Source organism: Comamonas faecalis (assembly GCF_039538025.1).
In the GTDB taxonomy this organism is placed as follows: domain Bacteria; phylum Pseudomonadota; class Gammaproteobacteria; order Burkholderiales; family Burkholderiaceae_C; genus Comamonas_C; species Comamonas_C faecalis.
This window is the reverse complement of the sequence record NZ_BAABBP010000015.1, coordinates 1-55977: the sequence shown is the minus strand read 5'-3', so window position 1 is coordinate 55977 and position 55977 is coordinate 1. Positions and strand designations below refer to the sequence as shown.

The following is a 55977-nucleotide window of genomic DNA, read 5'->3' as shown; positions in this document are numbered from 1 at the left end:
TCACGTCCACGCCCATGCCGCCATGCACGTGCTGGGCCATGTGGCCGACGTGGTGGCCGGTGTCGTTGGCCAGCGCGCGCACCGCGTGCGCCTGGGGCGTGGCGCCCAGGCCCGCGTCCAGGCGGTAGACCAGCTGCCAGACGCTGCTGCGCAGCGCCTCCAGCGCGATGTGGCCGTCGGCCATTTTTCCGGCGACCAGCTGGAAGCTGCCGATGGCGCGGTCGAACTGCTTGCGCTCGCTGACGTACTCGACGGTGCGGCGCAGTTGTTGCTGCGTCACGCCCATTTGCAGCGCGGCCAGCGCGGCAATGGCGCGCGGCTCCAGCCAGGCCAGCGCCTCGGGAGCCAGCACGGCGTCGTCGTCCAGCGCCACGGCGCTGCACTGCAGGTCGGCAATCTCCTGGTGATGCTGGCTCTGGCCCGGCGTGCGTGCGACGCCTGCGGCCTGCAGATCCAGCCAGACCAGGCGCGGGCCGTTGGGTGCCTGCGCCACCAGCAGCGCGTGGCCGGCAGCAGCGGCCAGCGGCACCGCCGGGCTGCTGCCCTGCAGCTGCCAGCCGCTGCCCGCGGGCGTGAGTTGCAGCGTGCAACCGGTCGATTGCGCAAGGCCGGCCAGCGACACGGCGGCGACCTTGCCCTCCATCAGCGCGGGCAGGGCGGCCTGCGCGCCGGCGCCGCCAAAGCGCGCCAGCGTGGCGGCGGCCAACTGCTGCTCCCACAGCGGCACCAGCGCCAGCGCGCGGCCCTGCTGCTCCAGCACGGCCATCAGCTCGGTCAGCCCCAGGCCCAGGCCGCCGTGCTCCTCGGGCACGACGATGGTGTGCAGGCCGGCTTCAACGCATTGCTGCCACAGCTGTTGCATGAACGGGGCGCCCGAGGTGTCGTGCGCGCGCAGCTGGTCGTCGCTGCAGAAGTCGGCAAACAGGCTTTGCGCCATGTCGGCAAATGCGCGCTGGTCTTCGGTGAGTTGGAAGTCCATGGCAGGCGTCCTCAGGCGGCGACGGGGCGGAACTGCGGCAGCACCAGCTCGCCGTCGTTGAAGGTGTTGAATTCCACCTTCACGCGCTGGCCGATCTGGATGTCGCCGGGTTTGGCGCCGACGATTTGCGCGATCAGGCGCGTGCCCTCGTCGAGCTCGATCAGGCCCACCGGGTTGGGGTATTCGAACGGCGGCACCTCGGGGTAGTGCATCACGACGAAGGAGTACACCGTGCCCAGGCCGCTGGCCTCGACCGTGTCCCACTCGAAGCTGTGGCAGTGCGGGCACACCGGGCCGGGCGGGTGGCGCAGCGTGTTGCAGCCCTTGCAGCGCTGGATGAGCAGCTTGCCCTCGCGCGCGCCGTCCCAGAAGAAGCGCGTGTCGTCGCTGATGCCGGGCGCCGGGCGCGGGATGGCCTTCGGGGCCGCGGAGGCGTCTGTCTTGGCGGCGGGCTTGACCGGGTTGGCCGGGCGGAACTTGAAGACGCGAAACAGCAGCTCGCCGACCTTCTCGTCCTGGCCGCCCGCGGCCGTGCCGATGGAGAAGTAGGTCATGACCAGCGTGACGAAGTAGCCCGTGCCCAGGCCGGTGGTTTTCTCCTCGCCCACGCTGTCAAGGCGCGTCGTGTAGTACAGCTTTTCGCCCTCGCGCAGGTAGCGATCGAAGCTCAGCTCGGAGTTCACCGCGACGACCGACGGGAAGCCCTGCGCCTCGATCAGCTTCAAGGCCTCGTAGGGGTTCTCGCTGGTGGAGCCGGGCGGGTAGTTGTTGGCCACCGGCCCTTCCATGCACCACACCTGCAGCATGGCGGGCGGCGCAAGCACCTGGCCCGCGTCGTCGGTCGGCACCTCGGTGCCCATCAGCTCGCACCACTGGCGGATCATCGGCGCGTTGACCGCGTCCCAGGCGTATACGCGCCCGTATTCCTTGCCCACCAGGGAGCGGACTGCTTGCATCCATTCGGGTTCAGCCATGGCTTGTTCCTTTCTGTTCGGGGTGTCCGCGGGTCAGGCCTGACCTTTGGCGGGGGTGGTGTTGTGGGCCGCGCCCAGGAAGGCGGGGCGCTCGCCGCCGCCGTGCAGCAGCAGGTTGCTGCCGCTCATGTAGGACGCCTCGCGCGAGGCGACGAACAGGCAGGCGTTGGCGATGTCCTGGGGCTCGGCCAGGCGGCCGGCGGGAATGGTGGCGGCCACGGCGGCAATGCCCGTTTCGTCGCCGAAGTGCAGGTGTGACTGCTCGGTGCGCACCAGGCCGGGGCTGACCGCGACCACGCGCACCTTGGGCGCCCATTCGACGGCCAGCGACCCGGCCAGGCTGAGCACGGCCGCCTTGGCCGCGCCGTAGGCGGCGGTGCCCGGCGAGGGGCGCAGCGCGCTGATGCTGCCGATGAAGACGATCACGCCGCCCTGGTCCTGCTGCTGCATCGCGGCGTTGGCCGCCTGCGCCATGTGCAGCGCGGCCAGCAGGTTCAGGCGGATCACGCCTTCGTGAAAGCGCGGCGAGACGGTGGCGGCATCGACCGCCGGGCTGCCGCCCGCGTTGTGCACCAGCACGTCCAGGCGGCCGTGGCGCTGCACGATGGATTGCACCAGCGCCTGCACTGCGTCGGCGTCGCGCACGTCGCAGGCCTGGAACTCGGCGCTGCGCGCGCCGCTGGCGGGCAGGGCGTCGGGCTGCTGGCGAGCGCAGACCACGACGGTGGCGCCGGCGGCGAGAAAGCCCTCGGCAATCGCGCGGCCAATGCCTTTGGTGCCGCCGGTGACCAGCACGACGTGCTGTTGGTAGTCGCTAGAGGTGTTCATGGAGAACAAATATAGGAACGCCCCGGCTTGCCAGATACGTCCAAAAGGACGATGCCGCGGCGCGGTGCGCAAACGACCATCGCCCGCATTTCCCTGCCACGAACGCCGCCCATGACCGCCTTGCCCCCCGACGCCTCCTGTGACCCCACGCTGCTGGCCGCACTGAGCACGCCCGAGCTGCGCGTGCAGCGCCTGCCGGACGCTGTCGCCGTGGTGACGCTGCACCGCCCGGACGCGACCAACGCGCTCAGCCTCACGCTGCAGGCGGCCCTGTCGCACGCCTTCACCGCGCTGGCCGACGACGATGCGGTACGCGCCATCGTGCTGACCGGCGGCGAGCAGGTGTTTGCCGCCGGCGGCGACATCAAGAGCATGGACGGCTGCGGCCCCATCGAGATCCTGCAGCGCCACACCGAGCGCGTGTGGGCGCCGATCGAGCGCTGCCCCAAGCCCATCATCGCGGCCGTGTGCGGCTACGCCTTCGGCGGCGGCGCGGAGCTGGCGATGCACTGCGACATCATCCTGGCGGGCGAGGGCGCGAGCTTTGCCCAGCCCGAGATCCGCATCGGCATCATGCCGGGCATAGGCGGCACGCAGCGCCTGGTGCGCGCCGTGGGCAAGTTCAACGCCATGCGCATCCTGCTGACCGGCCGCCCGGTGGCGGCGCGCGAGGCGCAGGCCATGGGCCTGGTCAGCCAGGTGCTGCCCGACGGCGAGGTGCTGCCCGAGGCACTGAAGATGGCCGCCTTGATTGCCGCGATGCCGCCGCTGGCGGTGCAGCAGATCAAGGAGGTGGTGATCTCGGGCATGGACGCGTCGCTGGACGCGGCGCTGATGCTCGAACGCAAGGCCAACCAGCTGCTGTTTGCCACGCGCGACCAGAAGGAGGGCATGCAGGCCTTCATCGAGAAGCGCAAGCCGCGCTTCGAGGGGCGCTGAGCGGCGGCGGATTTTTGGAATTTTTTGGCTGGTTGGGGGCTCCTAGGGAAATCGTCTAGTCCTCTTTGACGATGAGTTGATGCGAAGGGGTTTCCACAATGGCGCTGTCATGCCAGCCCTTGAACCCATGGGTGCGCGGGCATGCGGTGGATTGCAAGTGAAAAAGAGGCCGGCAACCCTGGCCTTGTCTTTGAAAACCAAGGAGATGAATGGTGATGAACGCAAAACTCAAGCCCGCGGCGCTGCTGCTGGCGGCGGCCGGGGTCATGGTGGCTGGCGCCGTCCATGCCAAGGCATCGTCCGACGAGGTCGGCAAGCTGGGCAAGACGCTTACCTGCACCGGCGGTGAGAAGGCCGGTACCGCCAGCGGCGTACCCGAGTTCACCGGCAAGTGGCTGGGCACGCCTCCGGGCATCGACTACAAGCCGCACACGGGCCAGCATCCGGTCGACCCCTACAAGGACGAGAAGCCGCTGTTCACGATCACCGCGGAGAATCTGTCCAAGTACGGCGCCCACCTGACCGAAGGCCAGAAGGCGATGTTTGCCAAGTATCCGCAGACCTATCGCATTCCGGTGTACCAGGGCCACCGCGACTTCCGCTTCCCCGACTTCGTCTGCGCGTCGGCCAAGACCAATGCGCAGAACGCGGTGATGAACGCCGACGGCCTGGGCGTGGATCACGGCGTGAAGGGTTCTTTGCCGTTTCCCATCCCCAAGAACGGCATCGAGCTGGCGTTCAACAACCTGCTGCCGTTTCGCACCTTCAACGAAGAGACCATCCGCGACGCGGCCAACGTGCTCTCGGACGGCAGCGTCGTGTGGGGGCGTGCGCACAACTACAGCATGAGCCTGCTCAACATGCCCGAGCAGGCCGGCCAGCCCCTGGAGGGGGCGATGGCCCAGGGCATGAACGTCACCCTGATGCCCGAGCGCGAGAAGGGCACGGTGGGCGTCAACCAGGAGCCGGTGAACTTCGGCAAGGACACGCGCCTGCAGTGGACCTATGACCCCGGCACCCGCCGCGTGCGCCAGGTGCCCGAGTACGGCTTTGACCAGCCCATGCCCGGCACCAGCGGCAAGATGACCATCGACCAGGACCGCCTGTTCAACGGCTCGCCCATCCGCTACAACTGGAAGAGCCTGGGCAAGCAGGAAATCTACGTGCCGGCCAACGCCTTCCGCCTGCACGCCAACACGGTGAAGTACGCCGACCTGCTCAAGGTCGGCCATGCCAACCCGGATTTCATGCGCTATGAGCTGCGCCGCGTCTGGGTGCTGGAGGCCACGCTCAAGGAAGGCTACCGCCACGTCTTTGCCAAGCGCGTGCTGTTCCTGGACGAGGACACCGGCCAGGCGCTGATGAGCGACTACTACGACGCGCGCAACCAGCTGTGGCAGCACGCCGAGGTCAACCACTACTACGCCTTCGACGCCAACACCTTCCACGCCGGAACTAGCTTCTACTACGACCTCAACTCCGGCGGCTATGTGGCCTACAACCTGTTCCAGGAACGCGCCGAGGCGCCCCTGCTCAACAAGGGCAACCTGACGCCTTCGATGTTCACTCCGCAGGCCGCGCGCAACGCGGGCAATTGAGCGACGCCGCAGGCGCTGCCGGCTTGCGTCCACGCACTTGGGCGTGGGGCAGGGTGGCAGCGCCGGGGCACGCAACTTCCAGCCGGGCGCCGTCCAGACGACGCCCTGTTTTTTCGATGGATGAAGCAATGAAACGATTGAAGACATGGCGCCGCGCCCTGGTGGCGGGCGCGGCTTTGTGGGCCTGCGCCGGCCTTGCGCTGGCGCATGGCGCGGCAGCGCCGGACGACCGCGGCGGCTCGGGCTCGGCCAACCCTCAGGTGCAGGCGGCGCGCGCGGCGGTGTTCAAGGCCAACCCGCAGCTGCTGCGCTCCATCGTGGTGGGCGGCGGCTTTGGCGGCGAGATGTCGTATGCCGTCGCCAACAGCATGTACAGCCGGGACGACGCGCGCGCCATTGCCGACGTGCGCGCCAAGATCAAGATCGAGGCCGTCGCGCCGCGCACCTGGCTGCTGCGCCTGCCCATCGTCAACGTCGTGGTGTTCGAGACCGACGAGGGCCTGGTGTTGATCGACAGCGGCTATGCTCCCGCCGGCCCGGTGCTGGCCGAGGTGCTGCCCACGCTGAGCCCCAAGCCGGTGCACACCATCGTGCTGACCCACTTTCACGCCGACCATGCGTTTGGCGCCTGGGCATTGATGCAGCAGAGCCCGCCCCCGCGCGTCATCGCGACCGACGCATTCATCGAGCAGATGGAGCTGGACATGCGTACCTGGGGGCTGAATGCGCGCAACAACCAGCAGAAGCTGGCCGACGTGCCGCGCTCCTGGGATCAGGCGGTGCGCCCCACCGAGACCTTCCACGGCAAGACCACGCTGCGCATCGGCGGCGAGGACTTCGTGCTGACCCACGCCCGCGGCGAGACCGAGGATCAGCTGTGGGTGGCGGTGCCGGGGCGCTCGGCCGTCGTCTCGGCCGACTACTTCCAGAGCTTTCTACCCAACGCCGGCAACGGCAAGCGCCGCCAGCGCTACCCCGAGGAATGGGCCCAGGCGCTGCGCGACATGGCGGCTCGGCAGCCCCAGCTGCTGCTGCCCGCGCATGGCGCGGCCATTACCGACACGGCAGAAATCCAGGATCGGCTGCCGGCACAGGCGCGCATGCTCGACAGCATCGCCCGGCAGGTCGTCGACGGCCTGAACCGCGGCGAGCGCAAGGATCTGGTGTTCGATGCGGTGGCGCTGCCCGCCGACCTGGCCGGGCGCGACGACGCGCGCGAGCTCTACGTGTCGGCGCGCGACATTGGCCGCATGGTGGCCAGCCAGTACACCGGCTGGTGGGACGACATCCCGTCGCACTGGCGCCCTGCTCCGCTGGCGCGCGAGGCCGGCGAGCTGGCCGCGCTTGCCGGCGGTGCCGACAGGCTGATCGAGCGCGCCGTGGCGCTGGCGTCGCAGGACGCGCCACTGGCGTCGCAGCTGGCCGACTGGGCCTGGCTGGCCGATGGCGACAACCCGGTGGTGGTCCAGGGTGCGATGTGGGTCTACGCGCAACGCGTGGCCCAGCCGCTGCCGGCGCAGGAGGCGCTGGTCTACGCCGAGCACATGGTGCGGCTGCAGCTCAAGCTGCAGGCATTGCAGGAAGGTAGATAGGGCAGCCCGGCTGCGCCTTGCAGCCGCTGTCTTTGCTGCTGCCCGCTTTTCAGCGAAGCAGATCAAGCCGATGTGGCCTGACGCCTGCGTTGCGTCCTGTGTCAGCCTGTGCGGCCAGTGCAGAAGCCGCGATTGCGTGCCGGGCGCCGTGGTCGTGCGTTACATCCGCGGTGCAAATGTTGGGCGGGGCAACAGCCGGAAAAAGTGCTGGCCCATGCGGTGCAGGCTGCGGTGCAATGCACGCATGTCCCCTGTTTTCGTGAAGGCTCCACCCATGTCCCAGGCACCACAGCGACGCTCTCTTTGTGCATTCGACGCCCGCAGCGTGATGCTGTTCGCGGCGCTGACCGTCGGCGGTGCGCTGGCGCAGTTCCCGCCCGACCCCCATGTGCAGTCGCGGTCGCAGGTGAGCGCCAGCCGCACGCAGTCCCAAGCCCATGTCGTGCCCGGCGGCGGCGTCCAGGTCGTCAATCGCCGCGCGTGAGCGGCTGCGCGGCGCGTCAGTCGGCAGCGCCCATGTTCTGCGGCCCGAAGATCGCCCGCATCGAGACGACCTTGCCTGCGGCGTCGAAGCGAAAGACGTCGATGGGCCGGATCGCCATGTCCCGCCCCTGCCAGTGCAGCCGCACGCAAAAGGCAAAGGCGGCCTCGTTGGCCACGGCGCGCACCGGGCCTTCCAGCGTGACGTCCAGCTTCATCGCCAGCGACCGGGCGTAGAACGCCCGAATCGCCGCGTGACCGCTGTGGGGCGCGCTGCCCACCGGGTCTTCGACGGTGGCGTCCTCGGCGTAGAGGGCGACGATGGCGTCCAGGTCGCCCGCGTTGAGCGCGGTGACGTAGCGCTGAACGGCCGCCTGCATGGTCTCGTAGGCCAGCATGTTCAGAACTGCGTGGGGCGCACCATGGCGTCCATGCCGCCATCGACGAACAGCTGCGTGCCATGCACGAAGCTGGCCTGCCCGCCCATCAGAAAGGCCACGGTCGCGGCAATCTCGGCAGGATCGGCGCGCCGGCCCAGCGGGGCGACGAAGTTCTTGATCGCCTCGGCGTAGCGCGGATCCTTCAGGCTGGCCTGCAGCAGCGGCGTCTCGACTGCGCCCGGCGCCACGGTGTTCAGCCGCACGCCGGCCTGGCCCCAGGCCTTGGCGCGCTGGCGCACCGCGACGGTGACCGCATTCTTGGAGCCGGCATAGGCCAGGTTGCCGCCGCGCTCGCCGGCGCCGTCGACGATGGCGCCGGCGCGCGCCTCGTCGCCCGCCGCCAGCGCTTCGGCCAGCGGGTTCTTGTCCCAGGGCAGTTGCGTGGACGCGACCGAGGAGACGACCACCGCCGCGCTCTGGCTGCCTTTTTGCAGCGACGGCAGCAGGCCGTCGAGCAGGTCGACGACGCCAAAGTAGTTGACCGACACTGCCTTGGACGGCGGGTTGACCTGCGCGCCCAGACCGGCGCACAGCACCAGGCCGTCAAGCTTGCCTTGCGTCAGCTCAAGCGCCTGGGCGACGATGGCCTGGCGGCCGGCGGTCGTCGACAAGTCGCCGCAAATGTCAGCGTTCTTCAGGTCGACGCCAATGACATGGTGGCCTTGGGCCTGGAGCGCGGCGCGGCAGGCGGCGCCAATGCCGGAGGCGCTTCCGGTGAGCAAGGTGGTGGGCATGTGTTCTCCTTGGAAGTCCATCAGGGGGTGGCCCGCCATCACACAGCGCGGTGCCCCGCTGCGCCACCTGCAAATGGACGATATGGGTTGTGCGTTGGGCTAGGGCATTCCTTTAGTCTCAATAGACGATGAATAGAAGCGGCGGCGCCGCAAGAATTCGTCACCGATTTCTCATGTTCGGTACCGGTTTCGCGGTTCGCGCATTTCAATTTTTCGTTTCAAGCACCACGCTGCAAAAAAGGGGACAGTCAATGAAGGTGAACAACAAGCTCAAACCCATCGCACTGGCGGTGGCCGCTGCCGTCTATGCGGGGGCGGGATGGGCGGGGGAAACCGTCGACCTGGGCAACGACCTCAAGCTCGACTGGAAGCTGACGGGTACCTATACCGCATCGCAGCGCATGAAGGATCCGAGCCCTAAGCTGCTGGCCGGCAGCGACGGCGATAAGAACTTCAAGAAGGGCGACATGACGGCCAACCGCCTGTCGGCCCTGTGGGAAAGCCGGCTATACAAGGGCGGCTCGGGCCTGGTGCTGTCGGCCAGTACCTTCTACGACGCGGTCTATCACCAGAAAAACGCCAACGACTACGGCTATGCGGGCAAGCCGGTGCCGTTCAATGAATTTACCGAGCAGGCGCGGCGCTACCACGGCGGCTACAGCCGCATTCTGGATGCCTATGCCTACACTAGTTTTGGTTTCGGCGAGCAGGGCAATGCCACGGTGCGCCTGGGCCGCCACGTGGTGAACTGGGGCGAGGCCACCTATATGGCCAATATCGCGGCGGCGCAGGGGCCGTTCGACGGCACCAAGGTGGGTATTGCCGGCACCGAGGTCAAGGATCAGGTGCTGCCTGAAGACCAGATTTCCGCCGCTATTGAAATTAATCCGCGTCTGACGCTGCTCGCGCAACTGCAATTTGGCTACCACCCGACGATTGTTTCTGCGCCTGGCAGCTTTATGAGCAACTCCAACGTTGTGGGGCCGGGTGCGAGCTGCACGGGGAACTATACAGGTTCGGTATGTGGCGGCTTTTCTCGGATAGACGATGATCAGCCCAGTGACTTTGGCCAGTGGGGCATCGGTTCACGCTATCGCGTGACCGACGAAACCGAGGTTGGCCTGTATTTCCTGAACTACAAGGAGCGCAACCCGTCGGTGGACATCGATTTCGGCACCGGAAAGTACCGGATCAAGTATTTCGATAACGTCAAGCTGCTGGGCAGCACGGTCAGCACCACCTTTGGCCCGGTCTCCGCCTACGGCGAGTACACCTTCCGAGACGGCACGCCGGTTATGGTCGGCGTGACGAATACGCCCACGCGTGCCAAGGTGTCGCAACTGAACATCGGCGGCTTCTACAACATTGGCCGTACAGCCATTGCCGACCAGGTGCAGCTGCTGGGTGAATTTGCCGCGACCAAGGTTCACAGCATTACCCCGGGGGTGCCTACTGGATATCCGCTGCCTCCCAGCACCAGCAACAGCTTCCGCACCGACAGCAGCCTGGCCTTCTCCGGAACACTGGTGCTGGGCTACCCCGGCATCTCCGAAGGCTGGGACTTGACCGTGCCGATTTCCTATTCGCACCAGTTGCGTGGACGCGCCCTGCAGGGCAGCGTGGGCGGTCAGGGTGAGCGGCGCTACAGCGTCGGTGCGAGCTTTGTCTATCGCGGCAATCTGGCGCTGGGCGTGACCTATCAGGGTTACCTGGGTTCGGCTTCGACCGATGCCCGTGCCAACCGCCTGTGGGCCGACCGCGACCAGCTGTCGCTGACGGCCAAGTACACGTTCTAAAACGTTAACCCCGCGAAGCGCGGCGCGCTGACCACCCGCGCAGCGCTGCATTGCTTGTACCGGCCCCTGCCTTGCAGCGGGCCGGTTTTTTCTATACCGGGCGGGGCGTCTAAGGCGCTGCGTGTCGTCTATTTGGACGATGAAGCTTTGCCCGCCGGCGTCAGAATGTGAGAGCTTGAGAGGCAATTACCCATGCCCGCCTTGCACGCCAAAACACCGCCACTCTTCGTTGCAAATACTCGCCATAGCCCGCGCTATGACTGCGTTTTGCGCCTCGATTGGCAGCGTTTTGGCGCGCCTTTCGGGCACGGGCAATTTCCTCTCAAGCTCTGACCCCATCACCGCTGCGTCCGCCCTGGGCGAAGGCGCTCACGCTCAACAAGGAGACAAGTGTGCGAGCAATCGTTGGTCTGGCCGCATCGGCCCTGGTGGCCGTCGCTGCCGTCAAGGCGTTTTCCCACCGCCCCATGCCGCCCATGCCGCCTACGCGCCTGGCGATCGAGAGCATGCAGTTCGACACCATTGCGCGCAGCCAGGCTGGCCTGGTGATTGGCGGCGAGCTGGGGTCGCTGCTGTACTCGGGCGACCAGGGCAAGGACTGGACGGTGGCCAAGGTGCAGCCCGAGCGCCAGGCGCTGATCACGCAGACGGCGTTTGCCGCCGACGGCCTGCGCGGCCTGTCGGTGGGCCATGAGGGCTGGATTTTGCGCACCCAGGATGGCGGCAAGACCTGGAAAGAGGTGGCCTTCGACGAGAAGAATGGCGAACCCTTTATGGGCGCCACCTATATGGGCGAGCAGCACTGGATGGTGGTGGGCGCGTTTGGTCGCGCACTGCGTTCGGACGACGACGGCCAGACCTGGCAGCCCATGGTGTTGCCCGACGCGGTGGCCGACATGCACTTGAACCGCGTCGTCGGTTCGGCCGACCGCCAGCACTGGCTGATCGTCGGCGAGGCCGGCCTGGTGCTGCGCTCGGACGACCAGGGCGAGACCTGGACGCAGGAGGAGCCTTTCTACAACGGCTCGTTCTACGACGCGCTGGCCCTGCCCCAGGGCGGCTGGCTGGTCTACGGCATGCGCGGCCACGCCTTTGTGCAGCACGATGGCGGGCCATGGCGGCAGTCGGAGATTCCCGGCCCGGTGTCGTTCTACGGCCACGCCTTGCTGCCCGACGGCCGCATTCTGCTGGTGGGGCAGGGCGGCGTGGTGGCCACCAGCACCGACGGCGGCCTGCACTTCAGCTTCGACCGCCTGCCCGGCCGCGCCAGCCTGACCGACATTGCGTTGGACGACCAAGGTGCCGGCTGGATTACCTCGACCGCCGGCCTGCTGCCCTACCACCTGCCGCAGGGCGCCGGCGCGGCGTCGAGCACTGCGGGATCGCAATAGCGCTGAGTACGGCGCGCTCGGTTCGGGATCACGAACTGCATTGGTAGCCGCGCCGCACGGCGGCATGCCCGTTCCATCCCGCCGTGCATCGGGTGCGGCGGCCCGGAAAAACCAAGTCGGGAAATCACAACGAAAAGCCGCGCTTTCACTGACATGAAGGCGCGGCTTGGCCTCGTCATGGCAAGGCTCGCGGCGCGTGGGGCGCGCCTTGTCCATGCCTGAATTCGCCGGCTGCATCCTTCTCTTTTTGCCGTGCAACTCGCCGGGCCAAGGCGGCTGTTGCACTGCGTGCGGCGACTGCAGCGGACGTGCCAGTCAGCCAGCAAAGTGCCTGGCTACACGCTACAATTGAGGGCTTTCCCGCAAATTGGTTGCCCGGCCGGCATACAAAGCAATCGAATCCAAGCAGCGGCCCTCGGTTCGAGGGCGTCCGGGCGACCCGTCACACACACGGAGAACCCAGTGCTTTTGTCTCTCAAGGGAGTGTTTCCCCCCGCCATCCTGGCGCTTGCAGACGGCACGGTCTTTGTCGGCAACTCGATCGGTGCCAGCGGCACCACCGTCGGCGAGGTGGTGTTCAACACCGCCATGACCGGCTACCAGGAAATCCTCACCGACCCCAGCTATTGCCAGCAGATCGTCACGTTGACGTATCCGCACGTCGGCAACTATGGCGTCAACGCAGAGGACATCGAGGCCGCCAAGATCCACGCCGCCGGCCTCGTCGTCAAGGACGTGCCGCCCCTGGCCAGCAACTTCCGCATGACCGAGACGCTGCCCGCCTACCTGGCGGAGAACGGCGTCGTTGCCATTGCCAACATCGACACGCGCAAGCTCACGCGGCTGCTGCGCAGCAAAGGCGCGCAAAAGGGCGCCGTGCTTGCGCTCGCCGCGGGCGAGGAGGTGACCCAGGAGCGCATCGACGCGGCGCTGGCCGCCGCGCGCTCGGCGCCCGACATGACCGGGCTGGACCTGGCCAAGGTGGTGACCACCGCCAAGCCCTACGAGTGGACCGAGACCGAGTGGGAGCTGGGCAAGGGCTACGGCCAGCTGGCCGCGCCGCGCTTTCACGTCGTTGCCTACGACTTCGGCGTCAAGCGCAACATCCTGCGCATGCTTGCCAGCCGCGGCTGCCGCGTCACCGTGGTGCCGGCGCAGACGCCGGCCAGCGACGTGCTGGCGATGCAGCCCGACGGAGTGTTCCTCTCCAACGGCCCGGGCGACCCGGCCGCTTGCGGCTATGCCATCGACGCGGTGCGCGAGATTCTGGCCGCCGACCTGCCGGTGTTCGGCATCTGCCTGGGCCACCAGATCATGGCGCTGGCCAGTGGTGCCAAGACCTTCAAGATGGACAACGGCCACCATGGCGCCAATCACCCGGTCAAGGATCTGGACAGCGGGCGCGTGAGCATCACCAGCCAGAACCACGGCTTCGCGGTGGATTTGCGCGAACTGCCCGAGTCGCTGCGCGCCACGCACGTCAGCCTGTTCGACGGCACGCTGCAGGGCATGGAGTGCAAGGGCAAGCCGATGTTCAGCTTCCAGGGCCACCCCGAGGCCTCGCCCGGCATGCAGGACGTGGATTTTCTGTTCGACCGCTTCGTCGATCTGATCGCGGCGCACAAGACGGCTTGACGCCGCTTTTGCGCCCCATTTTTTGCCGACAACGCAGCGAACGAACGAAACCACACACCATGCCAAAACGTACCGATATCAAGACCATTCTCATCATCGGCGCCGGCCCGATCATCATCGGCCAGGCCTGCGAGTTCGACTACTCCGGCGTGCAGGCCTGCAAGGCGCTGCGCGAGGAGGGCTACCGCGTCGTGCTGATCAACAGCAACCCCGCGACGATCATGACCGACCCGGCCACGGCCGACGTGACCTACATCGAGCCCATCACCTGGCAGACGGTCGAGAAGATCATCGCCAAGGAGCGCCCCGACGCCATCCTGCCGACGATGGGCGGGCAGACCGCGCTGAACTGTGCGCTCGACCTGTGGAAGAACGGCGTGCTCAACAAATACCGCGTCGAACTGATCGGCGCGCGCCCCGAGGCCATCGACAAAGCCGAGGATCGCCTGAAGTTCAAGGACGCGATGACGCGCATCGGCCTCGAATCGGCGCGCTCCGGCATCGCCCACACGATGGACGAAGCCTGGGCGGTGCAAAAAACCGTGGGTTTCCCGGCGGTCATCCGCCCCAGCTTCACGCTGGGCGGCACCGGCGGCGGCATTGCCTACAACCCCGAGGAGTTCGAGACCATTTGCAAGCGCGGCATCGAGGCCTCGCCGACCAACGAGCTCTTGATCGAGGAATCGCTGCTGGGCTGGAAGGAGTTCGAGATGGAGGTGATCCGCGACCGGGCGGACAACTGCATCATCGTCTGCTCGATCGAGAACCTCGACCCCATGGGCGTGCACACCGGCGACTCGATCACCGTGGCGCCTGCGCAGACGCTGACCGACAAGGAATACCAGATCATGCGCAACGCCAGCCTGGCGGTGCTGCGCGAGATTGGCGTGGACACCGGCGGCTCCAACGTGCAGTTCGCGCTCAACCCCAAGGACGGGCGCATGATCGTGATCGAGATGAACCCGCGCGTGAGCCGCTCGTCGGCGCTGGCGTCCAAGGCCACGGGCTTCCCGATCGCCAAGGTCGCGGCCAAGCTGGCCGTGGGCTACACGCTCGACGAGCTCAAGAACGAGATCACCGGCGGCGCTACGCCCGCGTCGTTCGAGCCCTCGATCGACTATGTGGTCACCAAGGTGCCGCGCTTCGCGTTCGAGAAATTCCCGGCGGCTGACTCGCGCATGACCACGCAGATGAAGAGCGTGGGCGAGGTCATGGCCATGGGCCGCACCTTTCAGGAGAGCTTCCAGAAGGCGCTGCGCGGCCTGGAGGTGGGCGTCGACGGCATGAACGAGAAGACCCAGGACCGCGAGATTCTGGAAAAAGAGCTGGGCGAGCCCGGCCCCGAGCGCATCTGGTACGTGGGCGACGCGTTTGCGATGGGCCTGTCGATCGAGGAAGTGTTCGACCTGACCAAGATCGACCCCTGGTTCCTCGCGCAGATCGAGCAGATCGTGAAGATCGAGCTCGACCTGGACGCACACGCGGCAAAGTACGGCGACCAGGCGCTGGCGCAGCTGAGCCGGGAGGAACTGCGTGCGCTCAAGGTCAAGGGCTTCTCGGACCGCCGCCTGGCCAAGCTGCTCAAGACCGAGGAGCAGGCGGTGCGCGCCGCGCGCCACGCCCAGGGCATCCGCCCGGTGTACAAGCGCGTCGACACCTGCGCCGGCGAGTTTCCGACCAACACCGCCTATATGTATTCGTCGTATGACGAGGAATGCGAGGCCGAGCCCACGAACAACAAGAAGATCATGGTGCTCGGCGGCGGCCCCAACCGCATCGGCCAGGGCATCGAGTTCGACTACTGCTGCGTGCACGCGGCACTGGCGATGCGCGAGGACGGCTACGAGACCATCATGGTCAACTGCAACCCCGAGACCGTCTCGACCGACTACGACACCAGCGACCGCCTGTACTTCGAGCCGCTGACGCTGGAAGACGTGCTGGAGATCGTCGACAAGGAAAAGCCCGAGGGCGTGATCGTGCAGTACGGCGGCCAGACGCCTTTGAAGCTGGCGCTTGCGCTGTCCGCGGCCGGCGTGCCCATCATCGGCACCAGCCCCGACATGATCGACGCGGCCGAGGACCGCGAGCGCTTCCAGCACCTGCTGCAGCAGCTGGGCCTGCGCCAGCCGCCCAACGCCACGGCCCGCACCGAGGCCGAGGCCATGGAGAAGGCCGAGGCGCTGGGCTACCCGCTGGTGGTGCGCCCCAGCTATGTGCTGGGCGGACGCGCGATGGAGATCGTGCACGAGCAGCGCGACCTGGAGCGCTACATGCGCGAAGCGGTGAAGGTGAGCAACGACTCGCCGGTGCTGCTCGACCACTTCCTGTCCAACGCCATCGAGTGCGACGTCGACGCGGTGCGCGATGCGTCCGGCGCGGTCTTCATCGGCGGCGTGATGGAGCACATCGAGCAGGCCGGCGTGCACTCGGGCGACTCGGCGTGCTCTCTGCCGCCGTACTACCTGAAGGCCGAGACCGTGGCCGAACTCAAGCGCCAGACTGCGGCAATGGCCGATGGCCTGAACGTCGTCGGCCTGATGAACGTGCAGTTCGCGATCCAGGAGACGGATGCCGGCGACGTGATCTACGTGCTGGAAGTGAACCCCCGCGCCAGCCGCACCGTGCCCTTCGTCAGCAAGGCCACCGGCATTCAGCTGGCCAAGGTGGCCGCGCGCTGCATGGCCGGCCGGACGCTGGCGCAGCAGGGCGTGACGCACGAGGTCACGCCGCCGTACTTCAGCGTCAAGGAGGCGGTGTTCCCCTTCGTCAAGTTCCCCGGTGTGGACACCATTCTCGGGCCCGAGATGAAGTCCACCGGCGAGGTCATGGGCGTGGGCAAGACCTTTGGCGAGGCCTTCGTCAAGAGCCAGCTGGGCGCGGGCGTCAAGCTGCCCACCGCGGGCAAGATCTTTCTGACGGTGAAGAACGCCGACAAGCCGCGTGCCGTGGCCGTCGCGCGCGACCTGGCGGCGATGGGCTTCGAACTGGTCGCCACCAAGGGCACGGCCGCTGCGATCGCCGAGGCGGGCGTTCCCGTCGCCGTGGTCAACAAGGTGACCGAGGGCCGCCCGCACATCGTGGACATGATCAAGACGGGCGAGATCGCCATGGTCATCAACACGGTCGAAGAGCGCCGCAACGCGATTGCCGACTCGCGCGCGATTCGCATCAGCTCGCTGGCCGCGCGCGTGACCACGTTCACCACGATTTTCGGCGCCGAGGCGGCCGTCGACGGCATGAAGGCCATGGGCCAGGGGCAGATGGACGTGTACTCCATCCAGCAGCTGCATGCCCAGCTGGCTGCCCAGGCCTGAAAAGAGGGGGGTGACAGCCGCCGCAATCGCGGCATAATCACCCCCTGAAAAAACCAGATACCGCCGCACGGCAACGTGCGGCGGTTTGCTTTTGTGACTTGCCGTTCGGAGAACCGCCATGGCCACCATCCCCATTACCAAGCGCGGCGCTGAGAAGCTCAAGGTCGAGCTGCAGCGCCTGAAAACCAAGGATCGCCCCGAGGTGATCAACGCCATTGCCGAAGCCCGCGCCCAGGGCGACCTGAGCGAGAACGCCGAATACGACGCGGCCAAGGATCGCCAGGGCTTCATCGAGGGCCGCATTGCCGAGATCGAGGGCAAGCTTGCCGCCGCGCAGATCATCGACCCGGCGCAACTCGACGCCGGCGGGCGCGTGGTGTTCGGCGCCACCGTCGAGCTGGCCGACGAGGACACGGGCGACGAGGTCAAGTACCAGATCGTCGGCGAGGACGAGGCCGACCTGAAGCTTGGCCTGATCAACGTCGGCAGCCCGATTGCGCGCGCGCTGATCGGCAAGGAGGAGGGCGATACCGCCGAGGTGCAGGCACCGGGCGGCGTGCGCAGCTACGAAATCGTCGCGGTGCACTACCTCTGATGGCCGCCAACCCCATGTTCGCTGCGCTGGGCCAGCGCTTGCCGCTGCTGGCGGCCGCGCTGTGGTGGGGCAGCCTGTCGGTGATCGGCTTCATGGCCGTGCCGCTGCTGTTCGCCAACCTGCCCACGCGCATGCAGGCGGGCAACATGGCGGCGCACCTGTTTGCCGCGCAGACCTATGTGTCGATGGCCTGTTGCCTGTGCCTGCTGATCTGCGCCAAGTCGCGCCATGCCGCGCGGGAGTACGACTGGGCGCGCGACGCGCTGGTCTTCGTCATTGCCGGGCTGTTGCTGGCGCTTTTGATCCAGTACGGCGTGGCACCGCGCATCGTGGCGCGGCAGAACCTGAAACTGTGGCACCCGGCCGGCAGCCTGATGTATGCGCTGCAGTGGCTGTGCGCGCTGGCCACGCTGTGGCGGCTGGGCCGGCGCTGAGGCGCGTGGGTGCAGCGCAACCCGCGCCCGGATGTCATTCCATTTCTACATCAACAGATTACTTTGTCGGCTTCGCTTGCCGTGCTACAGCACTGTCTGCGCTTCACCTTCGCGTACTCGATCGATATAGAAATATGGAATCACTCGCGCCAGTGCTCGGCCACCCAGGTGGCGGGCTCGATGTGGCGAAAGCGCCGGTTGCGCCGCCCGGCCAGTGCGTCGGGCGGGTTGCACTCGCCGTGAAAGATCACGATGCGCGCGTCCTGCGGCACGAACGGCGGCTTCCAGTAGTTCGTCGGCCAGCGCGGAATGCAGTGGTATTTGAAGCTCGGACACCAGGCGGCAGGCCAGTATTTGAGCTTTCCCTGCTTGTGCAGAACGTCCGACAGATAGGCCTGCTCGTTGCGGAACTGGCGGCGGATCTCCTCGAAATGCGTGCGAAAGTAGTCCAGCACGTCCGGGTGGGCGCCGATCTCGAAGCGGTAGACCGACGAATTGCCGGTGACGCGCCAGGGGCGCTTGTGGTCGTGGATGATCAGGAATTCACCCGGGCAGGTGAAGAAATCGTCCAGCGGCCCGGTGATGACCACGTCCACGTCCAGGAACAGCGCCACGCCCTTGAGGCCATGCAGGTCGGCGCTGAAGGTGGTCAGCTTGTTCCAGCCGCGCTCGGGAATGCCTGGCGGCAGGTTCAAGGGCGGAATCGGCAGGCAGCGCACCTCGGGCCGGATGCCGCTGGCGTCGTCGGTCAGGCAGACGAAGGTGAAGTCGCCGCTCAGGTGGCGGCGCACCATGGCGTAGAGGCGGTTGACGTACTCGGGGCCGTACTTCGTGCCCCACTTCATGCACAGGATGTGGCGCTCGCCCTGGGCGACGGCGGGCGTGCCCATCAGTCGGCCTGGCGCTTCTTGACCGACTTCTGCTTGGGCTTGGCGCGCTTGACCTGGCCGCCGGCCGTCAGGCGCTGGTTGCCCAGCACACGCAGCTGCTTGACCTCGGGCTTCTGGCCGGGGCGGCCGAACTTGAGCACCTTGACGTCGCGCGGGCCGGGCTTGCGGTCTTCGTCCAGCGTTTTTTCCTTGGCTGGCAGTGGCCGCCACAGCACCAGCAGCTTGCCGATGTGCTGGATGGGCGCGGCGCTCAGGCTGTCGCACAATTGCTCCAGCATGGCCTGGCGGGCGTCACGATCGTCGCCGTGTACGCGCACCTTGATCAGGCCGTGGGCGTTGAGCGCGGCGTCGACTTCCTTGACGACGGCCTCGGTCAGGCCGTCGCCGCCAATCATCACCACCGGTGCCAGGTGGTGGGCATCGGCACGGTGTTCGCGGCGCTGGGCCGGGGTCAATTCAATTTGAGGCATGGCGCGTATTATCCCGTGAGGATGCAAGCAGCATGAAAGTAAATTCCAAGAGCAAGAAGGTCAACAAGACTTGGCTGAACCAGCATGTCAACGACCCCTACGTCAAACTGGCGCAGAAAGAGGGCTACCGCTCGCGCGCGGCATACAAGCTGCAGGAGATCGATGAACAGCTGCACCTGGTGCGCCCGGGCAGCACCGTGGTCGACCTGGGCAGCGCGCCGGGTGCCTGGAGCCAGTACCTGCGCCGGCGCCTTTCGCCCCAGGGTGCGGCCGCGGGTGCGCTGGACGGTACGCTGATTGCGCTGGACATCCTGCCGATGGAGCCCATCGAGGGTGTGCAGTTTCTGCAGGGGGATTTCCGCGAGGACGAGGTGCTCGCGCAGCTGCAGCAGATCGTCGGCGGGCGGGCGGTGGATCTGGTCGTCTCCGACATGGCGCCCAATCTGTCGGGCATTGCGTCCACCGACGCGGTTCGCATTGCCCATCTGATCGAGCTGGCAGTGGATTTTGCGATCCACCACCTGACGCCCGACGGGGCGCTGGTGGTCAAGCTGTTTCACGGCAGCGGCTACGACGCGCTGGTGGCGCTTTTCCGTCAGCATTTCCGCCAGGTCAAGACCTTCAAGCCCAAGGCTTCGCGCGACAAGTCAGCCGAAACCTTTCTTGTCGGGCTGGGCGTGCGTCCGCCGCCGGCCTGACGAACGTTACCTCTGGTTATTCCATGGCCGGCGCTGGGGCAAGCGCCCCGGCGCGGCAGCTTGAAAAGCCTAAAATAGCCCCCAACTGCGCGCTACTGGCCCACACCCGTTGGCCGGCCGCATCTGCCCTTTGAGAGTCTGGAGTCCCGCTTGAACAATCAGTGGTTTTCAAAAATCGCCGTCTGGCTGGTCATCGCCATGGTGCTGTTTACGGTGTTCAAACAGTTTGACACCCGCCCGGGCATGGGCGCCGGCACGGTCGGCTATTCCGAGTTCCTGGACGAGGTGCACAGCGGGCGCATTCGCAACGCCACCATTCAGGAAGGGCCTGGCGGCACCGAGATCATCGCCACGACCAATGATGACCGGCGCATCCGCACGACGGCCACCTACCTTGACCGCGGGCTGGTGGGCGACCTGATCAACAACAACGTCAAGTTCGACGTCAAGCCGCGCGAAGAGGGTTCGCTGCTGATGACGCTTCTGGTCAGCTGGGGCCCGATGCTGCTGCTCATCGGCGTGTGGGTCTATTTCATGCGCCAGATGCAGGGCGGTGGCAAGGGCGGTGCGTTCAGCTTCGGCAAGTCCAAGGCGCGCATGCTCGACGAGAACAACAACACCATCACCTTTGCCGACGTGGCAGGCTGCGACGAGGCCAAGGAAGAGGTCAAGGAGGTCGTCGACTTCCTGAAGGATCCGCAGAAATTCCAGAAGCTGGGCGGGCGCATTCCGCGCGGCCTGCTCTTGGTCGGCCCTCCGGGCACCGGCAAGACGCTGCTGGCCAAGTCGATTGCCGGCGAAGCCAAGGTACCGTTCTTCAGCATCTCGGGCTCCGACTTCGTCGAGATGTTCGTCGGCGTGGGCGCGGCGCGCGTGCGCGACATGTTCGAGAACGCCAAGAAGAACGCCCCCTGCATCATCTTCATCGACGAGATCGACGCCGTCGGCCGCCAGCGTGGCGCGGGTCTTGGCGGCGGCAACGACGAGCGCGAGCAGACACTCAACCAGATGCTGGTCGAGATGGACGGCTTCGAGACCAATATGGGCGTGATCGTGGTTGCTGCGACCAACCGCCCCGACATCCTGGACGCTGCGCTCCTGCGCCCCGGACGCTTCGATCGCCAGGTCTACGTGACGCTGCCCGACATCCGCGGGCGCGAGCAGATCCTGGGCGTGCACATGCGCAAAATTCCCGTGGGCCAGGACGTCAATCCCAGCATCATCGCCCGTGGCACACCCGGCATGAGCGGCGCAGATCTTGCCAACCTGTGCAACGAGGCGGCGCTGATGGCCGCACGGCGCAACGCGCGCGTGGTCGAGATGCAGGACTTCGAGAAGGCCAAGGACAAGATCATCATGGGCCCGGAGCGCAAGTCCATGGTCATGCCCGAGGAAGAGCGGCGCAACACCGCCTACCACGAGGCCGGCCACGCGCTGATTGGCAAGCTTTTACCGAAGTGCGACCCGGTGCACAAGGTCACCATCATCCCACGTGGGCGCGCCCTGGGCGTGACCATGAGCCTGCCCGAGAAGGATCGCTTCTCCTACGACAAGGAGTACATGCTCAACCAGATCGCGATGCTGTTCGGCGGGCGTATTGCCGAGGAAGTCTTCATGCACCAGATGACGACCGGCGCGAGCAATGACTTCGAGCGTGCGACCAACCTGGCGCGCGACATGGTGATGAAGTACGGCATGAGCGAGGCGCTCGGTCCGATGGTCTACGCCGAGAACGAGGGCGAGGTGTTCCTGGGCCGCTCGGTGACCAAGACGACCAATATTTCGGAGGAGACCATGCAAAAGGTCGACGCCGAGGTGCGCCGCATCATCGACGAGCAATACGCGCTGGCGCGTGGGCTCATCGAGGACAACCAGGACAAGATGCATGCCATGGCCAAGGCCATGCTCGACTGGGAGACCATCGACTTCGATCAGATCAACGACATCATGGCTGGCAAGCCGCCGCGCCCGCCCAAGGACTGGACGCCGCGCAACCCGCCGCCGTCCAGCGACGATGGCTCGGGCGGCACGCCCGCGGTCAAGACCGATCCCGACCCGGCGCCCAGCGCTGCCTGATGGCTGCCTGAACCCCAACCAGGCCTGACGGGGCGCTCCTTGCGAGCGCCCCGTTTCTCATTCAACGCGCAGCCGCCCATGTTCTGGCAGACCACCCGCTCTCAAATCGACCTGTCGCGCCCGCGCGTGATGGGCATCGTCAACGTCACCCCCGACTCGTTCTCCGACGGCGGCGCGCACGCCAGCACCACCGATGCGCTGCGCCACTGCGAACGACTGCTCAAGGAGGGCGCCGACATCCTGGACGTTGGCGGCGAGTCCACGCGCCCGGGCAGTCCGCCGCTGCCGCTGGAGATCGAGCTGTCGCGCGTGCTGCCGGTGCTGCGCCATGCGGTGACGCTGGGCGTTCCAGTGTCGATCGACACCTACAAGGGCGCGGTGATGCAGCAGGCGCTGGATCTGGGCGTGGACGTCGTCAACGACATCTGGGCGCTGCGCCAGCCGGGCGCGGCCGAGGCGGTGGCGGCGCACCCGGGCTGCGGCGTGTGCCTGATGCACATGCACCGCGACCCGCAGACCATGCAGGCCGCACCGATGGAGGGCGACGCGCTGCCCCAGGTGCGTGACTTTCTGCATGCGCGCGTGCAGGCCCTGCAGGCGCAGGGCGTGGCGCGCGAGCGGCTGGTGGTCGACCCGGGCATTGGCTTTGGCAAGACCGTGGCGCAGAACTTTGCGCTGCTGGCGCGCCAGCGCGAGCTGCTGGCGCTGGGCCTGCCGCTGCTGGCGGGCTGGTCGCGCAAGTCGTCGCTGGGTGCGGTCACCAGGCTGGCGGCGCCCGACCGCCAGGCGCCCAGCGTGGCGGCGGCGCTGATGGCGGTCGAGCGCGGTGCGCGCATCGTGCGCGTGCACGATGTGGCTGCCACGGTGGCCGCGCTAGCGGTCTGGCAGGCCGTCGACGAACAACAACCACGAGAGGAAATCCCTTCATGACACGCAGCTACTTTGGCACCGACGGCATTCGCGGCACCGTGGGCCAGCCGCCGATCACCCCCGACTTCGTCCTGCGCCTGGGCCATGCCGTGGGCCAGGTGCTGCGCAGCGCGGAAGCGCGCCCGACGGTGCTGATCGGCAAGGACACGCGCATCTCGGGCTACATGCTGGAGTCGGCACTGGAGTCGGGACTGAACTCCGCCGGCGTCGACGTGGTGCTGCTCGGCCCGCTGCCCACGCCGGGCGTGGCCTACCTCACCCGCGCGCTGCGCGCCAGCCTGGGCGTGGTGATCTCGGCCAGCCACAACCCGTTTGCCGACAACGGCATCAAGTTCTTCAGCGCCCAGGGAACCAAGCTGCCCGACGCCTGGGAGCAGGCGGTGGAGCGTGCTCTCGAAGCGCCGCCAGCGTGGGCCGACAGCGCGTCGCTGGGCAAGGCGCGCCGCCTGGACGACGCGGACGGGCGCTACATCGAGTTCTGCAAGAGCACGTTTGCGCACGACCTGACGCTCAAGGGCCTGAAGATCGTCGTCGACGCGGCGCACGGCGCGGCCTACCACATCGCGCCCAAGGTGTTCCACGAGCTGGGCGCCGACGTGATCGCGATCGGCTGTGCGCCCGACGGGCTGAACATCAACCATGAAGTGGGCGCCACCCACCCCGACGCGCTGGTGCGCGCAGTGCGCGCCAACCATGCCGACTACGGCATTGCGCTGGACGGCGATGCCGACCGGCTGCAGTTGGTCGACGGCAGCGGCCGCCTGTACAACGGCGACGAACTGCTGTACCTGATGGCGCTCGAGCGCCTGGAGCGCGGCGAGGCCGTGCCCGGCGTGGTCGGCACGCTGATGACCAACATGGCCGTCGAGCAGGCGCTGGCGCAGCGCGGCGTGGCCATGGTGCGCGCCAAGGTGGGCGACCGCTATGTGCTGGAGGAACTGACCCGCCATGGCTGGCTGCTGGGCGGCGAGGGTTCGGGCCATCTGCTGGCGCTGGACAGGCACACGACGGGCGACGGCCTGATCAGCGCGCTGCAGGTGCTGCAGGCCTGCGTGCGCAGTGGCCGCAGCGTCGACGCATTGTTGCAGGGCCTGGCGCTGTTTCCCCAGGTGCTGGTCAACGTGCGCCTGCAGCCGGGCCGGGACTGGCAGGCCAACGCCCGCCTGCAGCAGGAAACTGACGCGGTGCAGCGCGAACTGGGGCAGGACGGGCGCGTGCTGATTCGCGCCAGCGGTACCGAGCCGCTGCTGCGCGTGATGGTCGAGGCGCGCACGCAACAGCAGGCCAATGCCTGCGCAACGCGCTTGGCCGAGGCTGCCCGGGCCGCCTGATTCCATTTCCATATCAACCGATTACTTTGTCGGCTTCGCTTGTCGTGCTACAGCACTGTCTGCGCTTCACCTTCGCGTACTCGATCGATATAGAAATGGAATGAGAGGATGCGCGCCGCGGGCGCCGTCAGGCGGCGTGCTGCAGCAAAAACGCCTGGATCACATCGGCTGGCTGCGCGGCGCTGAACAGATAGCCCTGCACCTCGCAGCAGCCTTGCTCGCGCAGGTAGTCCAGCTGGGCCTGGCTTTCCACGCCTTCGGCCGTCGTGCGGATGCCCAGCGCCTGCGCCATGCGGATGATGGCGCTGACCAGGGCGCGGTCGTTGCCGTCGTTGTCCAGGTCGCGCACGAAGGACTGGTCGATCTTGAGCTTGTAGATCTGGAAGCGCTTGAGTTGGTTGAGCGACGAGTAGCCGGTGCCGAAGTCGTCCACCGACATGCGTACGCCCTGGGCGTGCAACTGGCGCATCGTGGCCACCGCCTGGTGCGGGTTGTCGATGGCCACGCCCTCGGTCAACTCCAGCTCCAGCATGTCGGGCGCGATGCGGCACTCCTGCAGCAGCTGCTCGATCAGCTGGGGAAAGCGCGGCTGGCGAAATTGCAGCGCCGACAGGTTGACCGCCACGCGCAGCCAGGTCAGGCCCAGATCGTGCCAGCGGCGCAGCTGCGCCAGCGCGCTGCGGATCACCCACTCGCCGATCGACAGGATCTGGCCGCTGTTCTCGGCGATCGGAATGAACTCGGACGGCGTGATGTCGCCCAGCTGCGGATGGTGCCAGCGCAGCAGCGCCTCCACGCAGCTGACCTTGCCGTTGTCCAGTGTGATCTGTGGCTGGTAGTGCAGCGACAGCTGGCCGCGCTCCAGCGCCTTGCGCAGCGCGCTCTCCAGCTGCAGCGCGCGCGAGGCCTGGCGCTGCATCTGCGGCGTGAAGGTGCGAAAGTCGTCGCGCCCGGTGGCCTTGGCGTGGTACATCGCGGTGTCGGCGCACTGCAGCAGCGCGGCAAAGTCGCTGCCGTGCTGCGGGTACAGCGCAATGCCCATCGACAGCGCGACGTTGAGCTCGTTGCGGTCGATCGAAAACGGCTGGCGCAGCATGTGCTGCACCTTCTCGGCCACGCGCGCCGCGCCCTGCTCGCTGGCACCGGGCAGCAGCAGCACGAACTCGTCGCCGCCCAGGCGCGCGACGGTGTCGTAGCCGCGCACCGTCTGGCGCAGCCTGCGGGCAATCTCGACGAGCAGCGCGTCGCCGGTGGCGTGGCCCAGCGAGTCGTTGATGTGCTTGAAGTTGTCCAGGTCGAGGAACATCACTGCAACCGATCCGCCGCCGGCAGCGGCGCGCGCAATTGCTTCGTGGCTGCGCTCGGCCAGCAGCGTGCGGTTGGGCAACTGCGTCAGCGCGTCGTAGTGCGCCAGGTGATAGATGTGTTCCCGATCCTGCTGGCGGTTGCGGATCTGGTGCTGCAGGCTTTGCACGGTCTGGTTCAGCTCGTGCGTGCGCTCGTCGAACTGCTGCTGCAGCCGCGCGTGCAGCTGGCGCAGCTGTGCCTGGCTCTGGTGCTGCCCGGTCACGTCGACGATGATCCAGATGCTCCCCAGTGACGGGTCGCCCGCGTCCAGCGCCTTGCTGCGCACCAGGCACACCAGCGTGCGCCCGTCCTTGGCGCGCAGCTTCAGCCGGCCCTCGAAGCTGCCGCCCTGTTGCAGGACGGGGTAGCACTGGCGCCCGGCCTGCTGCCAGTGGCGGTCGCTGGGAAACCAGGCGCGCGAGCTGGCGCCCAGCAATTCGCCCTGGCCGTAGCCCAGCATGTCCTCGAAATGACGGTTGCAGCGCGTCAGCCGGTGGTTGCGCAGAAACACGATGCCGGCCAGCGCGTGCTCGAACAACAGCTGGTTCTCGCGCTCGAAGGTCGCGAGCATGGCACGCACGCGCTGCTGGTCGTCGATGTCGTCCACGGTCCAGACCGAGCCCTCGCGGCTGTCCTGGGTGTTGACCAGCCGCCCCGTCAGATGCGCCCAGAACAGCGCGCCGTCGCTGCGCCGCATCTGGTGCTCGCCGCGCCAGCTCTGGCCCTTGAGCAGCAACGGCAGGGCGTCGCGCACCAGCGCGTGGAAGACCTCGCGGTTGGGATGCAGCAGCTGGCTGCTGCGGCCAATGGCGTCGGCGCTGCTGCCGAGCTGGAAGATATCTGCCAGGCGCTGGTTGCAGCGCACGATGGAGCGCTGGCGGATGAAGACAATGCCGACGGCCGCGCTGTCGAGCAGGCTTTGCTGCTCGCGCAGTGCGCGTTGCAGGTCGTCGCTGGCGCAAGGGGAGGCAGGGAGGGGAAAGGTCGGAAGGGCTGCGGAGGTCTCTGGCATACAACGCGTGCCCGTTTTGGGGCCGCGAGAATATAACAATTTGTGTGAGTGGTTACCATGCCGTTTCTACCAATGGCGCCGTGTAATGCTCCGGATTTGGTAGCAACCGCTGGTGCGCTCAGCCTAGTACCCTGTCGGACTTGGAGCGCCGAAAGCGAAAATCGGCCCCAGCGAGGCCAGTTTTTGCCGGATTTGCAGCCCAATAGTCAAGCTATTGGGCAAAAAGACGGTGTTCTCGAAGAGCGGCGTAGCCAAAAATGGGCCGTTGCGGTCGATTTGCAGCCGGCGATTTCCAAGTCCGACAGGCTCCTAGAACCGTTTCTAGGCTCAGCCGCCCTGTGCCGGTGCCGGCCGGTGGCGCTGCCAGCGCGGCACGGCCCACAGCAGGGCGGTGAAAACGCCGGCCACGATGTACAGCGCCAGCGCACTGGCCACCCAGAACGGAGTGGGCGCGTGCCAGGCGTTCCACGGCCCCAGGCCGCGGTAGGCCAGCGCGTAGCCGCCGGCCAGGCCCGCGCCCCACAGCAGCACGCTGTAGATGGCCAGCGGCGCCAGCGTCACGTGGTAGCTGCGCAGCACGAAGATGCACAGCGTCTGCACCGCGTCGGCCACGTGGTAGAGCGCCACCCAGGCCAGCAAGGTGGCGGCCAGCTGCACCACGGCGCGGTCGCTGGTGTAGAGCGACGCGGCAGGCACGCGCAGCAGCGCCAGCAGCGCTGCCATGGCCAGCGCCAGCGCCAGGGCCAGGCGCAACCCCTGCCAGGCCACGCGCGCAGCGTGCTCGGGCTCGCCCGCGCCGCGCCAGAAGCTCACGCGGGCGCTGACCGCAATGGCCAGCGACAGCGGCACCATGTACAGCACGGCGGCCAGGTTGGCGGCAATCTGGTGCGCCGACGAGGCCAACGCACCCTGGCGTGCGATGAACAGCGCCATCAGCGTGAACGAGGTGACTTCCACCAGGATCGACAGCCCGGCGGGCAGGCCCAGGCGCAGCAGCCGGGCCAACTGCTCGACGTCCGGGCGCTCGGGCAGGCGCCACAGCTGCAGCGGCGCGTACATCGGGTGGCGCCGCAGCATCGCCAGGCCCAGTGCCAGCAGCGTGTAGTTGACCGCCAGCGTCGCCCAGGCGCAGCCGGCGGCGCCCTGGGGCGCCAGGCCCGCGCCGCCAAAGGTGAACCAGATGGACAGCGGCACCTTGACGAAGAGGGCCGCCACCTGCAGCCAGGTGACCAGCTGCGGGTAGCCCAGCGCCTGGCTCAGCGTGCTGTAGATGCGAAACAGCAGCGCTGGCGCCAGCGCCCAGGCCAGGATGGCCAGGTAGCTGCGCACCTCGCCCTGGATGGCGTCGGGCACTTCGGTCCAGCGCAGGATGAGGCCCGGCGACAGCAGCACCGCCATGCCCAGCAGCGTGGCGGCGCTGGCCAGGTACAGCGACTGGCGCACGCTGGCGCCCATGGCCGCACCGGCGCGCGCGCCGTGCTGCTCGGCCCAGATGGGCAGCAGCGCCTGCAGCACGCCCATCAGTGCCACGTAGACGCTGACGAAGACTGCCGAGCCGATGGACAGCGCGGCCAGCGTCTCCTGTGCATGGCGCGCAGCGACCATGGTGTCGGCCACGCCAAAGGCCATCACGGCCAGCTGGCCCGCCAGCACGGTCACAGCGTGGCGGGCGATGAGCAGGCTCTCGCGCATCAGCGGGTGTGGGCGTCTTGCGGGTCGAGCGCCCATGCGCGGCGCAGCACCAGCAGCAGGTCGTCGCGCGCGGTGGGCCGCGGCACGCTGGCCACCAGCTCCCACTGCGGCGCGGGCAGCGCCTGCGTCACGCGCGGGTGGGCGTCGCCGTCGGCAATCACCCACTGGCAGGTGCCGGCGTCCAGTGGCGTGGCCATGCGCATGTTGCCGTGGTAGACGAGCGCGGCGGTCTGCGCCAGGCTCAGGCCGTAGCCGATCACGCAGTCACCGGTGGCGGCCATGGCCGCGCCACCGCCTTGTGGCGGTGTGGCTGGCGTTGGCGGCGCGGCCTGCGCCATGGCCTGGCGCACGGCGGCGATCTGCGGCACGAAGCTGCGTCCGTAGTCCAGCAGCGGCAGCCACAGCGTCATCATCAGCAGCCAGGCCAGCGTGGTGCCGCCGGCGGGCAGCACCAGGCTCTTCCACAGCACGGTGCGCTGGCGCACCGCACGCCAGCGCACCAGCGCGCACCAGGCAACGGTGGCCGCCAGCGCCACCAGCAGTGGCAGCAGCGCGAAGTGGTTGACGTAGCCGGGCGCCAGCCGCGCCACGTTGGCGGCCGGCTTGGCTGGAAAGCCGGTCTGCACGGCCAGCCAGACGACCCAGATGGCAATGGCCGAGATGCTGAAGAACAGCAGCGTGAACCAGTCGATCAGCGAGGCGATGCCGCGGCGCAGCGTGGGCAGCGCAAAGGCCGCGAGCGTGGCCATGGCTGGCAGGCTCAGCAGCAGCGCCCGATCGGCCGGCCAGGTGGTCAGCGTTGCGCCGATGGCCACGCCCGCAAACCACAGCGGCAGCAGCAGGTGGCGGTGCCATTGGCGGCTGGCGATCTGCCGGCGCCAGCGCCAGACGGTCCACAGCGCCAGCGGCCAGACCGGCCACAGATACCAGGTGAACAGGCGCGCCAGGCTTTGCCAGGACTTGGCGTCCTGCCAGCCGATGATGCGCCAGCCCCATAAATCAAGCGCCTGCGCCAGCAGCGCGCAGGCTGCAACCACGGCCAGCAGCCAGCCGCTGGCCTGTGCGCGCCGGGGCAGCGTTGCGCCGGCGCTGCTGAACCAGACCAGCACGGCGCTGCCCAGGCCCAGCAGCATGGCCAGCGCCGGCGCGCCGCTGAGCACCAGGCCGGCAAGGCCCGCGGCGGCAGCGGCCATGGGCCACATCAGGCGCCAGGGCATGGCCGCCGCCGCGGCAAAAAGAAAGCTGGTGCACGCTAGTTGCACCAGGTGGCTGGTCGTCTCATGCGACGGCTGCGCCAGGCCCAGGCAGGCGACCAGCGCCAGCAGCGCCGCGTCGGCCAGCGTGCGGGCATAGTCGACGGGCCGCGCCTCGCCGCCGAAGGCAAAGGCCACGGGCTGGGCCAGGGGGCTGCGCGCCAGGTAGTAGGCGCCATACCAGGTGGCGGCCAGCGTCAGCGCCAGCAGAGCCGCAAACGGCAGGCGCGCCGCCAGCTCGATGCCCAGCAGGCTGTCGAACGCCTGCATGGACCAGGCGCCGAGCCAGTAGGGCAGCAGTCCCTCTGTGTCGGGCGGGCGGCTGGCCAGCAGCGGCGCCATCCAATCGGTGTGGCCGAGCGCAAGCTCGCGCATGATGCCGAACGCCGCCATATCGGTGCTGCGCCAGGGCGCGCGCCCGACGAAGCCCGGCACCACATAGGCCAGGCACAACAACAGCAGTGCCCAACGCGGCAGGCGCTGCACGGCGTTCTGGGCGACGATGGCGGGGCTGGGCTGATTCATTGCAGGGCAGTAAAAAGGGCAGCGCGGCGAACCGGGCTGCCCTGGTGGCGCTGGCGGGTCGTCACCGCCAGGCGTCTTGCGTCGCTCGCGGGGATCAGCGCTTGCCGAAACGGTTGCGGAACTTCTCGACGCGGCCGCCCATGTTGTCCACCGACTTTTGCGTGCCGGTGTAGAAGGGGTGCGACTCGCTGGAGGTGTCGAGCTTGTACAGCGGGTAGTCCTTGCCTTCGAAGGTGTCGGTTTCCTTGGTGTTCACGCAGGAACGGGTCACGAACTTGAAGCCGTTGGACAGGTCGACGAACAGGACTTCGCGGTATGCGGGGTGGATGCCTTCTTTCATGGGTCTCTTCCAGTGTGAGCGGGAGCCGTGCCGGCCATGTGCAACCTTTTGCACATTGAAAAACGCAGCGTACTTTCCGCAAAAGCCCGCAATTATCGCATATCCGGTGCAGGCTGCAGCAGTTGCAGCATTTCGCGGCTCCAGGCGATCTCGCCTTGCTCGTACAGAATGCCCTTCTTCAGGATCATGTGCTGGATGGCTTGAGCACGGCTCAGGGGCTGGCCGCCCGGAAAGTCCTGCGCCTCGATCTGCCGGTAGTACGCCAGCTTGTCCAGGTGCAGCGCCAGGTGGCGCCGCAGCTCTGGGGCCAGATCCACCTCGCCGAGCACCGCGTCGGCGCGCAGCTTCAGCGTGAAGGCGTCGCGCAAGTCCATCGGCGCTACGGGTTCGGCGGCCCAGCGGGCCAGTTCCTGGCGCCCGGCCGGCTGCACACGGTAGTGTTTCTTGCGCGTCTTGCCCGCGTCGGGCGGCACGAACGATGTGATCCAGCCCGCAGCCTCCATGCGCGCCAGCTCGCGGTAGATCTGCTGGTGCGTGGCGTGCCAGAAATGGCCGATGGATTTGTCGAAACGTCGCGCCAGGTCGTAGCCCGAGGTGGATTTTTCGAGCAGCGAGGTGAGCACGGCGTGGGGCAGGGACATGGCGGGCAGTCTATGACGGGTAATCCATGGCTGCAACCCGTTGCATAAAAAAGCGAACAACCGTACATTTTTATGAAACTGGTTGCATAACAACGGCTGTTGCCAAGGACGTCGCATGACCACCTACCCCCACCTGCTGGCCCCGCTCGACCTGGGCTTTACCACCTTGAAAAACCGCGTGCTCATGGGCTCCATGCACGTGGGCCTGGAGGAGGCGCCGAACGGCTTCGAGCGCATGGCCGCCTTCTATGCCGAGCGCGCGCGCGGCGGCGTGGGCCTGATCGTGACCGGCGGCATCGCCCCCAACGCCGAGGGGCGGCCCATGCCCGGCGGCGCCGCCATGACGACGCAGGCCGAGGCCGACAAGCACAAGGTGGTGACCGAGGCGGTGCACGCGGCGGGCGGCAAGATCTGTATGCAGATCCTGCACTTCGGCCGCTATGCCTACCACCCCGAACTGGTGGCGCCCAGCAGCCTGAAGGCCCCCATCAGTCCCTTTCGCCCGCAGGCCCTGAGCGGCGCGCAGGTCGAGCAGACCATCGAGGACTACGCCAATGCCGCCGCGCTGGCGCAAAGCGCGGGCTACGACGGCGTGGAGATCATGGGTTCGGAGGGCTACCTGATCAACGAATTCATCGCCGCGCAGACCAACCGGCGCGACGACGAATGGGGCGGCAGCTACGCCAACCGCATCCGCTTCCCGCTGGAAATCGTTCGCCGCACGCGCGCACGCGTGGGGGCGAACTTCATCCTCATCTTCCGCCTCTCGATGCTCGACCTGGTCGAGGGCGGCTCGACGCAGGAAGAGGTGGTGCAGCTGGCGCAGGCGCTGGAGAAAGCCGGCGTCACCATCCTCAACACCGGCATCGGCTGGCACGAGGCGCGTATTCCAACAATAGCCACCAAGGTGCCGCGCGCTGCCTTTGCCTGGGTGACCGAGCAGCTCAAGGGCAAGGTCGGCATTCCACTGGTGGCCACCAACCGTATCAACACGCCCGAGGTGGCAGAGGAGGTGCTCGCCAGCGGCCAGGCCGACATGGTGAGCATGGCGCGCCCCTTCCTGGCCGACCCTAACTTTGTGAACAAGGCCGCAGCCGGGCGCGCGCAGGACATCAACACCTGCATCGCCTGCAACCAGGCCTGTCTGGATCACACCTTCGGCGGCAAGATCACCAGCTGCCTGGTGAATCCGCGCGCCTGCCACGAGACCCTCCTCGTGCCCCTGCCGCTGGCGAAGAAAGAGCGCGTCGCGGTGATCGGCGCAGGCCCGGCCGGCCTGGCCTTTGCCACCGAGGCGGCGGCGCGCGGGCTGGACGTGACGCTGTTCGATGCCGGCGCCGAGATCGGCGGCCAGTTCAACGTCGCCAAGCAGATTCCGGGCAAGGAGGAGTTCCATGAGACGCTGCGCTACTTCGGCGAGCGCCTGCGGCAGACGGGCGTGACCGTGAGGCTGGGCCAGCGCGCGGGCGCTGACGATCTGGTGCAAGCGGGCTTTCAGCAGGTCGTTTTGGCCACCGGCATCACCCCGCGCCGGCCCGAGATCGAGGGGATCGACCACCCCAAGGTACTGGGCTATCTCGACGTACTGCAGGGCAAGAAGCCCGTGGGCAAGACCGTGGCCGTGATCGGCGCCGGCGGCATCGGCTTTGACGTCTCGGAGTACCTGCTCCACGAGGGCACCAGCCCGAGTTTGGAGAAGCAGAAGTTTTTTGCCGAATGGGGCGTAGACACTACCGGCGGCGCGCGCGGCGGCCTGCAGCCCGCCCGCGTCGGCGCGGTGCCGCGCAAGATCTGGCTGCTGCAGCGCAAGGCCAGCAAGGTGGGCGACGGCCTGGGCAAGACCACCGGCTGGATCCACCGCACGGGCCTGAAGCACCGGGGCGTGGAGATGATTCCCGGCGTGCAGTACCGCAAGGTGGACGACGCGGGCCTGCACATCAGCGTGGACGGCAAGGAGCAGATCCTGCCGGTGGATCACGTCATCGTCTGCGCCGGGCAAGACTCCAACCGCGAACTGCAGGCCGCGCTGGAAGCGCAGGGCGTGCGCGTGCACCTCATCGGCGGCGCCGACAAGGCCGCCGAGCTGGACGCCAAGCGCGCCATCAAGCAGGGCACCGAACTGGCGCTGCGCATGGACTTCAACCCGGCCCCTGCCGCGGCCGCTGCTCCCCAGGCCGCGCACCAGGCCCCGGCAGCCGTGCAGCAGAGCCTCGAGGCCTGGCACGCCATGGTGGCCGCGGGCGACCTGGGCGAACTGCCCGCCATCCTGCACAAGAAGGCCGTGTTCCGTTCGCCCATGGCGCACACGCCATACCCCAGCGCGCAGGCGGTGCAACTCATCCTGGGCACGGTGCTGCAGGTGTTCGAGGACTTCTCCTACCACCGCCAGTACGTCAGCGAGGACGGCATGAGCGCCATCCTGGAATTCAGCGCCAAGGTGAATGGCAAGGAATTGAAGGGTATCGACCAGATCCGCTTCGACGAGGAGGGCAAGATCGTGGACTTCGAGGTGATGGTGCGTCCCCTGAGCGGCCTGCAGGCGCTGGGCGAGGAAATGGGCAAGCGCCTGGCGCCCTATCTGGCGATGATGAAGAGCGCCAAGGCCTGATGTGCCCGTTGGCTGCAAACACTTGAAAACGGAGTTGTGAATGACGATGCCGACCTTTGAAACCCTGAGCGTCACCCTGCAAGACCACATTGCCACCGTGCGCCTGAACCGCCCGGACAAGGCCAACGCCATGAACGCCGCCATGTGGCAGGAAATTCGCCGGGCCTTCGACTGGGTGGACGCCACGCCCGAGGCGCGTGTGGCCGTGCTGCAGGCCGAGGGCCGGTATTTCACCGCCGGCATCGACCTGCAGATGATGATGGACCTGCCGGCCCATGTCGCCGACGACTGCGCGGGCCGCCAGCGCGAAAAGCTGCGCCGCCTGATCCTGGACCTGCAGGACACGCTCACCAGCCTGGAGCGCTGCAGAAAGCCGGTGCTGGCCGCCATCCACGGCGGCTGCATCGGCGGCGGCATCGATCTGATTACCTGTGCCGACATGCGCTACGCCAGCAGCGACGCGAGCTTCACCATCAAGGAAATCGACATCGGCATGGTGGCCGACGTGGGCACGCTGCAGCGCCTGCCCAAGCTCGTCGGCTCTGGGATGGCGCGCGAGCTGGCCTACACCGGCCGCGTCTTTGGCGCCGAAGAGGCGCAGCAGATCGGCCTGGTCAACCGCGTGTTCCCCACGCGCGAGGCGCTGTACGAGGGCGTGCAGCAGATCGCCGCCAGCATCGCCGCCAAGTCGCCGCTGTCTATTCGCGGCACCAAGGAGATGCTCAACTACGCGCGCGACCACAGCGTGGCCGACAGCCTGAACTACATCGCCACCTGGAACGCCGCCATGCTGCAAAGCGAGGATTTGAAGGCTGCGATGCAGGCCGGCATGGCCAAACAGGCCCCGCAATTCAGGGATTGACGCCTCTCGGCCCCAATGCAAAACGCCCTGCAGATGCAGGGCGCTTTTCTGTCGGCTTCAGTGTTGCGGTTCAACCGCCGCGGCGCATGGCCTCGAAGAAATCGACGTTGCTCTTGGTCTCGCGCATCTTCTTGATCATCAGCTCCATCGACTCGATCTCGTCCATGTTGTACATGAACTGGCGCAGGATGCGGGTCTTCTGCAGGATCTCGGGCGCCAGCAGCAGCTCCTCGCGGCGCGTGCCGCTCTTGTTGAGCTCGATGGCCGGGAACACGCGCTTTTCGTACAGGCGGCGGTTCAGGTGCAGTTCGCTGTTGCCCGTGCCCTTGAATTCCTCAAAGATCACCTCGTCCATGCGGCTGCCGGTGTCGACCAGCGCAGTGGCGATGATGGTGAGCGAGCCGCCTTCCTCGACCTTGCGTGCCGCGCCAAAGAAGCGCTTGGGGCGCTGCAGCGCATTGGAGTCCACACCGCCCGACAGCACCTTGCCGCTGGACGGCACGACGTTGTTGTAGGCGCGCGCCAGGCGGGTGATCGAGTCGAGCAGGATCACCACGTCCTTCTTCAGCTCGACCAGGCGCTTGGCGCGCTCGATCACCATCTCGGCCACGTGCACGTGGCGCGCGGCGGGCTCGTCAAAGGTCGAGGCGATGATCTCGCCCTTGACCGAGCGCTGCATCTCGGTCACTTCTTCCGGACGCTCGTCGACGAGCAGCACCATCATGTGCACGTCGGGGTGGTTGGCGGTGATTGCGTGGGCGATGCTCTGCATCATCACCGTCTTGCCGCTCTTGGGCGGTGCGACGATCAGCGCGCGCTGGCCGCGGCCAATGGGGGCGATGATGTCGATGATGCGGCCGGTGATGTTCTCCTCGCCCTTGATGTCGCGCTCGAGCCGCATCTGCTCCTTGGGGAACAGCGGCGTGAGGTTCTCGAACATCACCTTGTGCTTGTTCTTCTCGGGCGCGTCGCCGTTGACCTTCTCCAGCTTGTTGAGGGCAAAGTAGCGCTCGCCGTCCTTGGGAATGCGCACCTCGCCCTCGATCATGTCGCCGGTGTGCAGGTTGAAGCGGCGCACCTGGCTGGGGCTGATGTAGATGTCGTCGGTGCTGGCGGTGTAGCTGCTGTCGGGGCTGCGCAGAAAGCCGAAGCCGTCGGGCAGGATTTCCAGCACGCCGTCGGCAAACACCTGTTCGCCGGCCTTGGCGCGTTTCTTGATGATGGCGAACATCAGCTCTTGCTTGCGCATGCGGCCGCCGTTTTCGATTTCCAGGGCCTCGGCCTGCTTGAGGACCTCGGACACGTGCAGTGCCTTGAGTTCGTTAAGGTGCATGAATGACTCCAGAAGCGGAGTGGTATGTCTTGGAATGTGGGAGGGTGGCTGGGTGCCGTACGGCCCTGAAGACAGGGGGCCTGGCGAGCCGGTGATCGGGAACCGTTTGCAGAACAGGGTTTGCAGCGGCGATCAGGGGAAGATTATGACAGCAAAAACGCGTTGTGCCCGATGGGCGCCGACCGCCTGAGCGGCGGCCGGAAGGGAGAGGAGGGGAATCAGGCCAGTTGCTGGTCGATGAAGGCCGTAAGCTGGGCCTTGCTCATTGCGCCGACCTTGGTAGCTGCGAGCTCGCCGTTCTTGAACAGCATCAGCGTGGGAATGCCGCGGATGCCGAACTTGGCCGGGATGGCACGGTTGTCGTCCACGTTCATCTTGGCGACCGTGAGCTTGCCCTGATAGGTGTTGGCAACTTCGTCGAGCACGGGTGCAATCATCTTGCACGGGCCGCACCACTCGGCCCAATAGTCCACCAGCACCGGCGTGCTGGCCTTGAGCACGTCGGTTTCAAAGCTGGCGTCGGAGAGTTGCTTGATCAGGTCGCTGGCCATTGGGAATCCTTGCGTAGGGCAAAACATCGAAAAAGATGACTTTCATTGTGACAGAAACCAATGCCCTGCCATTGAGTGGGCGTGCCGGCGCATGCCATGTCGGGGTGCCCGGCGAGGGCTGCAAAGCTGGCATGATGCGCCGCCATGCACAACGCCGACCCCACCCCCGAGAGTTCCCAGATCCTGCACTGCGATGCCGCGGTCATTGGCGCTGGCCCCGCGGGCCTGATGGCCGCCGAGGTCCTGGCAGCCGAGGGCGCGGCCGTCCACGTGTTCGACGCGATGGCGTCGGCCGGACGCAAGTTCCTGCTGGCGGGCAAGGGCGGGCTGAACTTGACGCATGCCGAGCCGCCGCCGGCGTTTGCCGCGCGCTACGGCGCGCGCAGTACGCAGATTGAACCGCTGCTGCAGCAGTTTGGCGCGCAGCAATTGCGTGACTGGGCGCATGCGCTGGGTGTCGAGACTTTTGTCGGCAGCTCCGGGCGGGTGTTCCCCATTGACATGAAGGCCGCGCCGCTGCTGCGCGCCTGGCTGCAGCGCCTGCGCCAGCAGGGCGTGCAGTTCCACATGCGCCACCGCTGGCAGGGCTGGGCGCAGGGCGGCGCGCTGCGGTTTTCCACACCATCCGCCGCGCTGCAGGTGCGGGCCAGGGCGGTGGTGCTGGCGCTGGGCGGTGCCAGTTGGCCGCAACTCGGATCGGATGGTGCATGGGCGCCGTTGCTGGCAGAGTGTGGCGTGGACGTGGTACCGCTGCAGCCGGCCAACTGTGGTTTTGACACAGTCCGCCCTGATGGTGCAGCCGGCTGGACGCCGCTGTTTGCGGAGCGCTTTGCCGGACAGCCGTTCAAGTCGGTGGCGGTGCGTTTCGAGGATCACCAGGGGCGGAGCTTTGCGCGCAAGGGGGAGTTCGTCGCCACGGCCACCGGCGTCGAGGGCAGTCTGGTCTACGCGTTTGCCAACCTGTTGCGCGATGAAATCTCCGCGCGCGGGCAGGCCACGTTCTGGCTCGACCTGCTGCCGAACCACGATGCCGAGCGCGTAGCAGCCGAGGTACTGCGCCCGCGTGGCTCGCGCAGCCTGTCGAGCCATCTGAAGGGGCGGCTGGGGCTGGACGGCATCAAGGCGGCGGTGCTGTTCGAGCAGTTGGGGCGGGACGGCATGCACGACGGCGCGGCGCTGGCGCGGGCCATCAAGGCGTTGCCGGTTACCGTGGTGGCGCCCAGGCCGGTTGCCGAGGCGATCAGCACGGCTGGCGGCGTGGCCTGGGATGTGTTGGACGCACATGCCATGCTCAAGGCACTGCCGGGTGTTTTCTGCGCAGGCGAGATGCTGGACTGGGAAGCGCCTACCGGCGGCTACTTGCTGACCGCCTGCTGCGCCCAGGGGCGCGCCGCGGGGCAGGGGGCGCTGCGCTGGCTGGCGCAGCAGCAGTCAACACGCTGATGAGGCTGCGCGGAGCGCCAGCCTGCAATGAATCGGGCAAAACAAAGACCACCGGCGCTGGCGCCGGTGGTCTTTGTGAATACAGACCGAAGAGCGGCGCGCCGATCAGCAGCGGCGGGCGGGGCTGCGCTTGCGATCGCGTTCGTCTTCGGGCCAGGCGTTCAGGGTCGTGGTGGTTTGCATGGTGATCAACTCCTTGTGTGCCTGTTCAACGCGGCCCGAAGACCAAGCGTTGACACGGTACTGGCGATCAATTGCAACAGGGTTTGTGCTTAGGTGAGCATTGGTTGGGCGCTTTGCTTGCCGCGCCCCGCTTATCGATCCGTCAGTCCATCAATCCACCAGCGGCGCCTCCAGCGCCTGCAGCTGCTCGGACAGATCCAGCCAGCGCTCCTCATCGTGCTGCAGCGCGTCGCCCACGGCTTTCAGGCGTTTGCCGGCCTCGGCGATCTCGGCGGGCGCCAGCGTCAGCGCCAGGCGCTCCTGCAGCTCGGACTGCTCCTGGGTGAGCGTGTCCATGCGTTGCTCCAGCTGTGCCAGCTCCTTCTTGAGTGGGCGGGTTTTCTCCGCCATGGCCTGGCGCGCCTGGGCTGCCAGGCGCCGTGCCTCGCGCGGGTCGGCGCTGGGCGTGGCCGTTACAGCGCTGGCGGGGGGCTGCTCCTGCAGGCGCGCGGCCTCGCGCAGGCGGCGCGACTCCTCCAGCAGATAGCGCTGGTAGTCGTCCAGACTGCCGTCGAAGCTGCCGACCTGACCGCGGCCCACGAGCCAGAAGTCATCGCAGACGGCGCGCAGCAGGTGACGGTCGTGGCTGACCAGCAGCACGGTGCCGTCGAAGTCGCTCAGCGCCATGGCCAGCGCTTCGCGGGTGGGCAGATCCAGGTGGTTGGTGGGCTCGTCGAGCAGCAGCAGGTTGGGGCGCTGCCAGACGATCATGGCCAGCACGAGCCGCGCCTTTTCCCCGCCGCTCATGCTGCCCACGGTCTGCTTGACCATGTCGCCGCTGAAGTTGAAGCCGCCCAACCAGTTGCGCAAGTCCTGCTCGCGGCTGGCGGCCGGGGCGTCGGTGCCCAGGTCGCGCGCCAGGCGCGTCATGTGCTGCAGCGGGTCTTCGTCAGGGCGCAGCACGTCCAGCTCCTGCTGGGCAAAGTAGCCGATGCGCAGGCCCTTGCCTTCGGTGATGCGTCCGGCCAGCGGCGCGAGTTCGTGGGCAATCGTCTTGACCAGCGTCGACTTGCCCTGGCCGTTGGCGCCCAGAATGCCGATGCGCTGGCCGGCCATCACCGTGCGGTTGACGTCGGCGACGATGGTTGTGCTTTGGCCGGCCTCGTTGCGGTAGCCAAACGCAGCGTCGGAGAGCGCCAGCATGGGGTTGGGCAGATTGGCTGGCTCCTGGAAGGCGAAGGTGAAGTCGCTGGCCGCCAGCACCGGCGCGATTTTCTCCATGCGCTCAATCTGCTTGACGCGGCTTTGCGCCTGGCGCGCCTTGGTGGCCTTGGCCTTGAAGCGGTCTATGAAGCTTTGCAGATGGGCGATTTTTTCCTGCTGGCGCTCGAACGATGCCTGCTGCAGCACCAGTTGCTGGGCGTGCAGCTCTTCGAATTGGCTGTAGTTGCCGCCGTAGCGCGTCAGGCGCCCGTGTTCGATGTGCAGCGTGACCGCGGTGGTGGCGTCGAGGAACTCGCGGTCGTGGCTGATGATGATGAGCGTGCCGGCGTAGCGTTTGAGCCAGGCCTCCAGCCATACCAGCGCGTCCAGATCCAGGTGGTTGGTCGGCTCGTCCAGCAGCAGCAGGTCGGACGGGCACATCAGCGCGCGCGCCAGCTGCAGCCGCATGCGCCAGCCGCCCGAGAAGCTGTTGACCGGGTTGGCCAGCTGCTGCACGCCAAAGCCCAGCCCCAGGATCAGCGCCTGCGCACGCGCGCGCGCATCGTGGGCGCCGGCGTCGGCCAGGTCTGCGTGCAGCTGGGCAATGTGCATGCCGTCGCCCGAGGCCTCGGCCTGCGCCAGCGCCTGCTGCAGCTGCGCCAGGCGGCTGTCGCCGTCCAGCACGAAGTCGGTTGCCGGCTCGTCGGTCTCGGGCATGTGCTGGGCCACTTCGGCCATGCGCCAGTGCGCGGGCAGCAGGAATTCGCCGCCGTCTTCATGCAGGCGGCCGGCCAGCAGCGCGAACAGCGAGGACTTGCCGGCGCCGTTGCGCCCGACCAGGCCGACATGCTCGCCGGGGTTGATGGTGGTGCTCACGCCGTCCAGCACGACCTTGGTGCCGCGGCGCAGGGTGATGTTGCGTAGTTGAATCATGCGGGGCCGGATTATCCAGCCTGCCGCCATGCCCTTGCGGGCGCAGGCGCGCTGGCGGCGCGCCCGCAAACGAAAACGCCCGCCGGGCGGCGGGCGTTGTAAAAGTGCCAAGTCTGTCAGCCGGCGTGGAACTTGACCACCAGCGGCACGATGAGCAGGGCCACGATGTTGATGATCTTGATCAAGGGGTTCACCGCCGGGCCGGCGGTGTCCTTGTACGGGTCGCCCACGGTGTCGCCGGTCACGGCGGCCTTGTGCGCTTCGCTGCCCTTGCCGCCGTGGTGGCCGTCCTCGATGTATTTCTTGGCGTTGTCCCAGGCGCCGCCGCCGGTGCACATGGAAATCGCCACGAACAGGCCGGTGACGATGGTGCCCATCAGCATTCCGCCGAGCGCCTTGGGCCCGAGCACGATGCCGATGACGATGGGCACGACGACGGGCAGAAGGCTGGGGATGATCATCTCCTTGATCGCCGCGCCGGTCAGCATGCCGACGGCGCGCCCGTATTCGGGCTTGGCCGTGCCTTCCATGATGCCGGGGATCTCGGCGAACTGGCGGCGCACCTCGACCACCACGGCGCCCGCGGCGCGGCCCACGGCCTCCATCGCCATCGCGCCGAACAGGTAGGGAATCAGCCCGCCGATGAACAGGCCGACGATGACCATCGGATCGGAAAGATCGAAGCTGACCTTCTGGCCGAAGGCCTCCAGCTTGTGCGTGTAGTCGGCAAACAGCACGAGCGACGCCAGGCCGGCCGAGCCGATGGCGTAGCCCTTGGTCACTGCCTTGGTGGTGTTGCCCACGGCGTCCAGCGGGTCGGTGATGTCGCGCACGCTGCTGGGCAGCTCGGCCATCTCGGCGATGCCGCCGGCGTTGTCGGTGATCGGGCCGTAGGCATCGAGCGCCACCACGATGCCGGCCATGCTCAGCATCGACATCGCGGCGATCGCCACGCCGTACAGGCCGGCCAGCGTGTAGGAGACGATGATGGCGAGGCAGACAAAAATGACCGGCCAGGCTGTCGAGCGCATCGAGACACCCAGGCCAGCGATGATGTTGGTGCCGTGGCCGGTGGTCGACGCCTGGGCGATGTGCTGCACCGGCGAATACTGCGTGCCGGTGTAGAACTCGGTGATCCATACCAGCGCGGCCGTGAGCACCAGGCCGGTGGCGCAGGCGCCGAACAACCGCCCCTGCGCGCCGGCGCCGCCCAGCGCGTTGTCGGGGATCAGCCAGGCGGTGACGAACCAGAAGGCCGCCAGCGACAGCACGCCGGCGATGGCCAGGCCCTTGTAGAGCGCGGGCATGACGTTCTTCATGTCGGGCCGCGCCTTGACGAAGAAGCAGCCGATGATGGAGGCGACGATGGACACCGCCCCCAGTGCCAGCGGATAGGCGACCGCGGCCGTTGGCGCGGCACCCACCAGCAGCGCGCCCAGCACCATGGTGGCGATCAGCGTGACGGCGTAGGTCTCGAACAGGTCGGCCGCCATGCCGGCGCAGTCGCCGACGTTGTCGCCCACGTTGTCGGCGATCACCGCGGGGTTGCGCGGGTCGTCCTCGGGGATGCCTGCCTCCACCTTGCCCACCAGGTCGGCGCCCACATCGGCGCCCTTGGTGAAGATGCCGCCGCCCAGCCGCGCGAAGATGGAGATCAGCGACGAGCCGAAAGCGAAGCCGATCAGTGGGTTGAGCGTGGCCGACAGCGCGGCGCCCGCGCCCGCCTGGCCGAGCAGGAACCAGGCGAAGCCGGCCACGCCCAGCAGTCCCAGGCCGACCACCAGCATGCCGGTGATCGCCCCGCCGCGGAACGCGACGTCGAGCGCCGGCCCCATGCCTTGCGTGGCCGCCTGGGCGGTGCGCACGTTGGCGCGCACCGAGACGTTCATGCCGATGAAGCCGCAGGCGCCCGAGAGCACCGCGCCGACGACGAAGCCGGCGGCCGTCAGAGCGTCAAGGAAGATGCCGATCAGCACCGCCAGGATGATGCCGACGAGGGAGATGGTCTTGTACTGCTTGGCCAGGTAGGCAGCCGCGCCCTGCTGGATGGCGCCGGCGATCTCCTGCATGCGGGCGTTGCCCGCGTCCTTGGCCAGAATCCAGCTGCGTGCCCAGATGCCGTAGGCCACGGCGATCAGTCCACAGATGAGAGCCAGTATCAGAGGGGTGCCCAGTTCCGTCGTTGCGGTCATTCCTTCGTCTCCGTTGTGTGTGCACAGATGGGAAGCACAACGCGTTGAAAGTGCTTCCACCGCGTTGCTTCCTCGCTCCTGTGTCGCTGGAGACGATTGGCCAACGCTGTCACTGTAATACCCGCTTGCAAGCTTGCAGCAAGGGGTAAACGCCTAAAATGCCGCACCGTACTTGCCGGGCGCGCGCCTGTACGCCGCCTGGCAGCGTGCGCTCCTGCTCTTTTTTTTCTTCAATCCTCCCTCGCTCACCATGTCCCTGAACCATGTCAGCCCCGGCAGCAAGCTGCCCGAGTCCTTCAACGTCGTCGTGGAAATCCCGGCCGAATCCGATCCCATCAAGTACGAGGTGGACAAGGAGTCGGGTGCCGTGTTCGTCGACCGCTTCCTGACGGTGGCGATGTACTACCCCTGCAACTACGGCTACGTGCCCCAGACGCTGTCGGGCGACGGCGATCCGGTGGACGTGCTGGTCATCACGCCGTACCCGCTGCTGCCGGGCGCGGTCGTTCCCTGCCGTGCGCTGGGCATCCTGAAGATGGAAGACGAGGCCGGCGTGGACGGCAAGGTGCTGGCCGTTCCCACGACCAAGGTACTCAAGATGTATGAGAACTGGACCAGCGTGGAAGACGTGAACCCGATGCGCCTGAAGGCGATCAGCCATTTTTTCGAGCACTACAAGGACCTGGAGGCCGGCAAGTGGGTCAAGGTGCTGGGCTGGGAAGGCCTGGAGTCCGCGCACCAGGAAATCATGGACGGCGTGGCCAACTACAAGAACGCGCAGCAGGGCTGAAGCAGGCGGCTCTGTGGGGCGCGGCAGCGCGCCCGGGTCAGAAAACAGGCCATGCGCAATGCATGGCCTGTTTTCGTATGGGTGGCGCGAGCGGCTGTCAGGCGACGTGGCGCAGAAAGTCCTTCAGGCGCTGCGACGGCGGCTGGCTCAGCAGCTGCCCGGGGTTGCCGTCGGCGGCGATGCGCCCGCCATCCATGAACAGCAGGCGGCTGCCGACCTTGCGGGCAAACTCCATTTCGTGCGTGACGACGACCATGGTCATGCCGGTCTCGGCCACGTCCTGCATGACCTTAAGCACCTCGTGGCGCAGCTCGGGGTCGAGCGCCGACGTTGGTTCGTCGAACAGCATCAGCTTGGGCTTGATGGCCAGCGCGCGGGCGATGGCCACGCGCTGCTGCTGCCCGCCCGAGAGCTGGCCGGGGTAGTGGTTCTCGCGCTCGGCCAGGCCCACGCGCGCCAGCAGCGCACGCGCCTGCTCGCGCGCCTGTGCCCTGGACGTGCCGCGCGTGTGCAGCGGGCCGAACATCACGTTCTCCAGCGCGGTGAGCTGCGGGAACAGGTTGAACTGCTGGAACACCATGCCGGCCTCGCGGCGCAGCAGGCGTACCTGCGCGGGCTTGCTGCGCACGCTCAGCCCGTTGACGATGATGTCGCCGCCCTGGATGGTCTCCAGCGCGTTGATGCAGCGCAGCAGCGTGGATTTGCCCGAGCCCGAGGGGCCGACGACGACGACGACCTCGCCGGTGTCGATCTGCAGGCTGATGCCGTCGAGCACCGTGTTGTCGCCAAAGCGTTTGGTGACGTTCTTGAATTCGACGATGCTCATACCATGCGCGTCCTGTGTTCGATGACCTTGAGCGCCAGCGCGATGCAGCCCGTCATGACCAGGTAGATGACGGCCACCGTGCCCCAGATCTCGACCGCGCGGAAGTTGGTGGCAATGATCTCCTGGCCCTGGCGCGTCAGCTCGGACACGCCGATGACGATGAACAGCGACGAGTCCTTCAGGCTGATGATGCACTGGTTGCCCATGGTCGGAATCATGCGGCGCAGCGCCACCGGGCCGATGATGAAGGCCATGATCTTGTGAAACGGCAGGCCCATGGCCTGGCCCGCCTCGTACAGCCCCTTGGGAACGGACAGCAGGCCGGCGCGCACGATCTCGGCGATGTAGGCGCCCGAGTTGATCATCAGCGTGACGACGGCGGCGGTGAGGCCGTCGATGCGCAGGTTCACCATCAGCGGCAGCGCAAAGTAGATGAACATGACCTGCACGACGATGGGCGTGCCGCGCACCAGCAGGATGAAAACCTGCGCGGCCATCGAAAGACAGCGTGCGATCCACTGCGGGTGGCGCCACAGCAGCGCAACTGCCGCCGCAGCCAGCGCCAGTGCGGCGACCCAGTCCGGAACGGCGCCGAGCAGTGGCGTGCCGAAGTTCAGAAACGCGACCAGCGCGATCAGCGCCAGTGCAAACCATGCGCCATTGCGCCGGTTGACCGGGACTTCGATGTAGGTGACGACGATGCCGCACAGCCCGCCGATCAGCACGCCGCCGAGCAGGCCCATCGCGGTGATTTTCAGCGTCATCCAGGAGCCGGCCATCAGGTCGGGCCAGGCGGCCCAGATGGAAGACCAATCGAAATTCATGGTGCTGCTACCTTGCCAGGTGTGAAAAAACCGCCTCTTGCAACGCGATGTTCAAAGAGGCGGCGGCGAAGGTGAGGGAGGATTTAATCAGGCTTCTTGCCGAACCAGGTCTCATACAGCTTGTCGTAGCTGCCGTTGGCCTTGAGCTCTTGCAGCGCCTTGTTCACCACCGGCACCAGATCGCTGCCTTTGGAGAACGCAATGCCGTAGAAGTCGCCGCTCTTGAGCGAGGCCACCACCTTGACCTTGCCGTTGCCAGCGGTCTTGGCGTAGTACTGCACGTTGGGCGTGTCGTGCACCACGGCGTCCACGCGGCCCGTGGCCAGTTCCAGGAAGGCGTTGTCGATGTTGGGGAACAGCTTGAGCTTGGCGCTGGGCACGTTGGCCTTCATGTAGTCCACCGACGCGGTGCCGGTCTTGACCGCGACGGTCTTGCCCTCCAGATCCTTGGCGGTCTTGATCGCGCTGCCCTCGGGCACCAGGATGGCCAGGCCCGACTCGTAATAGGGCTCGGAGAAGTCGACCACCTTGGCGCGATCCTCGCGGATCGTGATGCCGGCCAGCGCCACGTCGATGCTGCGCGTCTGCAGGCCGGGGATGATGCCGTTGAAGTCCATCGGCTGCAGCTTGTACGTGAGATTGGCCTGCTTGGCGATCGCTTCCCACAGCTGGATGTCGAAACCGGTGTACTTGCCGTCCTGCTTGAATTCGAACGGAACGAAGGCGGTGTCGGTGGCGACGACCAGCGTCTTGTCCGCCGCCTGCGCCATGGGCATGGCCAGCGTGATGGCCAGGCCGAGCGCGGCGGCCTTGATGGCGTGGGTGAACTTCATGAATGTCTCCTTGGTGTAAAGCCTGTGGCCCGGATTCGCAGGGCTGTGCCCCGCGGTGGAGGGCGCGTCGGAAAGTATACGGTGGTGCCGTGAGCCCGGTGATCGTGGCCGTCGGCGCCGATCCAAGGCCGTACATCTCTTGCGGCGCAGGTGATTTGTCAAAAATAGTAACAATACTTGCGGTATGCTGGCGCCATGTTCGTCTGTCACGGCCGGCCCTCTGTTTTTTAAATTTCCCCTGTCTGTCTGCAAGGAAAAACCATGTTGTCTGCAACCGCACAGCGCCCCAGCGCCACCGCCGCAACCGGCGCCAGCTCGGAGTACCTGACCTTTCGCCTGGGCCAGGAGGAATACGGCATCGACATCCTGCGCGTGCAGGAGATCCGCTCCTATGAACAGCCCACGCGCATGGCGCATGCGCCTGATTTCGTCAAGGGCGTGATCGACCTGCGCGGCGTCATCGTGCCCATCGTCGACCTGCGCTTGAAGTTGCAGTGCGCGTCGGCCGACTACACCGACTTCACCGTCGTCATCATCCTGAACGTGGGCGGCACGGTGCTGGGCGCCGTCGTCGACGCCGTGGCCGACGTTGTCGCGCTGCCCGAGGACGCGATCAAGCCGGCGCCGCAATTCCAGGGACAGGTCGACGCCTCATTCGTGCGCGGCATCGCCACGACGGGCGAGCGCATGCTGATCGTGGTCGACATCGAATCCTTGCTGAGCAGCACGGAGATGGGCATGGTCAAGGCTGCTGCACACGCCTGACTGGGGCACGGGCGGGGCATCACGATACCGGGGCGATGGTCAGGGTACTTGCCTGAACGGGCTGTGCGCCTGCAGCAGCTGCAGGTAGCTCTCCACCTGTGGGGTTTCGCGCTCCAGGTAGTCGTGCACCGCATGCGCAAAAGCGGGATGGGCCAGCCAGTGCGCGCTGTGTGCGGCCACGGGCAGGAGCGCGCGCGCCAGCTTGTGCTCGCCCTGGGCACCGCCCTCGAAGCGGGCCACGCCTCGGGCGATGCACCAGGCGATGGGCTGGTAGTAGCAGGCCTCGAAGTGCAGGCAGTCGACACGCTCCAGAGCACCCCAGTAGCGGCCATAGGCCATGGCAGGCGCCTGGGCGTCGTCGGTGGCCACCAGGCTGCAGGCAATCGGGTGGCCCTGGCGCTCGGCCACGAACAGCACCCAGGCCTCGGGCATGTCGGCGGCCATGCGTGAGAAGAAGTCGCGCGTCAGATAGGGGCGGTTGCGGTGCTCCAGGTAGGTGCGCTCGTAGCAGGCGTAGAAGAAATCCCAGTCGGCGGGTTCGATTCCGCGGCCTTCCAAGGCGCGAAACCCGACGCCCGCCTGCGCCACCTTGCGCCGCTCCTGGCGGATCTTCTTGCGCTTGTCTTGCGACAGGCTGGCCAGGAAGTCGTCGAAGTCGTGAAACACCCGCCCGTGCTGCGGGTGGCGGTTGTGCCAATGGAATTGCACGGTCTCGCGCTGCATCCAGCCGAGCTGCCGGGCGGCCGCCAAGTCTTGCGGCGCGGCAAACAACAGGTGCAGCGACGACAGCTGGCGCTGCCCGGCCCAGTCCTGCAGCGCACGCAGCAGCGCGGTGCGGTCTGACGCATTGCGCGCCAGCAGCCGGGCGCCGGGCACTGGCGTGAAGGGCGAGGCGACGATGGCCTTGGGGTAGTAGTCCAGCCCGTGGCGGGCGTAGGCGTCGGCCCAGGCCCAATCGAACACGTATTCGCCATAGGAATGCGCCTTGAGGTGGGCGATGCAGGCGGCGGCCAGGTCGGGGCCGCGCCACAGGCTGATCACGTGGGGCTGCCAGCCGGTGGCCGGGCAGGCGCTGGCGCTGGTGTGCATGGCCGACAAGTAGGCGTGGCGCATGAAGGGGGTGGCGCAGTCCTGCGCGGCAAGCAGGTCGTCCCAAGCGGCTGCCGGGATGTCTTGCAGGGTGTCGTGGTGGCGCAGCGTCATTGCGCTGCAGGTGGCCTCGGTCATGGCGGCCATCATCGCGGCAAATGCGCGGCCGGGTGCGCTGAGCGGGTTTTGGCGAGGCAGGCGCCGCGCCGGTGCGGCCAAGGGATAATGCAAAACTTGGTTTTCACCCCGGCTTCCCCTTCCCCTATGTCTTTTTCGATTGGCGTCGCCCAGTTCAACGCGGTCGTGGGCGATCTGCAGGGCAATGCCCAAAAAATCATTGCGATGGCCGAGCAGGCCCATGCGGCCGATGCCAGTGTGCTGCTGACGCCCGAATTGGCGCTGTGCGGCTACGCGCCGCAGGATCTGCTGCTGCGCCCGGCGTTCATTGCCGCGGCCGAGGACGCGCTGCGCGACATTTTCGAGGCCAGCCGGCGCTGGCCCGCGCTGACGCTGGTCGTCGGTCATGCGCAGGTGCTGGCCCAGGGCGGGCTGGTGAATGCAGCGTCGGTGATCCGCAACGGCGAGCTGCTGCTGCGCCAGGCCAAGCAGGTGCTGGTGCAGCAGGGCGTGCTGGACGAGGCGCGCTACTTCAGCGCCGGTACCACGCCCTGCGTGTTCGAGCAGCAGGGACTGCGCGTGGGCGTGCTGATCGGCGCCGAGGCGCGCTTGAGCGGCCCGGTGCAGCAGGTGATGGACGCCGGCGCCCAGGTGCTGCTGGTGCTGGACGCTTCGCCCTTCCACCTGGAGCAGGCGGGCGAGTGGCAACAGTGCCTGGCGGCGCTGGCGTGCAAGAGCGCCGCGGCCGTCGTCAGCGCGCACGCGGTGGGCGGCCAGGACGACATGGTGTTTGCCGGCCAGTCGCTGGCACTCGATGCCCAGGGCGGCGTGGCGATGCGCGCGCCGCTGTGCCGCGAGCAGCTGGCGCGGGTGCGGCTGTCGGACGCCGGCGCGCCCGAAGCGGGCGAGGTGGCGCCGCAGCCCGGCTGGCAGGAGGCGCTGTGGCATGTGCTGGTGCTGGCCGTGCGCGACTATGTGAACAAGACGGGTTTTCCGGGCGTGTGCCTGGGCCTGTCGGGCGGCATGGATTCGGCGCTGGTGCTGGCACTTGCGGTCGACGCGCTGGGTGCCGACCGCGTGCGTACGGTGATGATGCCCTCACCGTATACGGCCGACATCAGCCTGGAGGACGCACGCGAGATGGTGCGCCGCCTGGGCGTGCGCTACGACGAGATCGCCATCGAAGGGCCGTTTGCCGCCTTCAACGCGGCGCTGGCGCCGCTGTTCGCCGGCCTACCCGAGGATACGACCGAGGAAAACCTTCAGGCGCGCGTGCGCGGCACGCTGCTGATGGCGCTGTCCAACAAGACCGGCGCCGTCGTGCTCACCACCAGCAACAAGAGCGAGTCCGCCACCGGCTACGGCACGCTGTACGGCGACATGGCCGGGGGTTTTGCGCTCATCAAGGACGTGACCAAGACGCGCGTCTACGCGCTGGCGCGCTGGCGCAATGCGCACGACCCTTACGGCACGGGCGCGGGCCCCATCCCCGAGCGCATCATCACCCGCGCGCCCAGCGCCGAGCTGCGCCCGGACCAGACCGACCAGGACAGCCTGCCGCCCTACGACGTGCTCGATGCGCTGATCGAACGCTATGTGGAGCAGGATGCGTCGATCGCGGCGCTGCTGGATGAGGGCTTTGCCGCCGCCGACGTCGAACGTGTGACGCGCCTGATCCAGGTCAACGAGTACAAGCGCCGCCAGGGGCCGCTGGGCCCGGGCGTGACGCGCCGCAGCCTGGGGCGCGACTGGCGCTACCCGGTGGTCAACCGCTTTCGCGCCTGATGGGCACGGCGCACTACTGGATTTGTTTTGTTTTTTGGAGCCAACAGCATGCACATGATCACTGCCGTCATCAAACCCTTCAAGCTCGAAGAGGTACGCGAGGCGCTGGCTGAATGCGGCGTGACCGGATTGACCGCGACCGAGGTCAAGGGGTTCGGCCGCCAGAAGGGGCACACCGAGCTGTACCGCGGCGCGGAGTACGTCGTCGACTTCCTGCCCAAGGTCAAGATCGAGGTGGTGGTGCGCAGCGAAGACGTGGATCGCTGCGTGGACGCCATCGTCGCCACGGCGCGTACAGGCAAGATCGGCGACGGCAAGATCTTCGTCACCCCGGTCGAGCGCGTGGTGCGCATCCGCACCGGCGATCTGGACGAAGCGGCGGTTTGAGGCGGCGTCAGCCGCGCGTTGCCTTCAGATCACGTCGCGTAGCGCACGCGGTGCGGCGCTGGTGCCTGCGTCCTGCACCAGGCGGGTGAGCAGCGGCTCGACCTGGCTGTCGACGTGCACCAGATCCATTTGCCATGCGCCCATGAAGTCCTGCTGCACCGCGTGTTCCAGAAAAGCCAGCAGATGGCGGTAATAGCCATCCATGTCCAGCACGCCGACCGGCTTGTCGTGGTAGCCCAGCTGGCGCCAGGTCCAGACCTCGAACAGCTCCTCCAGGGTACCGATGCCGCCGGGCAGCGCCACGAAGGCGTCGCTGCGCTCGGCCATCAGCGCCTTGCGCTCGTGCATGGTCTGCACGATGTGCAGCTCGTCGCACTGGGGGTTGGCCAGCTCCTTGTCGACCAGCGCCTGTGGGATCACGCCGACGACACGCCCGCCCGCCTTGCGCGTGGCCTCGGCCACCTCGCCCATCAGGCCGCTGCGCCCGCCGCCGTAGACCAACTGGCCGCCGTGGCGGCCGATCCACTGGCCGACGGCGCGTGCCGTCTCGACAAACAGGGGGGAGTTGCCCGGGCGCGACCCCAGATAGACGCACAGGGAGAAAGCAGGTTCAGGCATGGATGGCATGGTGGTAGAGAGCAGACAGCCAGATGCCGCCAGTCAGCAACACGCTCAGCAGCACGGCGGCGCTGCCCATGTCCTTGGCGCGCTTGGACAGATCGTGCCACTCGGGGCCGATGCGGTCGATGGCGGCCTCGATGGCGGAATTGAGCAGTTCGACGATGAGCACCAGCACCACGCTGGCGCACAGCAGCGCCACTTGCACCCAGTCACGGCCCAGCCACAGCGCTGCGGGAAGCAGCACGACGGCCAGGCAGGCTTCGGTGCGAAAGGCCTTCTCGCCCCATGCAGCGCGCAGACCCTGCAGCGAATAACCGGTGGCATGCCACAGGCGCGCCAGGCCACGGCGCTGCTTCTGTCGCTGGTGCTCTGGAGTGGAGGAGGTGGGTGGCATGGACGGAGAAAGGACGTTCAGGCTTTTGGGCGTCCGTCGACCAGCCGCGTTCCGGCCCAGGCGTCGTGCCAGAACTGCCGCTGCGGGTGCAGGCGGCTCAGGTTGGCCCACACCACGATCCAGAGCAACAGCGCCGCCAGCGTGCTGATGGGCGGCACGCCCAGCGCATAGGTCAGCGTCAGCGGCGGCAGAAACCACAGCCAGCTGAGCAGGTAGCGCAGCGCGGCGCGCGCCTGCGTCAGCGGCCGGCCCTGCGCGTCGACGACGCGGATATGCCAGGTTTTTTGCGCCAGCGTCTGGCCGCGCGACCAGAACCAGCCAAAGTAGATGCCAACCACCACGAACAGATATGCCATGCGCAGGTGGCGCAGCATCAGCGCGTGGCGCGACTGGCTCAGTGCGTCGAACAGGTAGTCGGCGATGAAGACCAGGCCAAACAACAAGATGCCCTCATACAGCCAGCAGGCCATGCGCCGCCACAGTGCGGGGGCGGTCAGGTCGGTGTCTGGCTGGGCACTGGGCATGGAGGGCGGGGTGGTGGGCACAGGCATGCGGCTTGGGATTGAAACATGCACTGCTTCAGGGAACCAGGTGCGGCTGCGCCTCGGGCTCGGGCTCGGGCTCGGGTTCGGCCCGCGGTGCATCCGTGGGTTCGGGCGAGGTGGGTGCTTCCGAAGGGGTGTCATCGGCCAGGGCGGGCAGTGGTGCGGCGCTGGCCGAGGGGGTGGCGATGGGGGTTGTTTCTATCACAACCGCGGGGCGCGGCGGCAGGATCTCGGCGGCTGGCGGCGGAGTGGTGTCGGCAACGGTTTCTGGCTTTGGCGCGCTGCGGCGCGCGGGAATGCGCACGAATTTCTTGGACGGGATGGGTCTCACCGCCGTGGCCGCGCCGCGCGGACGGACGCTGGCCTTGGCTGCCAGGCGCTTCTTCTCTTCGTCGCTCAGCGTCTGATAGGCCTCCCATTGCGCACGCAGGTCTTCGCGCGACAGGCGATTGGTCACGGCGTAGTTCAGCCGTGCCTGGCTGCGCTGCTGGGCGCTGAGCTTGGCCCAGGCTGCCATGTGGCTTTGCATGCGCTCCTGCTCGGGCGCAGGCAGGGCCTGAAACCCCTGGGCCAGTTGCAGCCATTGGCGTTTTTGCGCCTCGCTCAGGTGCGGCCATTGGTCGGCCAGGGGCTGCAACGCCTGTTGCTGCGCCGCCTTCAGCTCACCCCAAGGCAACTCGCTGCTGGCCGGGGCGCCGTAGGGAATGGCGTGGGTCTGGTAGCGGCCCGCCATGGCCTGCGCCGGTATCGGCACGCTGGGCGCGAGCCGGGCGTAACCCACCAGCCAGATGCCGGCGACAGACAGCGCGATCAGCAGCGCCAGCGCTATGGCAGCGGTCAGGGTGGTGCGGGGACTGGGTGCGCGGCTTGGGGCCGGTGTGTCATGCATGCGTGGCGGGTGCGCTTACTGGCTCAGGCGGGTGGTTTCGAGGTATTGGAGAAAACCCGGATCGGCATAGGCCGCGGGGGGAAGTTCGTCGGTCAGCAGCGCAGTGTCGACCTCGGCAAATTCCAGGGCGGTTTTCTGCTTCTGGTCGATGCCGATGGCGATCAGCCCCATGACCAGCGCCACCAGCGGAATGGCCGACACCAGCGCGCGCCACCAAGTGCCGCCTTCGCTGCCCCAGCCCAGCTGGGCCACGGGCGCGTGCGACAGCTGCGCGGTTGCGCCTTGCAGGTTTTGTACCGGTTGCACCTGCGGACGCTTTCGCTGCGCCACCGCCTGCATGCGGGCCACGCGCAGGCGCTCGCTGATGTCGTGGGGCAGGTCGTCGCTGGCATGCGTCAGGCGGGCGGCCAGGCGGCGCGCATAGGCGTCCATGGCCTGGGTAGCCTGTGCATCGGGTTGCAGCACGGGGCTCATAGCGTGATTCCTTTGGATTTCAGTGCCTTGCTCAAGGTCTGGATGGCGCGAAAGCAGTGGGTTTTGACGCTGCCTTCGGAGCAGCCCATGGCCGCGGCGGTCTGCGCCACGTCCATCTCCTCCCAATAACGCATCAAAAACGCCTCGCGTTGACGGGCGGGCAGCGCCTGGATTTCCTGCTCGATGCACAGCAGCGTCTGGGCGCGGCCCAGCTGGGTTTCGCCGCTTTCCTCGGCCTGCATGCCCTGCGGGTCGGCCCAGGCCTGCAGAAAGTCGTAATCCTCGCCGTCGCCAACCGCGCTCTCCAGGTCGCTCATCGTGGAAAACAGGGCATTGCGGGTCTTCTGGCGTCGAAACCAGTCCAGCGTGCAGTTGGACAGGATGCGCTGGAACAGCGGCGCCAGTTCCTGCACCGGCTTGTCGCCGTAGTGCTGCGCCAGCTTGAGCATGCTGTCCTGCACGATGTCCAGGGCCGCCTCTTCGTCACGCACGTGATAGACCGCGCGCTTGAAGGCACGCTTTTCCACGCTTTTCAGAAAGTCGGAAAGCTCGTGTTCAGTGGCCAAGGATTGATACCGTGTACGGACGCATGCAAAAGCCACCGGAAGAAGATCGGGTGGCGTGGGGCGATTATCGCATTGCGCTTTGGGGCGGCGTGCATCGCGGCAAAGAGTGGCGTGCGGCCGGTCTGTGGACTGCATGCCCATGCGATGCGCGTCGCATGGAAATCACAGGCGTTACCTGGTGCCCGGGGTCGGACTCGAACCGACACGCCTTGCGGCGGGGGATTTTGAGATTGAATCCCGAGACTAGCATGAGACTACGCTGGAACCCGCAGAGCCTTGCTGCGCTTGGTTTTCCAAGAGGCTAGTCCCGTTTAGCCTTACGCCTAGACCAGACCGATTGCGGCAGACATTCCGATGCCGTGGCTCCTGGCTGGTTCCTGCGTTTGATCCTGAACTAGGAGGTGTCATGGCTAAGATCAAACTCACCAAATCCACTGTCGAGGCTGCCGAAATCACCGGCAAGGACTATGAACTACGGGACACATCTGTCCCCGGCTTCCTTTGTAAAGTCACGGCTCACGGTCGCAAGGTGTTCATGCTCCAGTACCGCACGAATTGGGGCGAGCGCCGCAAGCCGAAGATCGGCCAGTTCGGCGAGTTGACCATCGAGCAGGCACGGTCGATCGCCCAGGACTGGCTGGCCGACGTGCGCAAGGGCAACGACCCCAGCGCCGCCAAGCTGGCCGCGCGCATGGCCCCCACGGTCAGGGAGTTGTGCTGGCAATTCATCGAGGAATACTCCAAGCCGCGCAACAAGCCCAGGACGGTCGATTCCTACCAGGGCTACATCGACCGCCACATCCTGCCCGCTCTGGGCAAGCTCAAGGTGCCGGATGTAACGCGGGCGCACATCACTACGCTGATGAAGGACAAGGCGAAGATCGGCGTCATGGCCAATCGGGTTCTGGCTTGTCTGCGCAAGATGTTCAACATGGCCGAGGTGTGGGGCTACCGGCCTGACGGCTCCAATCCGTGCCGTCACGTTCCAAAGTACAGAGAGGACGGCGAGACACGGTACATCAACAACGAAGAACTGGGGCGACTCTATGCTTACCTCGACCGTGCGGATGCCCTAGGGCTGGAGCATCCGACCGTGACCCTGGCGGTTCGCCTGCAATTCGAGTTTTCCGCGCGGATGACCGAAATCCGCACTCTCGAATGGGCTTGGGTCGATTTCGAGAACCGCCGAGTCGTCTGGCCAGACAGCAAGACGGGCGATATGTCCAAGCCGATGAGCGAGGCGGCGTACCAGTTGCTGCGCAATGCGCCTCGCATCGACGACTCGCCTTACGTGTGCCCGGCCATCTTCGATGCCCAAAAGCCATTGCCCGACAGCACGTACTACAACGGCTGGAAGCGCATCCTGGGTCGCGCAGAGGTAGCGCATGTCGGGACGCACGGCATCCGCCATCGCGCGGCGACCGACATTGCCAACTCCGGTATTCCCATCAAGGTCGGCATGGCGCTGACGGCGCACAAGACCGTCACGCAGTTCATGGCGTATGTCCATGCAGAGGATGACCCGGTGCGGGCCGCTGCCGAGAAGGTGGCCACCCTGCGTCGGGGCGCCATCGACGGCCAGACCCAGGCTGCGCTGACCTCGGCGGCGCCCGCTTCAGTTCTGGCGGTCGCGGATGGCGAAAAAACCCGTACAAGCCAGGGCAACTATCGCCCGTATCGCCATCGCAAGAGTCCAACGCGCGCTGTGCCGCCCGGCACGAAGCGAGCCGGATCGCCGCCAACGAAGGCGCCGGAAACGGTCATTGCGTGAGCTGCGGGTGTCCGGCCTGTCGCCATACTGTTGCGATAGGTTGGGCATCCCGCCTCGCGGTTCCTTTGTCCCTTGACTTGATTTCGTCAGTAAACGAAAATACCATGTACCGCATCGAGCACTACCTGACAACCGACGAGCAGAAGGATGTCTACGACGATTGGCTGCGGCGCTTGCGCGATGCGCAGGCCAAGGTGGCGATCATCCGGCGCGTGACCCGCGTCGAGCGAGGCAACTTCGGCGATCACAAGTTTTGCCGCGATGGCGTGTGGGAACTGCGCATCGACGCCGGGCCGGGCTACCGGGTGTATTACGGCCTGGCAGGCCAGCAGTTGGTACTGCTGTTGTGCGGCGGCGATAAGCGCACGCAGGATGCGGACATAGCCCGGGCGGTGGCGTATTGGCAGGACTGGCAACGGAGAGGCGACGAATGAGAAGCAGACCCCATGACGAAGCGATGGCCGAACTGTTCCGCGACGATCCGGCGCTCGCGCTCGAAGTCATCAATGACATCCTGGCCGATGGCGACCAGGCCGAGCTGATGACCGTGCTACGCCAACTCGCGCAGGCCGTAGGCGGCGTGCAGGCGGTGGCAGAGCAGGCGCACCTGAATCCGACTCAGCTTTACCGCACACTGTCGCCCAAAGGCAATCCTGCACTCAGCAGCCTGTCAGCCATTCTCAAGGCAATGGGCTTGCGCTTGGCGGTGCAGCCGCTGGCCGCGCCGCCGTCCGCGCACGCGGCTTGATTCCCTGCGGGGGAGCGCCCGCCGATTCTCGTATTACGGGCTTCCATCGCTGACGCCTTTGGCTCAGCTCGTTGAACTGATCGGCTGCATGTGTTTCCGCGCGGCGTCTTGCTGGGGCAGCGCATTTCCTCTATTGCGACCACTGCGAAAAATTCGCGCTGCAACCCCCTGCTATTCCTAGGGCAGGGCATTCGTGACGAGAGGGCGTGTCCGAATTTTTGTGTAAACGGGTCGGACTTCAATTGACGGAGATGCGGTCTCCGAACTGAATGGTAAAGCGGGTCAGCGCGGCCTTCCAATCCCGGATGGGCATGGTCCACTTCTGGCTG

The 55977-nt window shown here is 66.9% G+C and carries 50 protein-coding genes and 1 pseudogene (1 of these 51 only partly in view); 25 read left to right on the top strand and 26 right to left on the bottom strand.

The features are described from left to right. The 3 genes in view from ABD767_RS10025 to ABD767_RS10015 are tightly spaced (at most 33 nt apart) and all read right to left on the bottom strand, a layout consistent with a single transcriptional unit that may run on beyond the window. A protein-coding gene (locus tag ABD767_RS10025) for an acyl-CoA dehydrogenase family protein (protein WP_103045130.1) crosses the window boundary here: on the bottom strand, positions 1-979 show its 5' portion. The gene continues 149 nt to the left of window position 1, outside the view; only the first 979 of its 1128 coding nucleotides appear in the window; the start codon lies at positions 977-979; its stop codon lies off the left edge, out of view. An 11-nt stretch (positions 980-990) separates the two neighbouring features. After that, entirely contained in the window at positions 991-1953 is a 963-nt protein-coding gene (locus tag ABD767_RS10020; protein ID WP_103045129.1) for an OB-fold domain-containing protein, read from the bottom strand. Positions 1954-1986: 33 nt separating this feature from the next. After that, a complete protein-coding gene (locus tag ABD767_RS10015) occupies positions 1987-2781 on the bottom strand; it encodes an SDR family oxidoreductase (RefSeq protein WP_103045128.1) in 795 nt (264 codons plus the stop codon). A 111-nt stretch (positions 2782-2892) separates the two neighbouring features. On the opposite strand from ABD767_RS10015, the gene ABD767_RS10010 reads away from it, so the two are divergent. The 4 genes from ABD767_RS10010 to ABD767_RS09995 all read left to right on the top strand — a co-directional run bounded on the left by ABD767_RS10010 (position 2893) and on the right by ABD767_RS09995 (position 7394). Further along, positions 2893-3720 carry an enoyl-CoA hydratase-related protein gene (locus tag ABD767_RS10010; RefSeq protein ID WP_103045127.1) on the top strand — a complete coding sequence of 276 codons (828 nt, stop codon included), beginning with the start codon at positions 2893-2895 and terminating at the stop codon, positions 3718-3720. A gap of 215 nt (positions 3721-3935) precedes the next feature. Continuing rightward, the gene (locus ABD767_RS10005; protein ID WP_103045145.1) at positions 3936-5318 is read left to right on the top strand and encodes a DUF1329 domain-containing protein; all 1383 of its coding nucleotides are present in this window, start codon (positions 3936-3938) and stop codon (positions 5316-5318) included. 128 nt (positions 5319-5446) lie between these two features. After that, on the top strand, positions 5447-6910 hold the full coding sequence (locus ABD767_RS10000; protein WP_344869588.1) for an MBL fold metallo-hydrolase: 1464 nt from the start codon (positions 5447-5449) through the stop codon (positions 6908-6910). A 274-nt stretch (positions 6911-7184) separates the two neighbouring features. Beyond that, a complete protein-coding gene (locus tag ABD767_RS09995; protein ID WP_344869587.1) occupies positions 7185-7394 on the top strand; it encodes a hypothetical protein in 210 nt (69 codons plus the stop codon). A 16-nt stretch (positions 7395-7410) separates the two neighbouring features. Here the strand turns inward: ABD767_RS09995 and ABD767_RS09990 are convergent, their stop codons facing one another. Then, positions 7411-7788 (bottom strand): nuclear transport factor 2 family protein, encoded by a 378-nt coding sequence (locus ABD767_RS09990; protein ID WP_103045125.1) that lies wholly within the window; start codon positions 7786-7788, stop codon positions 7411-7413. Between the two features lie 2 nt (positions 7789-7790). Further along, positions 7791-8564 carry an SDR family oxidoreductase gene (locus ABD767_RS09985; RefSeq protein ID WP_103045144.1) on the bottom strand — a complete coding sequence of 258 codons (774 nt, stop codon included), beginning with the start codon at positions 8562-8564 and terminating at the stop codon, positions 7791-7793. Positions 8565-8815: 251 nt separating this feature from the next. On the opposite strand from ABD767_RS09985, the gene ABD767_RS09980 reads away from it, so the two are divergent. From ABD767_RS09980 to ABD767_RS09955, 6 genes are all read left to right on the top strand, one after another. Then, entirely contained in the window at positions 8816-10360 is a 1545-nt protein-coding gene (locus ABD767_RS09980; RefSeq protein ID WP_103045124.1) for a DUF1302 family protein, read from the top strand. Between the two features lie 392 nt (positions 10361-10752). Next, on the top strand, positions 10753-11751 hold the full coding sequence (locus tag ABD767_RS09975; protein WP_103046488.1) for a YCF48-related protein: 999 nt from the start codon (positions 10753-10755) through the stop codon (positions 11749-11751). A gap of 462 nt (positions 11752-12213) precedes the next feature. Continuing rightward, complete coding sequence (gene carA / locus ABD767_RS09970) at positions 12214-13386, top strand: glutamine-hydrolyzing carbamoyl-phosphate synthase small subunit (RefSeq protein ID WP_103046487.1); 1173 nt, start codon at positions 12214-12216, stop codon at positions 13384-13386. 59 nt (positions 13387-13445) lie between these two features. Then, the gene (gene carB, locus ABD767_RS09965; protein ID WP_103046486.1) at positions 13446-16703 is read left to right on the top strand and encodes a carbamoyl-phosphate synthase large subunit; all 3258 of its coding nucleotides are present in this window, start codon (positions 13446-13448) and stop codon (positions 16701-16703) included. Positions 16704-16821: 118 nt separating this feature from the next. Further along, complete coding sequence (gene greA, locus ABD767_RS09960) at positions 16822-17298, top strand: transcription elongation factor GreA (protein WP_103046485.1); 477 nt, start codon at positions 16822-16824, stop codon at positions 17296-17298. A 26-nt stretch (positions 17299-17324) separates the two neighbouring features. After that, a complete protein-coding gene (locus ABD767_RS09955) occupies positions 17325-17732 on the top strand; it encodes a DUF4149 domain-containing protein (protein ID WP_103046489.1) in 408 nt (135 codons plus the stop codon). Positions 17733-17872: 140 nt separating this feature from the next. Here ABD767_RS09955 and ABD767_RS09950 read toward each other — a convergent pair whose 3' ends face one another. Further along, on the bottom strand, positions 17873-18622 hold the full coding sequence (locus tag ABD767_RS09950; RefSeq protein ID WP_103046545.1) for a glycosyltransferase: 750 nt from the start codon (positions 18620-18622) through the stop codon (positions 17873-17875). Then, on the bottom strand, positions 18622-19092 hold the full coding sequence (yhbY, locus tag ABD767_RS09945) for a ribosome assembly RNA-binding protein YhbY (RefSeq protein ID WP_103046544.1): 471 nt from the start codon (positions 19090-19092) through the stop codon (positions 18622-18624). Before yhbY ends, ABD767_RS09950 begins: the two co-directional genes overlap by 1 nt. Before the next feature lie 32 nt (positions 19093-19124). Between yhbY and ABD767_RS09940 the strand changes: the two genes are divergently transcribed. The 4 genes from ABD767_RS09940 (at position 19125) to glmM (ending at position 24127) form a co-directional block, all read left to right on the top strand. Beyond that, a complete protein-coding gene (locus ABD767_RS09940) occupies positions 19125-19790 on the top strand; it encodes an SAM-dependent methyltransferase (protein ID WP_103046543.1) in 666 nt (221 codons plus the stop codon). A 150-nt stretch (positions 19791-19940) separates the two neighbouring features. Next, positions 19941-21866 carry an ATP-dependent zinc metalloprotease FtsH gene (gene ftsH, locus ABD767_RS09935; RefSeq protein ID WP_103046542.1) on the top strand — a complete coding sequence of 642 codons (1926 nt, stop codon included), beginning with the start codon at positions 19941-19943 and terminating at the stop codon, positions 21864-21866. 78 nt (positions 21867-21944) lie between these two features. After that, a complete protein-coding gene (gene folP, locus ABD767_RS09930) occupies positions 21945-22796 on the top strand; it encodes a dihydropteroate synthase (protein ID WP_103046541.1) in 852 nt (283 codons plus the stop codon). Further along, entirely contained in the window at positions 22793-24127 is a 1335-nt protein-coding gene (glmM, locus tag ABD767_RS09925) for a phosphoglucosamine mutase (RefSeq protein ID WP_103046540.1), read from the top strand. The genes folP and glmM overlap by 4 nt, the downstream gene beginning before the upstream one ends. A gap of 127 nt (positions 24128-24254) precedes the next feature. Here the strand turns inward: glmM and ABD767_RS09920 are convergent, their stop codons facing one another. The 5 genes from ABD767_RS09920 to ABD767_RS09900 form a co-directional block, all read right to left on the bottom strand. After that, complete coding sequence (locus tag ABD767_RS09920; RefSeq protein ID WP_103045118.1) at positions 24255-26486, bottom strand: EAL domain-containing protein; 2232 nt, start codon at positions 26484-26486, stop codon at positions 24255-24257. A gap of 327 nt (positions 26487-26813) precedes the next feature. Continuing rightward, on the bottom strand, positions 26814-28178 hold the full coding sequence (locus tag ABD767_RS09915) for an MATE family efflux transporter (protein ID WP_344869585.1): 1365 nt from the start codon (positions 28176-28178) through the stop codon (positions 26814-26816). After that, positions 28178-29956 (bottom strand): hypothetical protein, encoded by a 1779-nt coding sequence (locus tag ABD767_RS09910; RefSeq protein ID WP_103045116.1) that lies wholly within the window; start codon positions 29954-29956, stop codon positions 28178-28180. Before ABD767_RS09910 ends, ABD767_RS09915 begins: the two co-directional genes overlap by 1 nt. Before the next feature lie 94 nt (positions 29957-30050). Then, a complete protein-coding gene (locus ABD767_RS09905; RefSeq protein WP_103045115.1) occupies positions 30051-30296 on the bottom strand; it encodes a type B 50S ribosomal protein L31 in 246 nt (81 codons plus the stop codon). A gap of 92 nt (positions 30297-30388) precedes the next feature. Then, the gene (locus ABD767_RS09900; protein WP_103045114.1) at positions 30389-30937 is read right to left on the bottom strand and encodes a helix-turn-helix transcriptional regulator; all 549 of its coding nucleotides are present in this window, start codon (positions 30935-30937) and stop codon (positions 30389-30391) included. A gap of 115 nt (positions 30938-31052) precedes the next feature. On the opposite strand from ABD767_RS09900, the pseudogene ABD767_RS09895 reads away from it, so the two are divergent. From ABD767_RS09895 to ABD767_RS09885, 3 genes and pseudogenes are all read left to right on the top strand, one after another. Continuing rightward, positions 31053-33062: pseudogene (locus ABD767_RS09895) on the top strand (oxidoreductase); the annotation flags it as partial. Between the two features lie 6 nt (positions 33063-33068). Continuing rightward, a complete protein-coding gene (locus tag ABD767_RS09890; protein ID WP_344869592.1) occupies positions 33069-33545 on the top strand; it encodes a nuclear transport factor 2 family protein in 477 nt (158 codons plus the stop codon). A gap of 40 nt (positions 33546-33585) precedes the next feature. Further along, positions 33586-34407: a crotonase/enoyl-CoA hydratase family protein gene (locus ABD767_RS09885; protein ID WP_344869583.1), complete on the top strand. Its 822-nt coding sequence runs from the start codon at positions 33586-33588 to the stop codon at positions 34405-34407. Positions 34408-34477: 70 nt separating this feature from the next. On the opposite strand, the gene rho is transcribed toward ABD767_RS09885, so the two are convergent. Together rho and trxA are read right to left on the bottom strand one after the other, a co-directional pair. Beyond that, entirely contained in the window at positions 34478-35740 is a 1263-nt protein-coding gene (gene rho / locus ABD767_RS09880; protein ID WP_103045111.1) for a transcription termination factor Rho, read from the bottom strand. A 218-nt stretch (positions 35741-35958) separates the two neighbouring features. Beyond that, on the bottom strand, positions 35959-36291 hold the full coding sequence (gene trxA, locus ABD767_RS09875; RefSeq protein WP_103045110.1) for a thioredoxin TrxA: 333 nt from the start codon (positions 36289-36291) through the stop codon (positions 35959-35961). Between the two features lie 144 nt (positions 36292-36435). Here trxA and ABD767_RS09870 point away from each other — a divergent pair, with 144 nt between their 5' ends. Next, complete coding sequence (locus ABD767_RS09870) at positions 36436-37734, top strand: TIGR03862 family flavoprotein (RefSeq protein ID WP_103045109.1); 1299 nt, start codon at positions 36436-36438, stop codon at positions 37732-37734. A 333-nt stretch (positions 37735-38067) separates the two neighbouring features. Here ABD767_RS09870 and ABD767_RS09865 read toward each other — a convergent pair whose 3' ends face one another. Further along, complete coding sequence (locus ABD767_RS09865; protein ID WP_103045108.1) at positions 38068-40032, bottom strand: ATP-binding cassette domain-containing protein; 1965 nt, start codon at positions 40030-40032, stop codon at positions 38068-38070. Between the two features lie 116 nt (positions 40033-40148). Then, positions 40149-42224 carry a sodium-translocating pyrophosphatase gene (locus ABD767_RS09860; RefSeq protein WP_103045107.1) on the bottom strand — a complete coding sequence of 692 codons (2076 nt, stop codon included), beginning with the start codon at positions 42222-42224 and terminating at the stop codon, positions 40149-40151. A 250-nt stretch (positions 42225-42474) separates the two neighbouring features. On the opposite strand from ABD767_RS09860, the gene ppa reads away from it, so the two are divergent. Next, positions 42475-43014 (top strand): inorganic diphosphatase, encoded by a 540-nt coding sequence (gene ppa / locus ABD767_RS09855; RefSeq protein ID WP_103045123.1) that lies wholly within the window; start codon positions 42475-42477, stop codon positions 43012-43014. A 97-nt stretch (positions 43015-43111) separates the two neighbouring features. Here ppa and glnQ read toward each other — a convergent pair whose 3' ends face one another. The 3 genes from glnQ to glnH all read right to left on the bottom strand — a co-directional run bounded on the left by glnQ (position 43112) and on the right by glnH (position 45497). After that, a complete protein-coding gene (gene glnQ, locus ABD767_RS09850; protein ID WP_103045106.1) occupies positions 43112-43840 on the bottom strand; it encodes a glutamine ABC transporter ATP-binding protein GlnQ in 729 nt (242 codons plus the stop codon). Continuing rightward, positions 43837-44664, bottom strand: a complete 828-nt coding sequence (locus tag ABD767_RS09845) for an ABC transporter permease subunit (protein ID WP_344869579.1) — start codon at positions 44662-44664, stop codon at positions 43837-43839. Before ABD767_RS09845 ends, glnQ begins: the two co-directional genes overlap by 4 nt. 83 nt (positions 44665-44747) lie before the next feature. Further along, complete coding sequence (gene glnH / locus ABD767_RS09840; RefSeq protein WP_103045105.1) at positions 44748-45497, bottom strand: glutamine ABC transporter substrate-binding protein GlnH; 750 nt, start codon at positions 45495-45497, stop codon at positions 44748-44750. 261 nt (positions 45498-45758) lie between these two features. On the opposite strand from glnH, the gene ABD767_RS09835 reads away from it, so the two are divergent. Further along, entirely contained in the window at positions 45759-46262 is a 504-nt protein-coding gene (locus ABD767_RS09835; RefSeq protein WP_103045104.1) for a chemotaxis protein CheW, read from the top strand. A 39-nt stretch (positions 46263-46301) separates the two neighbouring features. On the opposite strand, the gene ABD767_RS09830 is transcribed toward ABD767_RS09835, so the two are convergent. Next, positions 46302-47498 (bottom strand): GNAT family N-acetyltransferase, encoded by a 1197-nt coding sequence (locus ABD767_RS09830; RefSeq protein WP_425549911.1) that lies wholly within the window; start codon positions 47496-47498, stop codon positions 46302-46304. Positions 47499-47615: 117 nt separating this feature from the next. Here ABD767_RS09830 and ABD767_RS09825 point away from each other — a divergent pair, with 117 nt between their 5' ends. Together ABD767_RS09825 and ABD767_RS09820 are read left to right on the top strand one after the other, a co-directional pair. Continuing rightward, a complete protein-coding gene (locus ABD767_RS09825; protein ID WP_344869574.1) occupies positions 47616-49253 on the top strand; it encodes an NAD+ synthase in 1638 nt (545 codons plus the stop codon). Between the two features lie 48 nt (positions 49254-49301). Continuing rightward, on the top strand, positions 49302-49640 hold the full coding sequence (locus ABD767_RS09820; RefSeq protein WP_103045120.1) for a P-II family nitrogen regulator: 339 nt from the start codon (positions 49302-49304) through the stop codon (positions 49638-49640). Between the two features lie 24 nt (positions 49641-49664). On the opposite strand, the gene ABD767_RS09815 is transcribed toward ABD767_RS09820, so the two are convergent. From ABD767_RS09815 to ABD767_RS09790, 6 genes are read right to left on the bottom strand one after another with little or no spacing between them, the layout of a single operon-like run. Further along, positions 49665-50258 (bottom strand): TIGR00730 family Rossman fold protein, encoded by a 594-nt coding sequence (locus ABD767_RS09815; protein WP_103045102.1) that lies wholly within the window; start codon positions 50256-50258, stop codon positions 49665-49667. Beyond that, positions 50251-50655, bottom strand: coding sequence for a diacylglycerol kinase (locus tag ABD767_RS09810; protein ID WP_344869572.1), 405 nt, complete (start codon positions 50653-50655; stop codon positions 50251-50253). The genes ABD767_RS09815 and ABD767_RS09810 overlap by 8 nt, the downstream gene beginning before the upstream one ends. Positions 50656-50672: 17 nt before the next feature. Then, positions 50673-51179, bottom strand: coding sequence for an RDD family protein (locus ABD767_RS09805; protein WP_344869571.1), 507 nt, complete (start codon positions 51177-51179; stop codon positions 50673-50675). A 55-nt stretch (positions 51180-51234) separates the two neighbouring features. Then, positions 51235-52089, bottom strand: coding sequence for a DUF3106 domain-containing protein (locus tag ABD767_RS09800; protein WP_344869570.1), 855 nt, complete (start codon positions 52087-52089; stop codon positions 51235-51237). A 15-nt stretch (positions 52090-52104) separates the two neighbouring features. After that, positions 52105-52563 (bottom strand): DUF3619 family protein, encoded by a 459-nt coding sequence (locus ABD767_RS09795; protein ID WP_103045099.1) that lies wholly within the window; start codon positions 52561-52563, stop codon positions 52105-52107. Then, a complete protein-coding gene (locus ABD767_RS09790; RefSeq protein WP_103045098.1) occupies positions 52560-53129 on the bottom strand; it encodes an RNA polymerase sigma factor in 570 nt (189 codons plus the stop codon). Before ABD767_RS09790 ends, ABD767_RS09795 begins: the two co-directional genes overlap by 4 nt. Positions 53130-53535: 406 nt before the next feature. Here ABD767_RS09790 and ABD767_RS09785 point away from each other — a divergent pair, with 406 nt between their 5' ends. The 3 genes from ABD767_RS09785 (at position 53536) to ABD767_RS09775 (ending at position 55648) form a co-directional block, all read left to right on the top strand. Further along, a complete protein-coding gene (locus ABD767_RS09785) occupies positions 53536-54900 on the top strand; it encodes a tyrosine-type recombinase/integrase (protein ID WP_344869566.1) in 1365 nt (454 codons plus the stop codon). A gap of 104 nt (positions 54901-55004) precedes the next feature. Beyond that, on the top strand, positions 55005-55334 hold the full coding sequence (locus tag ABD767_RS09780; protein ID WP_276808053.1) for a type II toxin-antitoxin system RelE/ParE family toxin: 330 nt from the start codon (positions 55005-55007) through the stop codon (positions 55332-55334). Further along, positions 55331-55648 carry a helix-turn-helix domain-containing transcriptional regulator gene (locus ABD767_RS09775; protein ID WP_276808054.1) on the top strand — a complete coding sequence of 106 codons (318 nt, stop codon included), beginning with the start codon at positions 55331-55333 and terminating at the stop codon, positions 55646-55648. The genes ABD767_RS09780 and ABD767_RS09775 overlap by 4 nt, the downstream gene beginning before the upstream one ends. Positions 55649-55977: the final 329 nt, after the last annotated feature.

Excerpts from the sequence above, each read along its gene's own strand:
- ABD767_RS10020 (WP_103045129.1), bottom strand. The coding sequence starts at position 1,953 with ATGGCTGAACCCGAATGGATGCAAGCAGTCCGCTCCCTGGTGGGCAAG.
- ABD767_RS10015 (WP_103045128.1), bottom strand. The coding sequence starts at position 2,781 with ATGAACACCTCTAGCGACTACCAACAGCACGTCGTGCTGGTCACCGGC.
- ABD767_RS10010 (WP_103045127.1), top strand. The coding sequence starts at position 2,893 with ATGACCGCCTTGCCCCCCGACGCCTCCTGTGACCCCACGCTGCTGGCC.
- ABD767_RS10005 (WP_103045145.1), top strand. The coding sequence starts at position 3,936 with ATGAACGCAAAACTCAAGCCCGCGGCGCTGCTGCTGGCGGCGGCCGGG.
- ABD767_RS10000 (WP_344869588.1), top strand. The coding sequence starts at position 5,447 with ATGAAACGATTGAAGACATGGCGCCGCGCCCTGGTGGCGGGCGCGGCT.
- ABD767_RS09995 (WP_344869587.1), top strand. The coding sequence starts at position 7,185 with ATGTCCCAGGCACCACAGCGACGCTCTCTTTGTGCATTCGACGCCCGC.
- ABD767_RS09990 (WP_103045125.1), bottom strand. The coding sequence starts at position 7,788 with ATGCTGGCCTACGAGACCATGCAGGCGGCCGTTCAGCGCTACGTCACC.
- ABD767_RS09985 (WP_103045144.1), bottom strand. The coding sequence starts at position 8,564 with ATGCCCACCACCTTGCTCACCGGAAGCGCCTCCGGCATTGGCGCCGCC.
- ABD767_RS09980 (WP_103045124.1), top strand. The coding sequence starts at position 8,816 with ATGAAGGTGAACAACAAGCTCAAACCCATCGCACTGGCGGTGGCCGCT.
- carB (WP_103046486.1), top strand. The coding sequence starts at position 13,446 with ATGCCAAAACGTACCGATATCAAGACCATTCTCATCATCGGCGCCGGC.
- greA (WP_103046485.1), top strand. The coding sequence starts at position 16,822 with ATGGCCACCATCCCCATTACCAAGCGCGGCGCTGAGAAGCTCAAGGTC.
- ABD767_RS09950 (WP_103046545.1), bottom strand. The coding sequence starts at position 18,622 with ATGGGCACGCCCGCCGTCGCCCAGGGCGAGCGCCACATCCTGTGCATG.
- yhbY (WP_103046544.1), bottom strand. The coding sequence starts at position 19,092 with ATGCCTCAAATTGAATTGACCCCGGCCCAGCGCCGCGAACACCGTGCC.
- ABD767_RS09940 (WP_103046543.1), top strand. The coding sequence starts at position 19,125 with ATGAAAGTAAATTCCAAGAGCAAGAAGGTCAACAAGACTTGGCTGAAC.
- folP (WP_103046541.1), top strand. The coding sequence starts at position 21,945 with ATGTTCTGGCAGACCACCCGCTCTCAAATCGACCTGTCGCGCCCGCGC.
- glmM (WP_103046540.1), top strand. The coding sequence starts at position 22,793 with ATGACACGCAGCTACTTTGGCACCGACGGCATTCGCGGCACCGTGGGC.
- ABD767_RS09920 (WP_103045118.1), bottom strand. The coding sequence starts at position 26,486 with ATGCCAGAGACCTCCGCAGCCCTTCCGACCTTTCCCCTCCCTGCCTCC.
- ABD767_RS09915 (WP_344869585.1), bottom strand. The coding sequence starts at position 28,178 with ATGCGCGAGAGCCTGCTCATCGCCCGCCACGCTGTGACCGTGCTGGCG.
- ABD767_RS09910 (WP_103045116.1), bottom strand. The coding sequence starts at position 29,956 with ATGAATCAGCCCAGCCCCGCCATCGTCGCCCAGAACGCCGTGCAGCGC.
- ABD767_RS09905 (WP_103045115.1), bottom strand. The coding sequence starts at position 30,296 with ATGAAAGAAGGCATCCACCCCGCATACCGCGAAGTCCTGTTCGTCGAC.
- ABD767_RS09900 (WP_103045114.1), bottom strand. The coding sequence starts at position 30,937 with ATGTCCCTGCCCCACGCCGTGCTCACCTCGCTGCTCGAAAAATCCACC.
- ABD767_RS09890 (WP_344869592.1), top strand. The coding sequence starts at position 33,069 with ATGGACTTCAACCCGGCCCCTGCCGCGGCCGCTGCTCCCCAGGCCGCG.
- ABD767_RS09885 (WP_344869583.1), top strand. The coding sequence starts at position 33,586 with ATGACGATGCCGACCTTTGAAACCCTGAGCGTCACCCTGCAAGACCAC.
- rho (WP_103045111.1), bottom strand. The coding sequence starts at position 35,740 with ATGCACCTTAACGAACTCAAGGCACTGCACGTGTCCGAGGTCCTCAAG.
- trxA (WP_103045110.1), bottom strand. The coding sequence starts at position 36,291 with ATGGCCAGCGACCTGATCAAGCAACTCTCCGACGCCAGCTTTGAAACC.
- ABD767_RS09870 (WP_103045109.1), top strand. The coding sequence starts at position 36,436 with ATGCACAACGCCGACCCCACCCCCGAGAGTTCCCAGATCCTGCACTGC.
- ABD767_RS09865 (WP_103045108.1), bottom strand. The coding sequence starts at position 40,032 with ATGATTCAACTACGCAACATCACCCTGCGCCGCGGCACCAAGGTCGTG.
- ABD767_RS09860 (WP_103045107.1), bottom strand. The coding sequence starts at position 42,224 with ATGACCGCAACGACGGAACTGGGCACCCCTCTGATACTGGCTCTCATC.
- ppa (WP_103045123.1), top strand. The coding sequence starts at position 42,475 with ATGTCCCTGAACCATGTCAGCCCCGGCAGCAAGCTGCCCGAGTCCTTC.
- glnQ (WP_103045106.1), bottom strand. The coding sequence starts at position 43,840 with ATGAGCATCGTCGAATTCAAGAACGTCACCAAACGCTTTGGCGACAAC.
- ABD767_RS09845 (WP_344869579.1), bottom strand. The coding sequence starts at position 44,664 with ATGAATTTCGATTGGTCTTCCATCTGGGCCGCCTGGCCCGACCTGATG.
- glnH (WP_103045105.1), bottom strand. The coding sequence starts at position 45,497 with ATGAAGTTCACCCACGCCATCAAGGCCGCCGCGCTCGGCCTGGCCATC.
- ABD767_RS09835 (WP_103045104.1), top strand. The coding sequence starts at position 45,759 with ATGTTGTCTGCAACCGCACAGCGCCCCAGCGCCACCGCCGCAACCGGC.
- ABD767_RS09830 (WP_425549911.1), bottom strand. The coding sequence starts at position 47,498 with ATGGCCGCCATGACCGAGGCCACCTGCAGCGCAATGACGCTGCGCCAC.
- ABD767_RS09825 (WP_344869574.1), top strand. The coding sequence starts at position 47,616 with ATGTCTTTTTCGATTGGCGTCGCCCAGTTCAACGCGGTCGTGGGCGAT.
- ABD767_RS09820 (WP_103045120.1), top strand. The coding sequence starts at position 49,302 with ATGCACATGATCACTGCCGTCATCAAACCCTTCAAGCTCGAAGAGGTA.
- ABD767_RS09815 (WP_103045102.1), bottom strand. The coding sequence starts at position 50,258 with ATGCCTGAACCTGCTTTCTCCCTGTGCGTCTATCTGGGGTCGCGCCCG.
- ABD767_RS09810 (WP_344869572.1), bottom strand. The coding sequence starts at position 50,655 with ATGCCACCCACCTCCTCCACTCCAGAGCACCAGCGACAGAAGCAGCGC.
- ABD767_RS09805 (WP_344869571.1), bottom strand. The coding sequence starts at position 51,179 with ATGCCCAGTGCCCAGCCAGACACCGACCTGACCGCCCCCGCACTGTGG.
- ABD767_RS09800 (WP_344869570.1), bottom strand. The coding sequence starts at position 52,089 with ATGCATGACACACCGGCCCCAAGCCGCGCACCCAGTCCCCGCACCACC.
- ABD767_RS09795 (WP_103045099.1), bottom strand. The coding sequence starts at position 52,563 with ATGAGCCCCGTGCTGCAACCCGATGCACAGGCTACCCAGGCCATGGAC.
- ABD767_RS09785 (WP_344869566.1), top strand. The coding sequence starts at position 53,536 with ATGGCTAAGATCAAACTCACCAAATCCACTGTCGAGGCTGCCGAAATC.
- ABD767_RS09780 (WP_276808053.1), top strand. The coding sequence starts at position 55,005 with ATGTACCGCATCGAGCACTACCTGACAACCGACGAGCAGAAGGATGTC.
- ABD767_RS09775 (WP_276808054.1), top strand. The coding sequence starts at position 55,331 with ATGAGAAGCAGACCCCATGACGAAGCGATGGCCGAACTGTTCCGCGAC.